54 protein-coding genes and 1 pseudogene are annotated in these 57,671 nt (G+C 46.4%); 25 read left to right on the top strand and 30 right to left on the bottom strand.

Going from position 1 to position 57,671, the window contains the following annotated elements; genetic code table 11:
- Positions 1-266 precede the first annotated feature (266 nt).
- From ACM64D_RS03570 to ACM64D_RS03555, 4 genes are all read left to right on the top strand, one after another.
- Positions 267-1,100 (top strand): flagellin, encoded by an 834-nt coding sequence (locus ACM64D_RS03570; protein ID WP_415061818.1) that lies wholly within the window; start codon positions 267-269, stop codon positions 1,098-1,100.
- A gap of 207 nt (positions 1,101-1,307) precedes the next feature.
- A complete protein-coding gene (locus ACM64D_RS03565) occupies positions 1,308-2,081 on the top strand; it encodes a hypothetical protein (protein ID WP_415061817.1) in 774 nt (257 codons plus the stop codon).
- 105 nt (positions 2,082-2,186) lie between these two features.
- On the top strand, positions 2,187-2,750 hold the full coding sequence (locus ACM64D_RS03560) for a hypothetical protein (RefSeq protein ID WP_415061816.1): 564 nt from the start codon (positions 2,187-2,189) through the stop codon (positions 2,748-2,750).
- Between the two features lie 123 nt (positions 2,751-2,873).
- Entirely contained in the window at positions 2,874-4,037 is a 1,164-nt protein-coding gene (locus ACM64D_RS03555) for an aminotransferase class V-fold PLP-dependent enzyme (protein WP_415061815.1), read from the top strand.
- 20 nt (positions 4,038-4,057) lie between these two features.
- On the opposite strand, the gene ACM64D_RS03550 is transcribed toward ACM64D_RS03555, so the two are convergent.
- The 3 genes from ACM64D_RS03550 to ACM64D_RS03540 are packed head-to-tail and all read right to left on the bottom strand — an operon-like array spanning position 4,058 to position 9,250.
- Positions 4,058-4,573: a MarR family winged helix-turn-helix transcriptional regulator gene (locus tag ACM64D_RS03550; protein ID WP_415061814.1), complete on the bottom strand. Its 516-nt coding sequence runs from the start codon at positions 4,571-4,573 to the stop codon at positions 4,058-4,060.
- Positions 4,574-4,586: 13 nt separating this feature from the next.
- Positions 4,587-7,802, bottom strand: coding sequence for an efflux RND transporter permease subunit (locus tag ACM64D_RS03545; RefSeq protein WP_415061813.1), 3,216 nt, complete (start codon positions 7,800-7,802; stop codon positions 4,587-4,589).
- A 2-nt stretch (positions 7,803-7,804) separates the two neighbouring features.
- Entirely contained in the window at positions 7,805-9,250 is a 1,446-nt protein-coding gene (locus tag ACM64D_RS03540) for a TolC family protein (protein ID WP_415061812.1), read from the bottom strand.
- 155 nt (positions 9,251-9,405) lie between these two features.
- Between ACM64D_RS03540 and ACM64D_RS03535 the strand changes: the two genes are divergently transcribed.
- Complete coding sequence (locus ACM64D_RS03535; protein ID WP_415061811.1) at positions 9,406-10,056, top strand: TetR/AcrR family transcriptional regulator; 651 nt, start codon at positions 9,406-9,408, stop codon at positions 10,054-10,056.
- 15 nt (positions 10,057-10,071) lie between these two features.
- Here ACM64D_RS03535 and ACM64D_RS03530 read toward each other — a convergent pair whose 3' ends face one another.
- The 3 genes from ACM64D_RS03530 to ACM64D_RS03520 form a co-directional block, all read right to left on the bottom strand.
- Entirely contained in the window at positions 10,072-10,944 is an 873-nt protein-coding gene (locus ACM64D_RS03530; RefSeq protein WP_415061810.1) for a hypothetical protein, read from the bottom strand.
- A gap of 192 nt (positions 10,945-11,136) precedes the next feature.
- A complete protein-coding gene (locus tag ACM64D_RS03525) occupies positions 11,137-11,919 on the bottom strand; it encodes a hypothetical protein (RefSeq protein WP_415061809.1) in 783 nt (260 codons plus the stop codon).
- A gap of 67 nt (positions 11,920-11,986) precedes the next feature.
- The gene (locus ACM64D_RS03520; RefSeq protein WP_415061808.1) at positions 11,987-13,045 is read right to left on the bottom strand and encodes a sigma-54 interaction domain-containing protein; all 1,059 of its coding nucleotides are present in this window, start codon (positions 13,043-13,045) and stop codon (positions 11,987-11,989) included.
- A gap of 187 nt (positions 13,046-13,232) precedes the next feature.
- On the opposite strand from ACM64D_RS03520, the gene ACM64D_RS03515 reads away from it, so the two are divergent.
- On the top strand, positions 13,233-14,114 hold the full coding sequence (locus ACM64D_RS03515; protein WP_415061807.1) for a tyrosine-type recombinase/integrase: 882 nt from the start codon (positions 13,233-13,235) through the stop codon (positions 14,112-14,114).
- Positions 14,115-14,120: 6 nt separating this feature from the next.
- Here the strand turns inward: ACM64D_RS03515 and ACM64D_RS03510 are convergent, their stop codons facing one another.
- The 3 genes from ACM64D_RS03510 to ACM64D_RS03500 all read right to left on the bottom strand — a co-directional run bounded on the left by ACM64D_RS03510 (position 14,121) and on the right by ACM64D_RS03500 (position 16,545).
- Complete coding sequence (locus ACM64D_RS03510) at positions 14,121-14,873, bottom strand: cyclic nucleotide-binding domain-containing protein (RefSeq protein ID WP_415061806.1); 753 nt, start codon at positions 14,871-14,873, stop codon at positions 14,121-14,123.
- 92 nt (positions 14,874-14,965) lie between these two features.
- A complete protein-coding gene (gene recO / locus ACM64D_RS03505; RefSeq protein WP_415061889.1) occupies positions 14,966-15,562 on the bottom strand; it encodes a DNA repair protein RecO in 597 nt (198 codons plus the stop codon).
- Entirely contained in the window at positions 15,559-16,545 is a 987-nt protein-coding gene (locus ACM64D_RS03500) for a hypothetical protein (protein WP_415061805.1), read from the bottom strand. Before ACM64D_RS03500 ends, recO begins: the two co-directional genes overlap by 4 nt.
- Before the next feature lie 122 nt (positions 16,546-16,667).
- Here ACM64D_RS03500 and ACM64D_RS03495 point away from each other — a divergent pair, with 122 nt between their 5' ends.
- A complete protein-coding gene (locus ACM64D_RS03495; protein ID WP_415061804.1) occupies positions 16,668-17,285 on the top strand; it encodes a hypothetical protein in 618 nt (205 codons plus the stop codon).
- Positions 17,286-17,333: 48 nt separating this feature from the next.
- On the top strand, positions 17,334-18,440 hold the full coding sequence (locus ACM64D_RS03490) for a fatty acid desaturase (protein WP_415061803.1): 1,107 nt from the start codon (positions 17,334-17,336) through the stop codon (positions 18,438-18,440).
- 52 nt (positions 18,441-18,492) lie between these two features.
- Here the strand turns inward: ACM64D_RS03490 and ACM64D_RS03485 are convergent, their stop codons facing one another.
- On the bottom strand, positions 18,493-20,037 hold the full coding sequence (locus ACM64D_RS03485; RefSeq protein ID WP_415061802.1) for a YiiX/YebB-like N1pC/P60 family cysteine hydrolase: 1,545 nt from the start codon (positions 20,035-20,037) through the stop codon (positions 18,493-18,495).
- Between the two features lie 213 nt (positions 20,038-20,250).
- Here ACM64D_RS03485 and ACM64D_RS03480 point away from each other — a divergent pair, with 213 nt between their 5' ends.
- Positions 20,251-21,597 (top strand): transglycosylase SLT domain-containing protein, encoded by a 1,347-nt coding sequence (locus ACM64D_RS03480; protein ID WP_415061801.1) that lies wholly within the window; start codon positions 20,251-20,253, stop codon positions 21,595-21,597.
- Positions 21,582-21,998: a hypothetical protein gene (locus ACM64D_RS03475; protein ID WP_415061800.1), complete on the top strand. Its 417-nt coding sequence runs from the start codon at positions 21,582-21,584 to the stop codon at positions 21,996-21,998. The genes ACM64D_RS03480 and ACM64D_RS03475 overlap by 16 nt, the downstream gene beginning before the upstream one ends.
- A gap of 18 nt (positions 21,999-22,016) precedes the next feature.
- Here the strand turns inward: ACM64D_RS03475 and ACM64D_RS03470 are convergent, their stop codons facing one another.
- Positions 22,017-22,919, bottom strand: a complete 903-nt coding sequence (locus ACM64D_RS03470; RefSeq protein ID WP_415061799.1) for a LysR family transcriptional regulator — start codon at positions 22,917-22,919, stop codon at positions 22,017-22,019.
- Between the two features lie 134 nt (positions 22,920-23,053).
- Between ACM64D_RS03470 and ACM64D_RS03465 the strand changes: the two genes are divergently transcribed.
- Positions 23,054-24,025: a TerC family protein gene (locus ACM64D_RS03465; protein ID WP_415061798.1), complete on the top strand. Its 972-nt coding sequence runs from the start codon at positions 23,054-23,056 to the stop codon at positions 24,023-24,025.
- Positions 24,026-24,071: 46 nt separating this feature from the next.
- Positions 24,072-24,704 (top strand): RNA 2',3'-cyclic phosphodiesterase, encoded by a 633-nt coding sequence (thpR, locus tag ACM64D_RS03460; protein ID WP_415061797.1) that lies wholly within the window; start codon positions 24,072-24,074, stop codon positions 24,702-24,704.
- 98 nt (positions 24,705-24,802) lie between these two features.
- On the opposite strand, the gene ACM64D_RS03455 is transcribed toward thpR, so the two are convergent.
- The 9 genes from ACM64D_RS03455 to ACM64D_RS03415 all read right to left on the bottom strand — a co-directional run bounded on the left by ACM64D_RS03455 (position 24,803) and on the right by ACM64D_RS03415 (position 35,100).
- Positions 24,803-25,207, bottom strand: coding sequence for a CBS domain-containing protein (locus ACM64D_RS03455; protein ID WP_415061796.1), 405 nt, complete (start codon positions 25,205-25,207; stop codon positions 24,803-24,805).
- Positions 25,208-25,236: 29 nt separating this feature from the next.
- Positions 25,237-26,667 carry a PQQ-binding-like beta-propeller repeat protein gene (locus ACM64D_RS03450; protein WP_415061795.1) on the bottom strand — a complete coding sequence of 477 codons (1,431 nt, stop codon included), beginning with the start codon at positions 26,665-26,667 and terminating at the stop codon, positions 25,237-25,239.
- Positions 26,621-28,957 (bottom strand): PEP/pyruvate-binding domain-containing protein, encoded by a 2,337-nt coding sequence (locus ACM64D_RS03445; protein ID WP_415061794.1) that lies wholly within the window; start codon positions 28,955-28,957, stop codon positions 26,621-26,623. Before ACM64D_RS03445 ends, ACM64D_RS03450 begins: the two co-directional genes overlap by 47 nt.
- A gap of 84 nt (positions 28,958-29,041) precedes the next feature.
- Positions 29,042-29,566: a NuoI/complex I 23 kDa subunit family protein gene (locus ACM64D_RS03440; RefSeq protein WP_415061793.1), complete on the bottom strand. Its 525-nt coding sequence runs from the start codon at positions 29,564-29,566 to the stop codon at positions 29,042-29,044.
- Positions 29,563-31,143, bottom strand: coding sequence for a 2Fe-2S iron-sulfur cluster-binding protein (locus ACM64D_RS03435; protein WP_415061792.1), 1,581 nt, complete (start codon positions 31,141-31,143; stop codon positions 29,563-29,565). The genes ACM64D_RS03440 and ACM64D_RS03435 overlap by 4 nt, the downstream gene beginning before the upstream one ends.
- Entirely contained in the window at positions 31,124-32,416 is a 1,293-nt protein-coding gene (nuoF, locus tag ACM64D_RS03430) for an NADH-quinone oxidoreductase subunit NuoF (RefSeq protein WP_415061791.1), read from the bottom strand. Before nuoF ends, ACM64D_RS03435 begins: the two co-directional genes overlap by 20 nt.
- Complete coding sequence (locus ACM64D_RS03425) at positions 32,416-32,889, bottom strand: complex I 24 kDa subunit family protein (RefSeq protein WP_415061790.1); 474 nt, start codon at positions 32,887-32,889, stop codon at positions 32,416-32,418. The genes nuoF and ACM64D_RS03425 overlap by 1 nt, the downstream gene beginning before the upstream one ends.
- A gap of 47 nt (positions 32,890-32,936) precedes the next feature.
- Positions 32,937-34,619: an NADH dehydrogenase (quinone) subunit D gene (gene nuoD / locus ACM64D_RS03420; protein WP_415061789.1), complete on the bottom strand. Its 1,683-nt coding sequence runs from the start codon at positions 34,617-34,619 to the stop codon at positions 32,937-32,939.
- Positions 34,606-35,100 (bottom strand): NADH-quinone oxidoreductase subunit B, encoded by a 495-nt coding sequence (locus ACM64D_RS03415; protein ID WP_415061888.1) that lies wholly within the window; start codon positions 35,098-35,100, stop codon positions 34,606-34,608. The genes nuoD and ACM64D_RS03415 overlap by 14 nt, the downstream gene beginning before the upstream one ends.
- A 325-nt stretch (positions 35,101-35,425) precedes the next feature.
- Here ACM64D_RS03415 and ACM64D_RS03410 point away from each other — a divergent pair, with 325 nt between their 5' ends.
- From ACM64D_RS03410 to nrdD, 7 genes are all read left to right on the top strand, one after another.
- On the top strand, positions 35,426-36,844 hold the full coding sequence (locus tag ACM64D_RS03410) for a S8 family peptidase (RefSeq protein ID WP_415061788.1): 1,419 nt from the start codon (positions 35,426-35,428) through the stop codon (positions 36,842-36,844).
- 78 nt (positions 36,845-36,922) lie between these two features.
- On the top strand, positions 36,923-37,528 hold the full coding sequence (locus ACM64D_RS03405; protein ID WP_415061787.1) for a YceI family protein: 606 nt from the start codon (positions 36,923-36,925) through the stop codon (positions 37,526-37,528).
- A gap of 35 nt (positions 37,529-37,563) precedes the next feature.
- Positions 37,564-38,418, top strand: coding sequence for a DUF692 domain-containing protein (locus ACM64D_RS03400; RefSeq protein WP_415061786.1), 855 nt, complete (start codon positions 37,564-37,566; stop codon positions 38,416-38,418).
- Positions 38,387-39,160: a putative DNA-binding domain-containing protein gene (locus ACM64D_RS03395; protein WP_415061785.1), complete on the top strand. Its 774-nt coding sequence runs from the start codon at positions 38,387-38,389 to the stop codon at positions 39,158-39,160. The genes ACM64D_RS03400 and ACM64D_RS03395 overlap by 32 nt, the downstream gene beginning before the upstream one ends.
- Before the next feature lie 176 nt (positions 39,161-39,336).
- Positions 39,337-39,990 (top strand): Crp/Fnr family transcriptional regulator, encoded by a 654-nt coding sequence (locus tag ACM64D_RS03390; protein ID WP_415061784.1) that lies wholly within the window; start codon positions 39,337-39,339, stop codon positions 39,988-39,990.
- Positions 39,991-40,066: 76 nt separating this feature from the next.
- Positions 40,067-40,519: an anaerobic ribonucleoside-triphosphate reductase activating protein gene (nrdG, locus tag ACM64D_RS03385; RefSeq protein WP_415061783.1), complete on the top strand. Its 453-nt coding sequence runs from the start codon at positions 40,067-40,069 to the stop codon at positions 40,517-40,519.
- Between the two features lie 25 nt (positions 40,520-40,544).
- Positions 40,545-42,449: an anaerobic ribonucleoside-triphosphate reductase gene (nrdD, locus tag ACM64D_RS03380; RefSeq protein ID WP_415061782.1), complete on the top strand. Its 1,905-nt coding sequence runs from the start codon at positions 40,545-40,547 to the stop codon at positions 42,447-42,449.
- Here the strand turns inward: nrdD and ACM64D_RS03375 are convergent.
- Positions 42,388-43,434: pseudogene (locus ACM64D_RS03375) on the bottom strand (NnrS family protein); the annotation flags it as partial. The gene nrdD and the pseudogene ACM64D_RS03375 overlap by 62 nt on opposite strands.
- A 171-nt stretch (positions 43,435-43,605) precedes the next feature.
- Between ACM64D_RS03375 and ACM64D_RS03370 the strand changes: the two are divergent.
- Both ACM64D_RS03370 and ACM64D_RS03365 read left to right on the top strand, forming a co-directional pair.
- Complete coding sequence (locus tag ACM64D_RS03370; RefSeq protein WP_415061781.1) at positions 43,606-44,343, top strand: Crp/Fnr family transcriptional regulator; 738 nt, start codon at positions 43,606-43,608, stop codon at positions 44,341-44,343.
- Positions 44,282-44,797: a hypothetical protein gene (locus tag ACM64D_RS03365; RefSeq protein ID WP_415061780.1), complete on the top strand. Its 516-nt coding sequence runs from the start codon at positions 44,282-44,284 to the stop codon at positions 44,795-44,797. The genes ACM64D_RS03370 and ACM64D_RS03365 overlap by 62 nt, the downstream gene beginning before the upstream one ends.
- Here the strand turns inward: ACM64D_RS03365 and ACM64D_RS03360 are convergent.
- The 8 genes from ACM64D_RS03360 to ACM64D_RS03325 all read right to left on the bottom strand — a co-directional run bounded on the left by ACM64D_RS03360 (position 44,794) and on the right by ACM64D_RS03325 (position 52,746).
- A complete protein-coding gene (locus ACM64D_RS03360) occupies positions 44,794-45,054 on the bottom strand; it encodes a DUF2249 domain-containing protein (protein WP_415061779.1) in 261 nt (86 codons plus the stop codon). The two genes, ACM64D_RS03365 and ACM64D_RS03360, sit on opposite strands and share 4 nt — an antisense overlap.
- A gap of 61 nt (positions 45,055-45,115) precedes the next feature.
- Positions 45,116-45,730, bottom strand: a complete 615-nt coding sequence (locus tag ACM64D_RS03355; RefSeq protein ID WP_415061778.1) for an SCO family protein — start codon at positions 45,728-45,730, stop codon at positions 45,116-45,118.
- A 2-nt stretch (positions 45,731-45,732) separates the two neighbouring features.
- Positions 45,733-46,497, bottom strand: coding sequence for a formylglycine-generating enzyme family protein (locus tag ACM64D_RS03350; RefSeq protein ID WP_415061777.1), 765 nt, complete (start codon positions 46,495-46,497; stop codon positions 45,733-45,735).
- A gap of 9 nt (positions 46,498-46,506) precedes the next feature.
- The gene (gene nirK / locus ACM64D_RS03345) at positions 46,507-47,931 is read right to left on the bottom strand and encodes a copper-containing nitrite reductase (RefSeq protein WP_415061776.1); all 1,425 of its coding nucleotides are present in this window, start codon (positions 47,929-47,931) and stop codon (positions 46,507-46,509) included.
- A gap of 141 nt (positions 47,932-48,072) precedes the next feature.
- On the bottom strand, positions 48,073-48,828 hold the full coding sequence (locus ACM64D_RS03340; RefSeq protein ID WP_415061775.1) for a murein L,D-transpeptidase catalytic domain family protein: 756 nt from the start codon (positions 48,826-48,828) through the stop codon (positions 48,073-48,075).
- 52 nt (positions 48,829-48,880) lie between these two features.
- Positions 48,881-49,582: a hypothetical protein gene (locus tag ACM64D_RS03335; RefSeq protein ID WP_415061774.1), complete on the bottom strand. Its 702-nt coding sequence runs from the start codon at positions 49,580-49,582 to the stop codon at positions 48,881-48,883.
- Positions 49,583-49,807: 225 nt separating this feature from the next.
- Complete coding sequence (locus tag ACM64D_RS03330) at positions 49,808-52,594, bottom strand: DUF1566 domain-containing protein (RefSeq protein ID WP_415061773.1); 2,787 nt, start codon at positions 52,592-52,594, stop codon at positions 49,808-49,810.
- Positions 52,591-52,746 (bottom strand): hypothetical protein, encoded by a 156-nt coding sequence (locus ACM64D_RS03325; RefSeq protein WP_415061772.1) that lies wholly within the window; start codon positions 52,744-52,746, stop codon positions 52,591-52,593. Before ACM64D_RS03325 ends, ACM64D_RS03330 begins: the two co-directional genes overlap by 4 nt.
- A 682-nt stretch (positions 52,747-53,428) precedes the next feature.
- Between ACM64D_RS03325 and ACM64D_RS03320 the strand changes: the two genes are divergently transcribed.
- On the top strand, positions 53,429-54,439 hold the full coding sequence (locus ACM64D_RS03320; RefSeq protein ID WP_415061771.1) for an HNH endonuclease: 1,011 nt from the start codon (positions 53,429-53,431) through the stop codon (positions 54,437-54,439).
- A gap of 126 nt (positions 54,440-54,565) precedes the next feature.
- Here the strand turns inward: ACM64D_RS03320 and ACM64D_RS03315 are convergent, their stop codons facing one another.
- On the bottom strand, positions 54,566-55,300 hold the full coding sequence (locus ACM64D_RS03315) for a helix-turn-helix domain-containing protein (RefSeq protein WP_415061770.1): 735 nt from the start codon (positions 55,298-55,300) through the stop codon (positions 54,566-54,568).
- A 104-nt stretch (positions 55,301-55,404) separates the two neighbouring features.
- On the opposite strand from ACM64D_RS03315, the gene ACM64D_RS03310 reads away from it, so the two are divergent.
- The 3 genes from ACM64D_RS03310 to ACM64D_RS03300 form a co-directional block, all read left to right on the top strand.
- Positions 55,405-55,545, top strand: a complete 141-nt coding sequence (locus tag ACM64D_RS03310) for a hypothetical protein (protein ID WP_415061769.1) — start codon at positions 55,405-55,407, stop codon at positions 55,543-55,545.
- A 16-nt stretch (positions 55,546-55,561) separates the two neighbouring features.
- Complete coding sequence (locus ACM64D_RS03305; RefSeq protein ID WP_415061768.1) at positions 55,562-57,319, top strand: ABC transporter ATP-binding protein; 1,758 nt, start codon at positions 55,562-55,564, stop codon at positions 57,317-57,319.
- Positions 57,312-57,671 (top strand): ABC transporter transmembrane domain-containing protein (locus ACM64D_RS03300; protein ID WP_415061767.1); only part of this gene is annotated, 360 nt, incomplete at its 3' end. The genes ACM64D_RS03305 and ACM64D_RS03300, both read left to right, overlap by 8 nt.

Raw genomic sequence — 57,671 nt, 5'->3', positions numbered from 1 at the left:
GAGTCAGAGAGAGAAGGTCACTCTCTCTGTATAACCGAAAGGAGGGCCTTCAAGGATGACGTAAAAGAACAATAGATTGTTCGCAGCTGAGCGGAATGCAAATGCCCAGCGAAGGTTCTCAAAGAGCCTTAAAACAAAAAGGCCATTAAAAAAGTGCAGACTCGGATGTCAGCACCGGCAAAGCAGAAGTAGGTTCTGCCGAGCCAAAAAAACAAATCAAGGAGGGTATTGAAAATGAAAAATAAATATTAACGGAGGAATTTAAAATGGGAATGAGAGTATCAACAAACGTAAGCGCGATTAATGCACAAAGAAACCTCGTTGGTTCACAAAGAGCAATCAACGATTCAATGGCGAAACTTGCTTCTGGTAGCCGTATCAATAAAGCGGCTGACGATGCTGCAGGTCTTGCGATTTCAGAAGGCTTGAAAGCTCAGATTCGTTCTGCAGCACAAGCTCAAAGAAATGCGAACGATGGTATCTCTATGGTTCAAACTGCTGAGGGTGGCTTGAACGAAATCGGTAACATCGTGGTTCGTCTTCGTGAGTTGGGAATCCAAGCGGCTTCTGACACTGTAGGTGAGAACGAGCGTGGCATGTTGAATAAAGAGGTTCAGCAATTGAAATCTGAAATTCAACGTATCTCTGCTGTAACAACTTGGGGTACTACTAAGTTGTTGGATGGTTCTTCTCCGAAGTTCGACTTCCAAGTTGGTTTGTTCAATAACTCTGAAGAAGATCGTATCTCCTTCAACGCGAGTGAGAACGTAGCAACTTTGGATGCTCTGGGACTATCTGGTGTAGACTTCTCTACTAAAGAAGGTGCACAAGAAGCTTTGGGTATGTTGGACAACGCTCAGACTTCAATCTCTGGAACACGCGCTAATCTTGGTGCGCTCCAAAACAGATTGACTTCGACTGTTGACAACTTGGGTGTTGCTCAAGAGAACCTCTCTGCAGCTAACAGCCGTATCCGTGACACTGATGTGGCTCAAGCATCTTCAGAGATGACTCGTAACAACATCTTGTTGCAAGCTGGTACTTCAACTTTGGCGCAAGCTAACCAATCTAACCAATTGGCTCTTAAGTTGATCGGTTAATAGCTAGCAAATAGAAACAAACTCAAAAACCCGGTGGGACTCTCACCGGGTTTTTTTATTTTCTGCCCACGCTGTTGACACCCCCCTGACCAAAGATTTTCAATTCGAACAAAGTGTATAACTTTTTTACCAATAATTTCAAATATTTAGCTAAAGTCCAGCCCGCTTCGTGCCGAAAAATATAGCATAAGCGTGGAGGATATTTTTATGAACACTTCAAGATTAGCAGGTCTCCTGGTTGCCCTGATGACAACTTCTCTTCTTGCGGCCTGCAGTAAAGACGGTGGTTTTCAAGCCATCACCCCTACGGCGGGAGATTCCACCCAAGGATCTAATGGAGATAATTCCGGCCAAGGAGGAACGACAACTCCCGCTCCTCAGACTCCCAGTGCTTATGACAAATTAGATATGAATGCCTACGTGGGCAGCGGCAGTTATGAAAACGAACATGTCTTAAGCCTCGATAAGGCCAATAACGCACTCCTGCTTTACCTTCCCCTGCCTCCGGGACCTTTCTCGAGTCTTTATATAGATGTACCCAACGTAAAGGGGGTCAAAATTGCGACCGTTCTGGACTCCCAACAAAAAGCTCGAGTGGCAGTCAGCATCCCCTTGAAGCTGATCGTCAAAGACAAGGTCACTCTGCCTGCCGCAACAACTCTCCCTGGCGGACGCGCTCTTCCTATGATGCCTAGCGGAGAATATCCCTCACTAGCCCTGGGGCTGAACCAGAACTCTGACAACAAGATGTTCCTCTATTTCGGAGTGAATGCGGTCGGTTTGTTCCTGGAAAGCTCCTACTTCCCGGAGTACATAGGCATCACGGCCCCAATTAAAAACAAAGCGGGAACGAGAACACTGGGATACTTCACGATCGTCCCCAAACAGGGGGTCAATAATGGGGGCCTCTTCCTGTCCTTTGTCCTCCCCAACGATCTGGCCAAAATCATTGACGACCACCTCAGCGGGATCATCAACTAAACAAGACCTCTGGAACTGGTTCTATTTTGATTTGCCTGCCCCCTTAAATCTCGCTAGTCTAAGGGGGCAATTTATTTTGAAACAGGACTTTTCAGGGAGCTAATCATGGCAAAGAAAAAAGCAAAACCAGCTAAGAAAGTAGCAAAAAAAGCAGCGAAACCTGCAAAAAAAGCTACTGCAAAAAAGGCAACTAAGAAAACAGCTAAGAAAACAGCTAAGAAGGCAGCAAAACCTGCGAAGAAAGCGGCTCCTAAAAAAGCTGCTAAACCCGCTAAAAAAGTTGCTACTAAAAAAGCCGCAACTAAAAAGGCAGCTCCCAAAAAAGCTGCAAAAAAACCTGCTGCGAAAAAGGCTGCCCCTAAAAAAGCGGCTCCTAAAAAAGCAGCTGCTGTAGGCGCTGGTGCTGAAGTTCTTAAACCTTCAACACCTGTCATCGCTGAAATCTCTTCTGACTTCGACGAAGCAGAAATGGATGAAATGATCGACATCGAAGAAGAAGCCTCTGCTGACGAATGGGACGAAGAAGGTGAAGAGTCTGAAGCTGAAGGATCTTTCGAAGATGTGGAAGATGAAGAAGGCGAAGACGAAATTACAGATAAAAATGATGATGACGAAGACGACGACGATGAAGACGACGAAGACTTCGGTGACGATGAAGGCTACTTCTAGTCTGAACTTCATCTATTGATGAGCTTTCAAAAGGCGCTCCCTCAAAGAGCGCCTTTTTTTATATCCAAACAAGGGCTCTGCTCTTTCATAGTCAAATCAGACTCTTTTCAGTATGATCTTTCTATGTACAAACATCTTTACAGCCGTTTTTTAAAAGCCCACCCTCAAGAACTTCACTTTGCCTGTCATAGTCACCACTACTGGCCGGACGTGACCCGGGAAGCTCATCTCGAGTATTGGGATGACGCCTGCAAATATGTCGACAACAAATGGACCCACATCTTTTCAAAAAAAGTCCCGCAGGCACAAAAGTTGATCGCCGAAGTCCTTCATCTGTCCCACCCTCAACAATTGGTCTTTGCCCCGAATACTCATGAGTTTGTTTTTCGCCTTCTCAGTTCTTTGGACTGGACTCAAAAGGTGCGCATCCTCACCACCGACTCCGAGTTCTACAGCTTCGATCGACAAATCAATCGTTTGTCAGAATTTAAAAACTTTGAAGTCGTCAAAGTCCCGACGCTTCCTATTTCAACCTTCCACGAACGCTTTGAAAAAGAAATGACGTCCCACTCTTGGAATTTGATTTTCCTAAGTCAGGTTTTTTTTAACTCCGGCCTGGCCTGTGATGTGGAACGACTGGCTCAAAACGCCCCCGTCGAATCTTTGTTCGTGATTGATGGCTATCATGCCTTCATGGCGGTACCGACGAATCTGTCGTCATTAGAAGATCGTGTTTTCTATCTGGCAGGCTCCTACAAATATGCACAAGGGGGCGAAGGAGCCTGTTTCCTCTATGTCCCTCCGAAGACCCGACACCGTCCGTTCCATACGGGATGGTTTGCAGAGCTGTCTCATTTGTCTGCGGTGGGATCTGAAGTGGGTTATCCAGTAGATGCTCTTCAATATGCTGGCAGCACCATGGATTTCTCGTCTGTCTATCGTTTGATTGCCGCCTTAGAAAAGTTCAAGACGGAGGGACTTGATATCATTCAAATTCACAATTTTGTGGAGAGGAATCAGACGCTCTTTTTGGAAGAGATTGAAAAGATCAACCATCCCCTACTCAACCAACAAACTCTGATGAGGGGCGAGGGTACAAGGCATGGTCACTTTTTAACTTTTGCACTTCCTTCAGGGGAATCGACTCAGAAAATGGTCGCAGCGTTGGCGCAAAACCACGTCCTCACCGACTCACGAGGGAATCGATTGCGTTTTGGTTTTGGCCTATACCACGATGAAGAAGATATTCGCCGTGTTGTCAGCGTCATCTCCCAGGTTTCGATCTAGCTAGATCGAAACCTTCCCTATCAATTGCGTGTCAGCAAACTTGTACTTCTCAACATCTTTTCCAAAAGCCCCTGCATAAGGGTCCGCTCCTGGTCTGAGAACTGACTCCAAAAGGCCGACAACTTCGGAGACCATACGGGAAAGAGTTCCTTAATTAATCCCTCCCCCTTTTCGGTCAGGCGAATCACAAAAGATCTTGCATCTTTTTGATGAAGTTCTCTTTTCACCAATTCAGCCTTTTCCAAACTATTTAAAAGTCCCGAAATCGTCGCCTGAGTCACGCCCACTCTCTGAGAAAGCTCTGAAGGCATCAAACCTTCCGGAAAATCACTCAAAAGATGCAGCAATGTGAACCGGCCGCTGGACAAATTGTAAGGAGCTAAAACACTGTCCAAATAGTTATCCAGCTCCGAGGCCACCTTCATAAAAAGAAGATTCGCATAAAGAGGACCCGTGTCGACCCCCTCATGAATTCTCGATACGGACGTCTGCAATTCCTCTGGCGTTGGCATTGATTGAATAAATAATTTCGCCATAAAACCTCCATCCTTAACTTTCTGTGACACCGTAGTCGCTGGCCTCGACGGCGGGTGACTCGGATGTCAGTTTCACTTCAACGTGTCTGTCTTTCCTGGTGGACGTTAACTTGCCACCAATGTTATTGGCCCAGATTCTGAAGCGGTCTACGTAAGTAAATACCGCAGGAACCACAATCAGAGTCAAAATAGTTGAAGAAATCATACCCCCGATAATGGCCACACCCATAGCGGTGCGCGATTTCGACGCTTCATTCATTCCGATCGCCACCGGCAAGGTTCCGGCAATCAACGCAAATGAAGTCATCAGGATCGGACGAAGGCGAGTCTTACCCGCTTCCACCAAAGCTTCAGCACGCGATTTACCCTCGGCCATCATCTGATTTGTATAATCGACCAACAAGATACCATTTTTACCGGCCACCCCGATCAACATGAAGAAACCGAAGATGGCAAAGATGGTCATCGTCTCTTTCATCAAGAAAAGTCCCAGGAACGCCCCACACAGGGCCAAAGGCAATGCCACCATGATCGTGATAGGCGTAATAAAGGACTCATACAAACTTGAAAGGATCAGGTAGATGAACAGAATCGCAAAACCCAACGCCAAGACGGTGGAGGTCATCAATTCTTTCATATTTTCCGCATCCCCGCCGAAACCGTAACGGACACTGGATGGGAATGCCGCGTCTCCGGTCGTCATCGCTGTGACGGCATCGTTAACGACATTACTTAAACCTGCCCCTGGGGCAAGGCCCGCAGTGATTTGAATATAACGTCCGCGGTCTTGACGCTCAATCGACGCCGGTCCTGAAGCAATGTCTCCACTTGCCACATCGGAAAGACGTACGAGTTTTCTATTCACGTTAGGCACATAAACTTCGTTGAAACTCTGTTTTAAATCGCGCTGTTCAGGAAGTAAACGAACCCGAACTTCATATTCCCGTCCCTTTTCACGGAATTTGGCTGGCGTAAATCCTTCCACTTGCGCGCGAAGTTCTTGGCCCATGGTTTTCGTGTTGATACCGTATTGTTTCGCAGCTCCCGGCTTTAAACGAACTTGCATCTCAGGTTTCCCGGGACGGAAGTTTGTATCCACGTCTTTAAGGCGAGGATCGGCTTTGAGCTTCTCAAGAATTTTCGTAGCTGAGGCCTCCAGCTCTTTAGGATCCGCTGAAATGATATTCAGAACAAACGGCTGCTGTCCCATGCCCCCGGTCGCATCGTACTTTTTAACAACAGGGTTGGCATTAGTGAAAGAAGCCAACTGTCCACGAATTTTGTCGCGGAACTTTTCAGTCGTTAACTTTCCACGCTCTTTGCCGTCCTTCATGCGCACATAGAAATTGGCCTTGTTCGATTCGCCGTACAAACTACCAATAATCATAGCCGTGTAATTCACCTCGGGATTGGCTCGAATGATCTTATCCACTTCGTTACCAATCTTATTCATACCGTCCAAGCTGGTTCCGGGTGTCATTTCAAGAGTGACTGTAAACTCGCCGCTGTCATCATCTGTGATAAAGGCGCCGGGAACTTTCGTAACGGAGTAAATGCTCAGCACGAACACCAAGAATGTCGCACCAATGGTCAACAACGGATGACGAAGAGTCACGCGCAAGAGTTTTTCATACACTTTTTCAAGCCAGGATTGAAAGCGATCAAAACCCCGAACCAAACGCCCCAAAGTCTTATCATAGAAAGTGAGCTTTCCATGAGGGTTATGGTGTGCCCCATGTTGCCCCTCTCCTCCAAAGTAAGCCGTCAACATTGGAATGATGGTCATCGCCACAAACCAACTGATAGCCATCGAGAACACCACGGTCATACCAAACTGTTTCAAGAACTGACCGATAGTCCCCGACATTGTTCCCACGGGAACGAAGACCGCGATTACAACCAAAGTGATGGCCAAGACCGCCATTTGAATTTCTGTGGTCCCTTTTTCTGCCGCCGTCAAAGACTCTTCACCTAACTCCATACGACGATAGATATTTTCAATAACGACGATCGCATCGTCGATCAAAAGACCCACCGCCAATGTCAAAGCCAACATCGAAACAATGTTAATCGAAAAGCCAGCCAACTTCATGACCAAGAAGGCACCGATCAAGGAAATCGGCAAAGAAATTGCCGTGATTAAAGTCGAACGAGCACTTCCCAAGAAGAAGAAAACTGTAATAACGGTAAGGATGATACCGATAATGATCGTCTCATACACGTCAAACAAGTTGTTTTTGATCTTAATAGAGGCGTTGGAAACAACTTGAGTGCTCGGAGCCCCTTCCAGTTTTTCAAGCTCTGGCTTAATTCTTTCAAGCTGTTTAATAACATCATCAGCCACTTTCACCGTGTTTGAACCGGATTGCCGATAGACTTGTAAGAACAAAGCTTTTTCGCCGTTCAAAAAGGCGCGTGACTTTTCATCTTCCAAAGTATCGACAACCACACCCAAATCTGAAACTCGAGTGGGCACTTCATTCCCGTAAAGATTTACGAGGGTGTCAGAAATTTCAGAAACGGTCTTAAACTCTCCCAGACCACGAAAGACCAGTTCTTTGCCTCCCTGTTCCACCTTACCGCTAGGAATATTTTCTCCCGAAGCCCCCACTTGTCCTGCGACTTGACCGACAGAGACCTCACGCGCACGAAGTTTTTTGCGATCTAAAAGGACATGAATTTCTCTTTCGCGTCCACCAAAGATCTCGATGGCTCCGACGTTATTCACCTGTTCCAAGCGCGGCTTAATATATTGATCGGCAATATCAAAAAGTTGCGCGTCCCCCAGGCCCTTCGCGGTGACGGACAAAGTTAAAATGGGTGTATCTGAGGGGTCGAATTTTCTGATAACAGGGTCATCGACCTCACTGGGAAGTTTCGCTTTGGCGATATTCACTTTATCACGGACTTGTTGTTCCGCGTACTTCACGTCAACACTGCTGTTAAACTCGACGATAACCTGACTGACGCCCTCGAGGCTTTTTGAAGTCAGACGTTTAATTCCAGAGATGGTGCTGACTTCCTCTTCGATGGGACGACTGACCAAGGTTTCAATTTCAGAGGGGCCAGAGCCTTTATAGACAGTTTGTACGGTGACAACCGGGACACTCACATCCGGAAACAAATCCACGCTCATGGACTTAAAGGAAGCCCACCCCACCACGACGATCGCGATGGTCACGCAGGTGATAAAGATCGGTCTGCTAATTGAGATTTTAGGTAAGCTCATGACTATTTCCCTCCTTCAACAGAGGTTTGGTAAAGTTTAATTTGTGCTTGCAATCCAAGAATCTGAGCGGCGGCTTGAACTCGCGCCACCTCAGATTGTGAGAAGTCTTGCTCAAAAAGAAGAACCTGATAAGTCGTGGTTCTTCCCTGGCGAAGACGAATTCTTTCATTTTCAAGTTTGGCTTTTTGCGCATTCACGATATTGGTTGCCAAACGAAGGCTTTCTTTGGCTTCGCCAAGCTGCTGAGTCAGATTGGTCCAATCTTGATCTTGAGTGAAACGTTTTTGTTGATAGGACAAATCTGCGGCTCTTTGAGTTTTCAGTGCGCCAGCCTTCGCGTCAGATAAGGCCCCAAGGTTTAAAGGAATATTCAAACGCACTCCCACAAACGCGGTATCACGTTCCGTTTTTCCCGCTGCCTTCATGGCTTCGTTAAACTCTTCATCTCGTCCATTGAGTGCATAACTCCCGTAAAGGTCCAACTTGGGTTTGTTTCTTTCCGCGACCAACTGGGCGGAGGATTTCGCAAGTAGGGATTGCGCTTCTGCCGCTTTGACGTCATAGCGATCACCGGGTTTTGCCGTTGGGACGAGGACCTTCTGAAGTTCGCCATAGTTGATGTTTTCAAGACCCATGACAGCCTGCTCGGCCTCTTTATTTATATAAGTGTTGAAGGTGCGACGTGCAGTGCGCTCTTGGTTCTGAGCTTGCTGTAATTGAAACATACGGGCCTCAACAAGGGCTTTCGCTTGCAACACATCCGCACTCTCTCCAAGATTCATCTTCGCTTTGCGTGAGACGTAATCGAGGATGCTCTGCGCTTGTTTCAACGCCTGAGCCTGCACTTGTACAACCTCTTGTGCGGAAGCCAATCTCCAATAAGCTGCTTCTGCTTCGACAAGAAATCCACGCGTTTGTGCATCAGCCCCAAAACGTTCTGCAAGATTTTGTTGTCGGGTCAGATCTTCATTGGCGCGAGAGGAACGACCAAAACCATTCGCCCACAAGGGCATACTTAATTCTAAGGTTGGAGTTGCATTCCAAAAGCTGTTAGGAACACCGGCAGGAAGAGTGGCCCCTTCCACCTCCGTTCTATCCATGGCGTAAGAAAGTTTGGTCTGCAGACCAAAGCTAAACTCTTGAGAAAGCCCTAAAGAATAGTTTTGCAATTTGAGGCGATCGTAAGTGATCGTCGATGCAAAAGGCTCTTTCCCATCGTGCCCGATTCGCGCTTCAACAAAAAATCGGGGCGTAAAAAACAGATCCGCCTCCCGAGATTTTAAGCTGGCTGCTTCGGCCTGCTCACTTGTTGATTTGTACCCCAAGCTCTCCTGCTTCACCTGCTCTAAATAGTCATTAAGACTGAGTGCCGAAGCACTTTGTCCCGCAAGAAGAGCCGCTACTATCACGGCAAAACTGCCCACTTTCAGCATATCCATTTTCTTCATAGGATTAACTCCGTTAAGTAATCGCTTACATACTTAATCTATTGCAGGATCCTTAAGTATGCAATCAATTACTTTCTTGATGTCTCACCTGCCTTATGATACATTATGTAAAGATAAGAAGTTTCAAGTACTTATATAATTCTCAGGAGGTTTTCATGACGGAAACATCTCATACAAAAACCCAAAAAGATGATAGCAATGCTCATATTAAGGGTAAAAAGAGAGATCGGTCCGCCTCCGAAGAGCGCCTCATCAATGCGGGCCGCGAGATCTTTTCAAAACATGGTTTTGATGGTGCCACCACACGAATGATTGCCAAAAAGGCCGACGTGAATGAGTCCCTTATCGCCCGCTACTTCGAAGGCAAAGAGGGTTTACTTATTGCCATCATTGAAAAGTTCCTTGAGGAAACCAACCATCTTGAACTCCCCTATCCACCACAAAAAACTTTGGGTGATGAGTTGGAGGCCTACGTCCTTCAGCGCTTGGAGTATGGCTGTGGTCATGAGGACTTTGCCAAGATTATTTTTGTTCAAGCCCTCGTGAATAAACAGTTCAAAAAGCGCGTCCGCGAGACCGTGCCTCTGCAATTAGATGAGCGCCTTGTGAATCGCGTGCAAGCTTTGGCGGATCAGAACAAACTGCAACCCAACGCCAATGTTCTGGAGCTGTGTCAGGACTTGGACATCTATATGGACGGCATCTTCTTCTTTGAGCGCATTCTGCACGAGTCTTCCAACGAAGAACTGATTGCGCAAACCGTACGCTTTGCGCGGAAGTACGCAAAGCTCTATGAAAAAAACTAAGCGAATTTTTAAATCTTAGAAGGTGAATCGTCCGCGAAGATTCCCCGCAAACGTATTGTAGGAGTCAATATTCAGATCGCTTTTGTTCAGCAAAGTAGAATAGGTCAAAACCGGCAACACCTCAAAACCTGGAGCGATCTCAATTCTAAAGGCAGCATCCAAAGAAAGAAGCTTCTGCTCCAAGTAAGTGATCGTGCTGTCACTAAATTTTGCAGTGCTGGAGCTCACGGTCATATAGCTCACCTCAAAGTTTGGATGAAAGGCATTTTGAATCTCCGCAAATAAAGCCAAGGTCAATTCGTTTCCACCTGAAATTGTCCCTTGCTTGGAAAGCCCTGAAGACACTCTCTCCGCATCCCCGTCCTGAGGAAGCTTATACTTCAAACGCGCCCCCACATCCGCCACGGAAGACGGCACAATGATCCCTAAGCCAATAAGAGGTGACACCCTTCCTGAAGACAGATTTTGTTCGTTCTTATCGCTATCGATTTTATATTTCTCAGTTGGAATATGAGCACCGACGTGAGTAAAAAAAGTAAATCCGCTTAAATCGAAGTTCCCCTGGTATGCCAACAACAAGTCGGACAGGCCCTGCTTTTTAAAGGTCACATCAGGGGCCATTATGTAATCGTACTTTGATTCGGCGGAACCATACCCGACGCCTAAACCGAGAGAGTGCTCATTACTTAAACCATACACATAGGAAGTTGCGACCTCATACCCTGAGGTGTTTGCGGTCGCCATCGTCGCCGTTAAAGATGAAGATACATAACCTGTCCCAAACTGAATTTCGCTTTGACCAGCGCTAGGGGCTAAATTCTTTTGAGTCATTGTCAGAGCGAACGAAAACGATGAATAGAAGAAAACGGCGATACAGATGAGCTTCATCAAATTACTCCTTGTTTACGCCATTTTTATTTATAATCTTGAGAATGTTTATTTGATTTTGAAAATCAATCATTTCGTCTAGACACCGGGCCGAACTCTCGATCCGCCAGGTGGAGACGTTGAGAACACCTTGCCCCTCTCAAGAAGACTCTCTCACAGGGGGCAAGGGAATAATATTATGCCTGGATGTGTTTATTCGAAGTTAGGAAGATCGACGATCACGCCACCACCAGCATCAGGTGTACTGACCGGAGCGCTGGGTTGAGTTTGCTGCTGCTGCTGTTGCTGTTGTTCTTGGCGCTTACGCTCTTCTTCTTTTTTACGAGCCTCTTCGTCTTTCTTCTTTTGTTCAGCTTGTTGTTGCTGACGACGTTGCTCTTCTTGGCGACGAAGCTCTTCTTGTCTTTTTGCTTCCGCCGCACGTTTTTCAGCTTCAATGCGTTTTTGTTCTGCTTCTCGACGCGCTTTAACGGCGGGATCGAACTGCTCTAAGCAAATTCTTGCCGCATCAATGCCGGATTTGCCACGAGTTTGATATTGATTGATAACACATGACTTCAGCTGATCTTTTTCGACGTTAGAACAGACACGCACACCATCTGCTGACATTGAATTATTAGAAACATAAAGACCGCCACGGAAATAGAGATCGATGGCGCAATTGGCTTCCGCCGTATTACGAGCGGTCGCGCAGGCTTGGCCCGCCAACTGAACATATTGATGACCTATCTCTTGCGCGATGGAGATAGTACATCTTTGAAACTCGCGATCAGTTCGACCGTAAGAACAGGCCGTATCTGTTGATGAAGAAAAGGTGCTCAGGCTTTGATAGAGAGAATCAGAACAATCCTCCACACTAATACCGCGAGACACGGGCTGACTTGGAGATGGGGTGTTGTTCCCCTTAATAATCCACGCTTGCGAAACGCTGGAAAAAGTCAGAGCCGCTAATGTTAGTGCAAAAACCTTCTTCATAAAAACCTCGGGCTAAAGTAAACCCGGAGTGGGAAGAGAGAGAAAACCACTCCGGGCTGCTAGTAAATTATTTCATCGGTTTCGTGTGAACCGCGAACTTTTCAAACTCACCGTACTCATGGAGTTTGTTATAAAGAGTCTTGATCGTAATACCCAAGTTGTTCGCCGCTTGAGTTTTATTGCCACCGAAATGAGCCAAAGCTTTCAAGATGTAACGCTTTTCAAGCTCGTGCAAAGTCATTTGCGGATCGTAATCAATAATATCTTTTTCCATTTCGCCGTTACGAATGTTCTCAGGAACATCGTTGAGCATGATCATGTGTCCTTCAGACAAAATCTGAAGTCTTTCACACACGTTTTGAAGCTCACGGATATTTCCCGGCCAGTCATAACGAGTCAACGCCTTCATCGCATCTTCACTTACAGAACGACCACGGTTCAAATAAGCATGCTGAGAGTTATTCAAGAAATGGTTGATCAGAACCGGGATGTCCTCTTTACGACGACGAAGAGGAGGCGCACTAACCACGATCGTATTGATACGATAGAAAAGGTCCTCACGGAAATTACCACGAACCACTTCTTGATCCAATTCTCGGTTTGTCGCGCAGATCAAACGGATATCCACTTTAATGGGGTCTTTACCACCAACACGATAAACTTCACCTTCTTGGATGAAGCGAAGAAGTTTGGCTTGAATCGCGGGGTCCAACTCACCGATTTCATCAAGGAACAATGTTCCACCGTTAGCGGCTTCAGCTAAACCGATTTTGCGAGTGTAAGCACCTGTGAAGGAACCTTTCTCATGACCAAAAAGCTCGGACTCAAGAAGCGTCTCACGAAGAGCTCCGCAGTTGATAGCCACAAAAGGCTTGTTCTTACGGCCCGAACGTTCATGGATAGAACGAGCGATCAACTCCTTACCAGTGCCAGACTCACCCAGAACCAAGATGTTCGCGTTTGAGGGAGCTACGCGATCAATCATCTTCATCAAGCTTCCCATCACCTCAGATTGGTAGACGATGGTCTTGTTTTCAACCACTTTGGAAGTTTGATTTGTGTTCCACATAACTTGGTTTGCATTCTGAGAAGAGGGCAAAACAGTCGTTGAGTTGTTTTCGTTCATGGGCTCCACCTTTCGGTAAACGTGCTTTATTAAACTTGGGTGGGCGTCTCAGATTGATTATCTCAACATGATACGCCGCGACAACGCATTGAGTTATAACTTTGGTCGTGTAAGTTTTGCAAGAAAAATTTTGCACGGCGTTAAATTATTTTTAGGGTTCAGGGATGAATCTATAAGGTTTTGGGTTATGAGTCGGCCTTTTAAGCTTACCGAAAATATAGATAAATATTTGAAATACATGACTTTTATTAAGTCGGCCTCACCCTTAACAATCAAACACTACACCCTCGATTTAAAACAGGCCTTTGATTGCGATAAATTCTCACATCCAAAGGTGCTTAGTGAACTCGACCTCTTGGCCACGGCCCGGGCGGCCTTCAATCAATGGGCGCACCTCTCCCTAGCCTCCCGCAACCGCAAGGCCGCCACTTTAAAAAGCTTCTTTTCCTGGGCCTTCGACGAGGGGCTGACTGAAAAAGACCTGTCACTTCAGATCACCTGCCCCAAAGTTCCTAAAAAGCTTCCCCACTTTCTCAGTGTGGATGAGGCGCTGGCCGTCCTTAAAAGTTTCGATTCACATAAAGACCTCTCCTTAAAGGACAAAGTCCTGTTCCTTCTCCTTTATGGCGGAGGCCTTCGTGTGAGCGAGGCGTGCAATCTTAAGTGGAGCGACATTCAAGCGGCTCAAAAAGTTTTGCGCGTGAAAGGAAAGGGCTCGAAAGAACGAGTCGTGGCTCTTCCCACACTGACCCTTGAAGTCTTGCTTCGTTGGAAAAAAGAGAGCTCCTTTAATGAATATGTTTTTGGGGAAAAGGCTCTGAACCCACGCACGGCTTATGAGATGGTTCGACAAAGTGGGCTTCGTGCGGGCCTATTAAAACCTCTTCACCCACACGCCCTCCGCCACAGCTTTGCAACGCACTTACTATCAAGTGGCGCCAACCTAAGAACCCTTCAAGAACTACTGGGACATGAAAGCCTTCAAGCGACGGAAAAGTACACTCATCTGGGTGTTGACCAACTGGCACGCACGATGGAGAAACTTCACCCTTTGGGAAAAGGCAAATAGCGCCCTCTACTTGGCAGCCTTCTCTTCATTTGAATGCTTAAGACGTGTCGACAACGTCTTGACCAACGCTTTGGACCACGCGGGTTTTGAGAACAGGACTTTATCAAGACAATCATTTGGAATCTCGATCAGCTCGCACTCCGTCAAGCTCATGACATTTGCGGAACGAGTTTCGCCATTAATATAGGCCATCTCCCCAACAAACTCGCCTGGCTTAATTTCCCCGAGCAAAACTTCCTTTTCACCTTCTTGTTTGTAGGCCTTCAGAAGACCTCTTTTAACTAGAAAAACAGAGTTGGCTTTTTCACCCGCACGCATCAGCAGTTCATTCGCGGTTAAAAAGAGCAGGCGATCCCCAGAAATATCACCATGAGCAATCCAATTCATCGCTCGGGTCAAATGTTCCAAAAAGGTTTTCTGATCCGTCGGACGAGTTAAAAAATGGACCTGCCCCGTCACCACCTCATCAACAAAGTGTTCCGTATCAGGCAACGGCGAAACAATAATCACGGCAATTTTTTCTTTTTTGCGAATTAACTTTTCCGCGATATCTAAAGCCGCCACTTTTTGAATGTCGGAATCCAAAATGACGACATGAGGAGGCACGTTCTCAGACTTAAAGAGAGTTTCCATCCCATCGCTTGCCGTAAAGATTGTTGCTCCCGGAACATGGTTCTCAACAATCTTCGCCATGGAAGCCGCTTCGTCAGATTTACTTGAAGCAATCAAAAAGACTCGTTTACTTTCCAGCTCCGCCATTGAGTTCAATCCTTTACTTAGACATCCTAAATAATAAAATTTTCCCCGCTATTTGCAATCATGCACTCGTGGACTCGACCAAGAAAGGGCTCTTAAAGCATGGCGTGTTCTATATAATGGCGAACCATGGCCTCAACGTTGCGAAGTTCTTCATCAACGATTTGCCTCTGGGAAAGCAATTGATTGGAATCAGCCAGATTTGCTTTTAAAAAGGGAGCCATCCAGGGCTCAGCCTGAACAACCCCTTGTTGAAGTAGGAACTTCAAATAGAAGTGCATTTTCAAAACCAAAGGATCTTGAGTCGTCTCAATCGCCTTCAGCGTATTCCCAAGAAGATTATAAAGAAACTCTGAATTCTTATCGCCCTCTTGACTCACTTTACTGACGCACTCTAGGACGTGCAGTGCTAACTCTAAACGATCATAGTCCGTGCGAATACCGGGAAAGTCGTTAATGAGAGTGGCCTCTTGTAAAACATTGAGTTGCCCTTGTTCTGACTGTTTAAAGGTAAAACTCACAAAATGCGTGGGTTCAAGAACGCCCCCGCCAAAACGCTTTTTGCTACGCAAAGCTCCTCGGGCAATAAAAGACAGCTTTTCCCCGTGAGGAGACAACGCGTGAAGAATCAAGTCCGCCTCGGAATATTTAATCTTTTTTAAAATGATGAAGCGCTCTTTGCCTTGGGTCACACGGTCCAACTTTGCTGCTCTTTTAGTTCTTCATACGAAGATATCACGAGCTTGGCAAAGTCTTTTGTATTGAGAAGTTCCGGGCCCACGATAAAAAGTCCGCGCAACTGCTCCAGCGTGGGCGTCGGCTCCCACCAATGGCGAAACATCTTCACCACGGACCAATGACACATATTTGTGCTTTCAATCTTTTGCCATCCTTCTTGCGAAGAAAGGCCTAATTTTTTAAAAATCAGATTTGCCAGAGCTTCCGCACTCACATCATCGAAAACGCATACAGCGCGATCATATAGACGACTGGCACCGACTTTAAAATAAGGCTTTGCCACGTGAGCCAGCTCCTGCTCAAGCTTTTCCACTAAAAGGGTGTTGACCTCTCGTCCCTCGCGGGCGGCGGAAAGCTCCCTCAGAAAGCCCTCCGTCTCCCAACTCATATTCTGAGCTAACAGAAAAGGAGACCGGTACCTTTCTCCTAAAATAGCTACGGCCACTTGGGAGGTAAAGGAACAAAGACGGACTGTGTAAGGGCGGATCTCTGTCGTTTCATGGAAGTGTCTGGAATGAGAAACGCGAAAAGAAAAAATCCGTTTTTCATTAAGCAGCTTATCCAGCTCCTCAACAAAGGGATAGAGTTCCCCCGTGACCGGATGATCTTCGCTGAACAAAACAAAATTAGTATCTTTTTTTAAACCCTCAACCCATTCTTTCACATCATCGAGCTGAAGATGGGAAAGAGCGTTCACTTCGTAAGTTTCTTTATAATAATAAGGAAGTAGACTTTCAAAAACGGAGGTCTGCCCCAAAATCACGCCGATTGATTTTTTATGAGACATAAACTGCGCCGTTCCTTGAGACACCTCAAAAACAGCCTGAGCCAACCCATGAAAACTGCGCGCGCGCAGACGAGGTTCTAAACCCAAGGAAGACTTCACTTTATCATTTAATTCTTCCCAGGTTTCCGGGCGCACTACATCGATGAACATACTTTTAAAAATTTATCAGATTCTCTCTGAAAAGAGAGTGAGACCAAGGTCTTATTTTGAGAGTGAATTTGAGTAAGAGTCGCAGGAACATTACAATCAAAGCAAGGTTTTAGGAGTTTTCTATGAAAAAGATGGTGTTATTCGTTTTCTCTCTTCTTGGTGTTTTAGCAAGTTCCCCGGCGCAGGCTCTTTTTGAAGCGCGCGTCTCTTATGGGCTTCTTACTAGTGCGGCCGACCTGGGGCCTCTGTGCCCGACGTGTTCCGCCTCCGCCCCTGCGATTGTTCCTACTTACGGACTTGGTGCTGATGCGATTCTAACTTTGCCCCTACCGTTAATTCCAGGAGTGGGAATTCGTTATGAGAATATGGGGCTCACCGCCAGCAACGGCGCTTTGGATTTTAAGGCCGATTATTCTCGCACAGCTTTGATTATCAATTGGCGCCCACTGAATAATATTATTTATCTCGGACCTATCTTCACATATGGGCTCTCTCACTCGACATCACTGACAGCAAAAGAAAGCGGCGTTACAAAAGCAGATTTTTCAGCGAACTCCGTCACATCATACAGCGCAGGTCTGGAAGCGGGACTCAATCTTCTTGGTTTCACAGCAGGAGCTGAGGTGGGATATATTGACTTCAGATGGAAAGATGCAAAGGACTCCACTGGTAACGCACCTACTCAAGATATTAATATGAGCGGAACTTACGCAAAAATCCTTCTCGGTATTTCTATTTAAGTGTCGAAATAAGAACACCTCTGCTAGACTTAACTCTGAGAGGTGTTCATGACAAACAAACGTATCGAATGGCCAGTGGCACTTTTTCTCATTATCAATCCTCTGGCGACACTCATTCTAGCCCCCATTTATTTTTATTATTACGGATTCCAATGGGATATTCTTCTCTTTGCTCTGATCTTTGCCGCTGCAACGAATCTTAGTATTACGGCCGGATATCACCGTTTATTTTCACATAAAAGCTATGATGCGCATCCTTTGGCCAAGGCATTGTTCTTGTTGGTCAGTGCCTCGGGTTTCCAAGGTTCTGCGCTGAAGTGGTCTTCGGATCATCGCCGTCACCATACTCATATTGATGGCGAAAAAGATCCGTACAATATCAACAAAGGCTTTTGGTACGCCCACATGGGTTGGTTATTCTATAAAGATTCTGTTGATCAAAAAATTCACGCACCAGATCTGGAAAAAGACTGGATGGTTCAGTTTCAACATAAATATTATGTGCCTCTTGCCATCCTCACGGGATTTGCGTTTCCCACTCTTATTGGCTGGATGATGGGTTCTGCTTTGGGAGGACTCGTCATTGGAGGCGGTCTGCGTATTGCTCTCACTCAGCAAAGCACCTTCTTTGTGAACTCGCTCTGTCATACTTTAGGAAAACAAACTTATTCCAAAGAAATCTCTGCTAGAGACTCATGGTTTGTTGCCATCCTCACTCACGGTGAAGGCTACCACAACTTCCATCACAAGTTTCAGATCGACTACCGTAACGGCATTAAGTGGTACCACTGGGATCCAACCAAATGGGTGATTCGCTCACTGAACTTCATGGGCTTGGCGACAAAACTGCGTCAGATCTCTCATGCCGAAATCCTCAAGGCCCGTCTACAAGCTGAAGCCGCAGAACTTAAAAAACATGGTTTTGCCGATGAAAAGCTTTTGGCGATGAAAGAAAAGATCCTTGAGGCACAAAATAAGATGAAGAAACTTCGCGAGGACTACGAGCAATTTAAAGTCGATGCGGCTCGCAAACGCGAAGAACTGAAAGAAGCATATGACCACAAGCTGGCCGAAATTAAGCGCGAGATGGAAATCGCCAAACTGGAGTTCCAACTGGGAATGAAGCAGTGGCAAGTCTGTCTTCGCTCAGTGTAACCAACAGCAAAAGACTCAAACGAAAAAGGGAGCTTCAACAAGCTCCCTTTTTTTATTTGCATGATTTTGCGCTGTTATTAAAAAACCAGTGAAACTTCGAAGGGTCCGTACTGTTACGCTCCCTCTCATCGGTGAACGGAGAATTGCTTTTTTCTCGCCACTCTTTATGAGCTTCACAGTCCTGAGCGCGATACTCTTCATTGATAGCCAGCATATCCTGGAAGGAGGGCAGATATCCCTTCTTTTTATAAAATTCTTCTTCCTTTTGATAGATGTTCTTTTCTAGAACTTTTGCAACAGCCTCAAATTGCACATTCGTCTTAAGACTGTCCATGGGCATATACTTAGGAAGAGTGTCAGCTACTAGACCAAACTGACGAACAAATTTTGCAAAGTAGGCTTTGATGGAATGCCCTGCAGCCCAATGGAAGGTGTAATCCTTTTCAATCATCCACGAGTAAACACTTTGCAAGACAGCATCTTGCATACGCACCTGACGTAAAAGTGGGTAATGTCTGTACTCTGCAACAAAATCAAATCGAGGGTCTACTTCGATATCATAGGGAGCAAACAAGGTCGACTTCGTCACCCCAAGGCTTTTGGGATAGTCCGTGTTTTTGAACTTCGAAACCGAGCTGCGATACTTGGGGATAATGACCTTGCCGTCGGAAGCCATATCGTAGGCATAACGAATGACTTCAGAACAGAACAGTGATGAATAGTCCTCATCGTCCATGGCAAAGTCATAACGGATTCCCTTGTTACTATCCAAGGCTGCTTTTGCTTTGTCATACATCTTTCGCGCCGCCAATTTAGCCAAAGCCTCATCCGGCTGACGATAAAGTGCGACACGCGCATCTTCAGTTTGGCGCCATTTTTCAAGAGGTGTCACAATCGTACCGTACTGAATCAAAGCCTCTACAACATACTTTTTCCCGGCTTTATCTTCACCGACAATCGCCAAATGCGAAAAGTTCCCCTCTTCGTCCCCAATACGAGCGATCATGGCAGAAACGTAGGACTTTCCACGAATCAACATCACGTCACCACTCTTAAGTTCAAAATCCGCAAACTTCGAGTTCGTCCAGGTGTTTGGCTTTGCATTCGACATAATTGGACTTGCTTTGAAGTTGTAAACTTTTTGACTGAAAAGCCATTCCAACAAATATTCCTCGGCAAAACGAGCATATTGAAAACCTTCGCGGATTTTCTGAATACAGTCCTTATTCAACTCGTTGCGGGAATCGAACTCTTTCAGTTTTTCATGAAGAACCACGCGAATTTGGAAGATCGTATCCATCACTTCGGGACCATGAATCTTAAGGGATTCAACTTCCTGTGCGTTTTTAGGAATGAAATGATCTGCTGGCAGGTAGTACATATAGTCCGTCACCTGATTCACAAACTTCGCGCAGCTATTGGGGTTAAAGATCTGAGGATTAGAAAGATCATTCAAAACCTTTTGGCTTCCTGTAATCAACTCTTCCGAGCTCGCGGGGTGGCGGTAAGAAGAAACGTCTGCTGCTTTATGAAATGGGCTCTGACAAGCCACCAAGGTTAATGCAACAGCACCACCTAAGATGTATTTATTCATCATGATATTCTCCCCGGATATTCCTTTTCTTCTCGGCAAATCCGCGCCTTTTCATAACACGACCTTCGTTTAACGATTTGACAGGAGGAGGCCTCTTTTGGCTTGGGCGCGAGAGCCTCTCAAAATGAGACACCACCTTCCCTTTTAAGCTATTGAATTTACTCAATGCGCCTATGGCAAACCTCTTGCTCCTATGAAGTTCGAGGAGGCCTCCGCATGAAAACTGCTGCGCCCTATCTGTATAAATTGTTGCTCCTGAACTTGTGCTTCACTGTTGGGTGGGGCTTGGGCACTCCTGCGATGACCTCATTGGATCTGTCTTCCAAGGAAGAAAGAGGTTTTTCCCTTCCCTTCCGCCTAAGCAACAACAAGAACAAGGATTCCGATAAGAAATCCAAAGATGACGGCTCCTCTTCTAATCAGGAAGAAACGGCTCCCGTCATTGAACATGCCTTAGATCAAATTGACCGCGCCAAACAAGTGCAAAATCTCATTGGCAAGCAGGACATGACCTCCAATAGAAATTGCGAAGACTGTGAAAGAGAACTGCGCAGCATCCGCTATATGCAATGCAATCGTCAAAATGACTATCTTGAAAATGAACTTGAAAAGTTAGGCCAAGGACATACTCTTTTTGCCCAACTTGCGACCGCCAAAATTGAGCGTGAATCTATCATTAAGCCGGCCTGCATGCGCATGAGCATGGAGGCGAAATTTTCGGCTTCCAGCAAGGTCTTCCGACAGTGTTCGCCCGAGGGAACTGGCTCCGCGGCTTTCAGACCCTGTATTTCAGAGAACTACTTTAAGCTGATCAACAACAGCTTCGATCTGGTCAGTTCCTGCATGAAAGATATTATGGCTCCAGAGGCCTCCGATGAAACTCAAAAGCTGGATGTTCGAGCCGTCTACGCTCTGATCAATGTCGAATCCGGTTTTCACGTCAACGCCATGAGTGGAACAGGGGCCGGCGGGATCGGTCAGTTTACCACCCCCGCGATTCAAGACGTGAATCAAAACGAATTGCGCAATATTCGTATTTCTTTAGAAAACAATCCCAACCCCCAGTGTGGTCGCCTCTCAATGGAATTTTTAGACTCCTTAGAGCCGATCCGCCCGCAAAAGGCTCACTCGTGTGACAGGATTTCACTCTCCAATGGAAATCCGATTAAAAATATGATCTACACCTATGCCTATCTGAAAGGCGTTAAGAAAGATCTCAGTACGATGATTTTTGAGAATCGAAACTACAAAAATAAGTTCAAACTTTCTGAATTTGATCTTAACAAAGTGAAACGCGCCTTGATGGTATGGTCTCACAACACGGGACCGGCGGGGACGTGGACGCCCGCAAAAACTTTACTGAATACCTTCTATCGTAATCGCCCGGTGACGGACGCCGATGAGTTTATCAATCAACTGCAGCAGTATATGCAAAAGTTCCCAGCCAGTGCCAATAAGAGTCCGGCGCGTCGTAAAGAGACTTCGCGATACTTCCCGGAAATAACTAGTACCCTAACCAATATCGAAAAGAATGTCGGAGGTGGCTCATGCGTCAATTTCTAATCGCTCTTAGCCTTCTGGTCGCAACAACTTCCGCTTCGGCCTTTCATGATTCCGCAACGATTACCGTTACGGAAAAACTGATTATTCATATTGAAAAAATGGAAGACACGCAGCTCCGTCTTAAGGCTTTGGAGAAATATAAAGATTTCCTTTTTGAACGCCTTAACCAGATCGAACTTCCCGAAAACTTTATGGCTCTTTCAAATGACAATCCCGTTATTGAGGAGTACCGAAGCCTGACTGAATTTGACAACTACATCAATCTGATCCGCATGAAGGAAATTACTCGGAAGGACTGCCAACGCACGAAAATGCGCATTGAGGCATCCACCAGTCGGGAAGGGGGCATGGTCCCTGAAGCCGAGGTGGCTTTGAAGGTTCTTTCTGCTTTGTGTCGATAAGCTTATTTGAAAGGGTTCTCACAAAGAGAGCCCTTTCATCAATTGCGCCGCAATGGGATTACTGATCTTGCGTTCTGCTGCCATCAACCAAATCTCTTCATAGATTCCTTTTAAAGTCCCTAATACAATCAGCTTCTTTTCCTTAATCAAGTCCGCTGCCGCGACTTCCGCAATCGGAATCAATCCCACACCCTCTTGGCCTAAAAGCTTTTGCAAACTGGTGTCTTGAGTTTCCAAGGTTCGATCCACACGAATTCCACTGACTTTAAAAAAATGATCCAAGTCACGGCGAAGTTTGCTGTGTATGGTTGGAAAAATAAAAGGCTGTCCCTCGAGCGACGCAGGAAAACCTTTACGTAGATGTTTGTATTTTGGAGCCCCACACACGACGACATTCAATTTCGCGATCGACTTTGCATAGACTGTTTGAAAATCCACATTCGGAGGATAGTTCGACAACAGAAGGTCAATTTGATGCGCACTGAGTTCGCGCAAAAGATCCCCGCCCGCGCCCTCTAAAACAGAAACACTGCAATTACCATATTTATAGGCCTGCAAAATGACTTCTAAGATAATGTGTTTGGGAACACTATCTAAAGCACCAATTTGCACGTGGATGCGATTGTTTTGCAGACGCTCTTCCAGCGCCTCCACCATTTCCGCCCCCAGGTTAAAAACCTGATCCGCATATTCATAGGCAATCTTTCCTGCCTCGGACAGATAAAGTCTTTGTTTGCGACGTTCAAATAGCTTCTTTCCTAAAGAGTCTTCCAGTTGCTTCAGTTGGGTGCTTAAGGTCGGCTGTCCGATCTTGAGTTTCTCAGCCGCCTTGGCGATGCTCCCCTCTTTGGCAATCGTATAAAAGTAATGAAGATGGTGATAGTTCAGCCATTGAGAGTGACTTTCAGTTTTTACCGGCATTTGGACCTCTTCGTTAAAAACAAATAACTTGTTAAAGATTATCTATTTTTTAAAAATAGTGGAAGAGACTATACTCCTAGTGCGCTGCCAAATACATCGATTCTTGGCACACAACACTGTCCGGAGGAGACCTCGTGACACAAACCCTGCTTTTCCCTTTTTCTGAGTATTGGTGGTTTTACATCGCCTTCAATCTTTTTGTCATAGCGATGTTAGCCCTGGATCTGGGGGTTTTCCACAAACACTCCCATGCCGTGAGTTTTAAAGAGGCTGGAATTTGGTCCGCCGTTTGGGTCAGTCTGGCTTTGCTTTTTAACGTTGGACTGTATTTTTACTCTCTCAATAAATTTCCTGATCCGGCGATCGCCAAAGAAGTCGCGCTGCAATTTCTTACCGGTTTTGTCATTGAAAAATCTCTTTCCATAGACAACATCTTTGTCTTCGTCGTGGTCTTTGGTTTCTTCGGAGTTCCCGCAAAATACCAACATCGCGTTCTGTTCTTCGGTATTATTGGCGCCTTGATCTTCCGCGCGATCTTTATCGCCCTGGGATCCATCTTGATGCAATATCAGGCCGTCGTAGTGATCTTTGGAGCCTTCCTAATCATCACGGGTATTAAAATGATGTTTCAGCCCGACAAAGAAGTGGACCCCTCAAAAAACTGGATGATTCGACTTCTAAAGAAGTACATTCCTGTTCACGACCGTATGCATGAGGATCACTTCTTTGTCGTTGAAAAAGGCATTCGCTATGCCACTCCTCTTTTTGTGGCCTTGGTGTTCCTCGAGTTTACTGACATCATCTTTGCCGTCGACTCCGTGCCTGCGATCTTCGCCATCACCAACGAACCCCTGATTGTCTTCTCTTCGAATATTTTTGCGATCTTGGGTTTGCGCTCTTTGTACTTCCTGCTGGCGGGTGTGGTCGACAAGTTCCACCTACTCAAGTACGGGCTTGCTGCGGTCCTGGTCTTTGTCGGGCTTAAGATGGTCTGGCTTAACAAACTTTTTGATGGGCACTTCCCGATTGGTTTATCCCTCGGAATCATTGCGCTTTTCATCGGTGGATCGATCGTCGCTTCTTTACTAATTCCAAAGAAAGCATGACAAAGACCCCTAAGTTCCTGATAATGGGACTTAGGGGGGCTTTTTTATGACCAGAAGACTCTTCTTTGCTCTTAATGCGACGGATCCTCTTTCCGAAAGCTTTCTGCCCACGTTCAAAAAATTGAAAATCAATGCAGACCGCAGGGAAATCGCCATCAAATGGGTGCCCCTTGATAACTTTCACATCACCGTGAGTTTCTTGGGAGATCGCCTCACCGAAGAACTTCCCGCGATTCAAGACGCTCTGAAAGAGGCTTGCGCACAAGTCGCCCCCTTTGATCTTAAAATTGAAGATATGGGTGCTTTTTCGAATGAACACGACGCCCGGGTCCTGTGGCTGGGAGTTCAAAACAAGAAATGTCTGGGCCAGTTTAAACATCTTCTTGATCAAATTCTGACGGAAAAGAACTTGCTACAAAAGCCCGATGAACGAGTTTTCTCTCCGCACCTGACCTTCGGGCGATTGCGCAATCCCCGCAGCGTGAAAGACATGATTTCCCCGTTCAAACGAAAGAGTTTCGGCAAAATTCATGTCGATGAAATTATTCTGTATGAGTCTAAAATGCAGGGGAATTTTCCGATTTATACGCCGTTAGCAAGAGTCAAACTGACCGGCAAAGAAAAGGACTTGGAAGAAGGCTCGACAGAGGGAAACCACTTCCTGTCCCCACTGCCCTAGGGTTCAGAGAAAGGACTCTCTGAACTACTGTTGGAGTCCTCGCGACACATCGAAGATCGAAGTTGTCTCAAGAGCAGAGGACTCCAATATTTCCCATCTTACTTCAAACGAGTATCCAACAACTGAGTCAAAGCCGTCAAAGCATCCACCCAAGTGAAGATACCGACCAACTTGCCGTTATCGACAACAAGAGCAGACCCGAATTTTTTTGAGGCCATCTCAGCGCAAACTTCGGACAAAGTTGCGTTGGGTGATACAGTGTATGGATCTTCAGAAAACGCTTCAGAGACTTGAACTTTCTCTGGATCAACATCTTTAAAGCTTGCGACCAACTTGATATCACGGTCTGACAAGATACCCACCAAACGTCCACCATCCAAAACTGGCAAGTGACGAATCTTCAAAGCCAACATTGTTTTTTCTGCTTTTGCCAATGTTTGATCCGCACCGATTGTTTCCGGTGAAGTGGTCATGTACTTCTGAATTGTAGGTGTTGCTTTCATCTAGAACCTCCCTTGGTAAAGTGAAACTTTTAGATCTTTATCGGCTTCAAGGCTCTCACTGTGCCCTTGCGATCTGCAAGAATCCAGAGATCTCCTTGAATAATCACATTCGTGAATGCGCCCTTCCAACCCTCTTCGGGTTGCCACTTATAAAGTAACTTTTGTTCATCCCGAGTGTAAACATAAAGCCCCTCAGCCCCAGGCAGAATCACGTGACCGTCAGCGTCCAAGACGACAGACGCATAGTTCATGCCTTTTGTTGGTACTGGAAGCACCCAATCCAAAGTCTTATTCCTGAGATTAAATTGATAAATCTGACCATGAAGATCCGCGATCAAAAGATGATCGCCCCGAATCACCGCCTGACTGATCAACGCCCCGGAGGTGTTGAAGGTGAAATAGTCTTTCCCGGTTTTTTTATCATAACAAGCCAGTTGCCCGTAGTGCGTGTTCTTATAAACATCTCCCACACCAAAACACACGACGTCTTGCCATAAAGAAGGAACTCCCCAAGCCGATGTCGGCAGATTCTTCTGCCAAAGAACTTGGCCTGTTTGAACATCCAACGCATAAGCTTTGGTCGCCTTCTCTTCGTATCCCATATCTAAGCCCGTGCCGATATAGACACGTCCATCCTCAATCAAAGGATAAGAATCCACATGCCCTTCATTAAACTGCCACACCTTTTCCATTGTGCGAGCGTCCACGGCGTAGAGACCGTCTTTTCCCGCAGGAGCTAAGAGCCACGCATGATCTCCCTGTTGCGCCAGCACAGCGGCACGCTCAATATGCCCTTCGGTTTCAAAAGCTTTAAGGAAGACGCCCTCTTTCAAATCAAAAGAATAGAGACGCGCATGGTGGGTCAGGTGCACACCTTCACCCACAAAGATCTTATTATCCCATATCACCGGAGAAGCCATGACAGGTTGACCAATTTCAAACTGACGACGTCGAGCCCCTGTCTCAAGATCCAACTCCACCAAACGCCCGCTATCAGTTCCCATGAAAAGAGAAGTTCCACCGACAATTGGCAAACCAAAGATGGGAGAATTGATCTTTTGTTCCCACACCATTTTCAAAGACGAAACTTTCCCACGAGTTCCAACCTGAGTCGGGACTGAAGACGCATATTCTTGCTGCGATGGCTGACTTCGACTGTTTTGAATCTTCACCCACCACAAAGGATAAGAACCATTGTAAAGATATTCCCCACCCTTGATAGCCCCAAAGACAAGGGCGTTGGAAAGAAGTGCCCAAAACAAAACCTTGGGTTTCATCAACACTTCAAAAAGTTTTTTTGGACCTTCGGCTTTAAGCTCCACACCGAAGAAGGCCGCAATCCAGGTCGCGATACTGGTCAGAATCATTCCCAAAATCGTGAAAGGCAATACGACTGTCGGAATAATTGCCAGCTTAGTTGTTTCGTCTAACTGAGCCGTGATTTCCATCAACCCAAACACGTTCACCCTCCTTAAATATTTGACTGGCACCGCGAATCTCTCCGACCGCAGGCAGTCCCATTTCGCGTGCGACAATAGCACAGTGGGAAAGAACTCCCCCGCGTGCGACAATCACCGCTCGAGCTCTTTGAAATAAAGGCGTCCATCCTGGATCCGTTGCTTCCGTCACTAAAACATAGTTATCCGGCCACGCTTCCAAGTCTTCCTGGTCTGGATCATTCACGATGTGCACAACGCCGCTGGCCACTCCCGGAGACAAAGAAACTCCGGTCAAGACCAACGAGTTGTCCTGAGATTTGGTTTCATCCAGAACGTCACGCAATTCTTGTAAAGAAAACAGCATCGGCAAATCCACGGATTTTAAGTGGTGAGCTGTTTGTTTTCTTTCTCGGGCCAAAGCTTGTAAACTTTCAAGATTCTGAGTGTCCCGCAAAGACAATACTTCATCCAACTTGAACCAGAAGATGTCCGCTCCCAATTTCACCTTTTCAGCAATAGCCAACGCCAACCAGCGAATCTGCGCATAAGGTTTCATCAGTTCCATTTTTATTTCTTCACGAACCTGCATCAACTTCTGCAAGTCCTGCCACTCCTGTTTAAAGACTGGACGACGGATTGTTGAAAGTTGCGGTAAAAGCTCGTCAAAAATTTTAGAACCTTCACTGGAGAGAGCGCGAACTGATTTGGATTTCTTCAAATGTGGTTTTGTCGTTTCAAGCCACCGCGGATGAGACAGTTCCAATTCCCCCACGCCCCGATGCCCATAGCGACTCAAAAAACTCTGCCATTTTTCATCCGAGTCCTCAATCTGCGACAACTCCTGATACATACGGCTGGCTACGGTCTGCAAACCTTCGCCCGTTAGCAGATGCACCGTCTCTGACGCTCGCTCTTTTCCTAAGTCTTTTTCTAGCAACGCGAAAAGTCCCTGTGTGGTTGACTCAATCAGTAAGGTGATCAGAAAGGTGCCCTGCAAATAGTCTTTAGAAAAGGCCTCGCAAAGTTCTTTGAGTTTTTTCTGCTGTTCATTCAAAGAAAGATTCTTATTCTGCTCAAATAAAGCAAATGAATCCATCTTGGAAAACGCCGGAGACTTCACGTAGGACAACGCCTTTTGCGCTAACTCACTTCGACCCGTTTGAATCTTCCACGCCACTTGCAACATCTTCGTCAGACCTAAGGGCGCTCGCAACATCACCGAGGGTGTTAACTTCTTCCAATCAAATTCCAAATGCGGACGAGGGTTGGGAACCAGGCGATAAGGAGATCGTCCAAAATAGACAGGCTCCATGGACTTCAGATTCAGATAAGCACGTCCATAAACGCGATCCAATAAACTGAACTCAGGAACTTGATGCCCCAAACCTTCATAGCCAATGGACTTCAAAGCCAGATCAAACGCTTGTCCCTCTTGGAAAGTTCTTTGCCAGATATCAAAGGTCAACTCTGTCGGAATGCCCGTCCACTCTGCAAAGGTGTGACCATCCCAAATACTTTCCTGAGGATAACTGGAGCGAACCCGTTGCCACTCTTGATCCAAGACTTTACGACGAGAGGAGGGCGCGGCATGAGCTGTGATCGGACGAGATTGCAAAATCCAGAAGCGACCTTCTTGATCAATGGCCCACTCCATATCCACTTTATAACCGAAGGTCTTTTCAACTTCCTGACCCCAGTGAACAACTTGCTCAAGGTATTCTTTTTTCCAACGAGCGGGGGCTGCAGAATCTTTTCCCGCACTAAAACGAAACGGAGTCACTTGGCCTGAAACCAACTGCTCCCCTTGCCCCTCAACAACCTCCACCAGCCACGAAGAGTTCTCAGCACGAGGATCCATCGAAAAAAATACGCCTGAAAATTGAGAGTTGATCATTCTTTGAATCAACACGTGCATGGGGATTTCAGCTCGCTCAAAGTGAGAAGCATAAGCTTGGCTGGCGGTGCGGTGAACCGCTTGAAAACAGGTTTTAATCGCCGCACAGAGATCTTTTTTAGTCGCAATATGCAGAAGAGTTACAAACTGACCCGCGTAACTGAAATCCGGGCTGTCCTCACCCGAGGCAGAACTGCGAACGGCAACAGGAAAGGCCCCCTGATTTTCCCACCAGGTGGTGATAGCGTCGTAGGTTTGAGTCTCTAACGGTTCGTGAAAAAGAACGGCTCCTTCAGGAACCGGAAAACCTTTTTGCAGAAGGATGGCCAGCGAGGAGGCTTTTCCTCCCATAAGCTGTAATTCGGATTTATCTGCGTGGACTAGGTCCCGAAACACGGGGGTGGCTTTTGTATCCATAGACCCTCTCGTTATAGAGGGTCACTGTTAACACTCTTTGCCGTTGCGAGCAATTTGGAACTCGCAGCCCCCCGGTGGTGGAGATTAAATGCCCGCCTTGTGGCGCTCTTCGTCGTCAACGTGAGTTTGGATGCCGCCCTTCAAGTTTGGACGGTAAGCCAAGTGGTTGATGTCGTAAATGAAATTAGCTCCATTCACCCCTGGAGTTTGCCACTCAGGACCCAAACGAATGGCATCCACAGGGCAAGCCTCCTCACAAAAACCACAGAACACACAACGAAGAATGTCGATCTCGTAGCTGATTGGATATTTTTCAACGGAAGGGTCATTGTGCTCTGCCGCTGTAATTTTAATACACTCCGCAGGACAGTTCGTCGCGCACAACATACAAGCCGTGCAACGAAGAGCTCCGTCTTTTTTCACCGTCAAAACGTGATTCCCTTTGAAGCGAGGAGAGTATTCATACTTCTCCTCTGGATAATTCAAGGTCATCATTTTCTTGCGGTTAAAGAGGTTCGTCAGCAAGTGCTTCATCGTGACTTTCAAGCCACCCAAAACACCCGGCAAATACCACTTTGCCTTCTCAGAGTTGTTTTGCATTACGCTCATAGGCTACCTCTTCTAAATACAAACTCGTTCTTCTTGCGAGCTTCCAATGCCACCTGGTCCTCACGCTGATTGTTCGGCATGAAAGGCTGGGTTGTCGTTGGAATATTCAAGTTCTTACCCGCCAACAACAAAGCCGCTTCGGTCAAAGTCAGCGCTTCAGAAACAACAGTCGTCACCTTTTTGAACTTCTGTTCAAGACCCGCTTGATTCACGAAAGTTCCATCTTTTTCGACAAAAGTTTTTGTCGGGATCAACCAAACATTTCCGGTCAAAGCCATCAACGCGTCGTTTTTACCCGCTTGCAACCAAATTAGGTTTTGCGCTTTGGAAAGCTCTTTCACGCGCTCTGCAAAGTCTGGGAATACCACTTGGTTTTCTGGGCCTGCGACAACAACAGTTTTAATCGCTCCACTAGCAAGTCCTTGAGACAACTCGGTCCAAGTCGCAGTGATTCCGTGTTTTTCCAAAACTTTCAACAAGCCTTTGGTATTCGGATTTTTATCTCCGCGCAGAAGAAGTCCGTCGAAGCTGTCAAAAGTCTCTTTGTTGTTGATCCAGAAATATACTTTCTTGGTTTTGAATTCGTTCACGAAAGTCGACACGATCGCTTCGAACTCTTCCACTGTGTATTGCGCTGTCAGCACCAACGCCAAGGAATCGCCAGAAGCATTTTTCAATACTTCATGAGCATTCTTCGCCGCCGCACCCGCCGGCATTTCGGTCCAACCTGAAGCCGTGCGTACTTGCGCTTTCATCAAGCGGTGTTCTTTATTGACGAACTTATAGATGTCACGACCTTCATCGCACATCCAGTGACCGTTCACATTTTCGTTGTAAACCGGTTTTACGCGGAAGAAACCTTCCTTATTGTAGTAAACCTTCACGTTACAACCAGTTGAACAGCCATTACAGACGGTTTCAGCATCCTTGAGATACCACACGCGCTGACGGAAACGGAAATCTTTAGAAGTCAAAGCTCCCACTGGACAGATATCAACCGTATTCAAAGAGTACTTATTGTTCAACTGAACGCCTTCATGGCAACCGATCTCAGAACGATCACCACGGTTGAAGATTCCCAACTCATTGGTCTTAGAAACTTCTTCGGTGAAACGCACGCAGCGAGAACACAAGATACATCTTTCAGAGTCCAAAACCACTGTCGGACCCAAGTCGACAACTTTGTGCTTTTTCACTTTGGCTTCCGCCATCTCAGGATCGTACTTTCCGTACTCCATGTACTGATCTTGAAGTCCACACTCACCGGCTTGGTCACAAATAGGACAATCCAAAGGATGGTTGATCAAATGGAAATCAAGGCCCCACTTCACAGCGTCTTTCACTTTGTCAGACGTGTTGTTGATCTTCATTCCCTCGGTAACCATTGTATTACAAGCGATCTGAACACGGGGATTTCCTTCGATCTCCACCATGCACACGCGACAAACGCCGGCGACGCTCAATCCGGGATGCCAACAATAGTGGGCAATACGATCGCCCGACTGTTGCATCGCTTCGATGATGGATGTGCCGTCTTTTACTTCGACTTCTTTGCCATTAATGGTGCATTTCGGCATATGTCGTTCCTTTTACTTTCGAACGTCCTTCACGAACGTAGAATTCAAACTCATCTCTAAATTTTGTTACAAAACTAAGAACCGGCAAAGCTGCGGCATCGGAAAGGGCACAGATTGTTTTCCCTTTCATATTGTCTGCGACTTTGATCAAAAGATCGATGTCCTGCAAACGGCCACGACCTTCCAGGATCGAGTGAAGAATCTTATTCAACCAGCCTGTTCCTTCACGGCAGGGCGTGCACTGACCGCAAGATTCGTGGGCATAGAAGTGCGACAAAACACCCAACATATCGACCATACATTGAGAGTCATCAATCACGATCACCGCACCAGAACCCAACATCGTGCCTAAGCCGGCCAAAGATTCATAATCCAAGTTGGCCTTGGCCACCTCTTCGGCTGTCAAAACCGGAGCGGAAGATCCACCAGGAATAACGGCCTTCAACTTGCGGCCCGGCTTCATTCCACCGCCCTCTTTCATGATGAGATCCATCAAAGGATATCCCAATGGAACTTCGTAGTTCCCCGGCTTCATCACATTTCCAGAAAGAGAGAACAACTTTGTTCCCGCAGATTTTTCAGTTCCATGCTTACGGTACGTTGTTGCGCCATCACGAATGATGTAAGTCACCGCCGCCAATGTTTCCACATTGTTCACGATGGTTGGCTTGCGCAAATAACCTTGAACCGCAGGGAATGGAGGTTTCAACTTGGGCTGTCCTTTCAGACCTTCCAAAGAAGAAATCATGCCCGTTTCTTCACCGCAGATATAAGCGCCCGCACCACGATACACATCCAAATCAAAGTCAAAACCTGAACCCAGGATGTTTTTACCCAAGAAACCGGCATCGTAAGCTTCTTTGATCGCTTTTCTTAAACATTCGATGGGATAAACATACTCACCACGAACGTAGATATACCCTTTTTTAGAGCCAATCGCGAAAGCAGAGATAATCATCCCTTCGATCAACTGGTGAGGAGCCCGCTCCATCATCATACGATCTTTGAATGTTCCAGGCTCACCTTCATCGGCGTTGCAAAGAAGGTAACGAGGTTCACCATTTTTCGGCAAGAAGCCCCATTTCATACCTGTCGGGAAACCCGCTCCACCACGGCCGCGAAGACCGGAAGCTTTCACTTCGTCGATGATCGCCTGAGGTTGCATTTTCAAAGCTTTAGGTAAAGTTTCATATCCACCTTTGGCTTTGTAACCCGCGAGAGTTTGAAACTCTGGCAGATGATAAAATTCTGTGAGTAATTTTACTTCAGACATTATTTCATACCTCTTAGAAGATTCATCGCCGTTTCCGGAGTGAGTTTTTCATGGTAAGTGTCGTTCACTTGCATCATCGGAGCCGTTCCACAAGATCCAAGGCATTCGACCTTGCTCACTGTGAAACGTCCATCCGATGTCACTTCGTCGTACTTCACGCCCAATTCATGACAAATATGATGGGCCATTTCACGACCGCCTTCCAAAGCGCAGGAAATATTCGTGCAAACCTGCACGTGATATTTGCCAACCGGCTTTTGGTTGAACATCGTATAAAACTTAAATACTTCGTTGATACGGGCTTCAGGGATATCCATTACTTTGGACAAGTAAGAGATCATCTCTGGCGTGATAAAGCCCTTATTTTCTTTTTGAGCAATATAAAGACTTGGAATAATCGCAGACTCTTTCGCTTCATAGCGAGCGAGCTCTTTTTTTACTTCAACCAAGCCTTGATCAGAAAGTGTAAACATTGTGTTTCCCTTTTTACTACTTCAGTTCCGCGGCCTGAACTCGCCTTTTAGCGGTCCAGTTCCCCTGCAATCAAATTCATCGAAGCCACTGTCGCAATAGCGTCAGCCAGCTGAGCCCCCTTCACCACAGTCGGATAAGACTGATAAATGGCGAAACAAGGAGGACGAACTTTCAAACGATAAGGATTCGCAGAGCCATCACTGACAAGATAGAAGCCCAACTCTCCGTTCGCAGCTTCTGTCGCATCATAAACTTCACCCACAGGAGGACGAAGCCCCTTGATGATCAACATAAAGTGATTCATCAAACCTTCGATATTTCCATAAACATCTTTCTTCTCAGGAAGAACGATGCCTTTGTCGCGAATCGTGTAATCCCCGCCAGGCACGTTTTTGCAGACCTGTTCGATGATACGAACTGATTGGCGCATTTCTTCAAAGCGAACCAAATAGCGATCATAGATATCACCAGAGGTTCCTACGGGAACATCAAAGTCCAAAGCGTCGTAACCATAATAAGGTTGAGCTTTACGCAAATCCAAATTCACACCCGAAGCACGAAGAAGAGGACCTGTGTAACCCCACTGAATCGCATCTTGCGCCGAAACCGGACAGATGCCACGAGTACGTTGGATGAAGATCTTATTATCCACAACCATGCTGGCCATTTCGTCTGTCCCCTTGCGAATTTCTTTACAAAGAGCCAGAACCTCGTCAAACCAACCTTCAGGAGCATCTTGTGCCATACCACCCACGCGGGTCATCGACACCGTCAAACGGGCTCCACAAAGTTTTTCAAAAAGACCGTAAACTTGCTCACGCAAACCGAACATATAGAAGAAGCTTGTTAAAGCTCCCAAGTCCATCGCGCCCGTTCCGATTGCAATCGTGTGGTCGATGATACGAGAAAGCTCTGCCAAGATCACACGCATCGCTTGTGCTTTGGGAGGAATTTCAACACCCAAAAGTCTTTCCACTGTTTTACAGTACCCGATGTTGTTCATAGGGGCTGAACAGTAGTTCAAACGATCCGTGTAAGGAATCACCTGATTGTAGGGATGAGTTTCTGCCATTTTCTCGAAACAACGGTGCAGGTAACCAATTTCGTTGTTACAACGAACGATCGTCTCGCCGTCCATTTCCGCCATCACACGCAGAGTTCCGTGCATCGCTGTATGCGCAGGACCAATATTCAAAGGAACGTATTTATCGTTCAACACGTCGCCAGGAGATCCCGGTTCGTTGTTGAAGTGGATCGGCAAAGAAACCGTGCAGGCTTGCTGCAAGTTCGCATCGTAGTCTTTACGCAGCGGATGACCCACAAACTGATGGTGAGTCAAAATCTTGCGCAAATTCGGATGTCCTTCAAACTTGATACCGAACATGTCATAAGCTTCACGCTCAAACCAGTCCGCACCACGATAGGCAGGAATCACGGTCCCGATAGATTCGCCTTCTCCCACTTGAGCTTTCACGCGCAAACGAGAAGCGTCTTTCGATGAGAACAAATGGTAAAGCACATCAAAACGTTTTTCGCGACCCGGATAATCCGCACCGCAAACGTCCATCAGGAAATCAAACTGGCCACTGTCATGGAAAAACTGCAACAGCGCAGGCACGTCTTCTTTGGGAACCTCAAGAACGTCATCACCCACGGCATGAATGAATTTATAGTTCTCGATTTTAAATTTACCACTGAGGGATTGTTTTAGTTTCTCAAGCTTGTTCATAAGGGCTCTTCCAGTTGTCTTTCCAAGGGCGAGGTTGATGAGTTGCAATCATACGTTGCAAAGCCATGATACCATCCATCACCGCTTCAGGTGTCGGAGGGCATCCTGGAATGTAAACATCGACAGGGATCACTTTATCAACCCCTTGAAGCACGTGATAGGCACGATAGAAGCCGCCGGAGCTGGCGCAAGCACCCATCGCAATCACGTATTTTGGCTCCAGCATTTGCTGATAAATACGGGTAATAACCGGAGCCATTTTTTCAGTGATCGTTCCTGCCACAACAAGCAAGTCTGCCTGACGTGGAGAGAAACGCGCCACTTCCGCTCCGAAACGAGCCAAGTCATACTTGGGCCCCATCACTGACATGAATTCGATACCACAACAAGCGGTCCCATAAGGCATTGGCCACAATGAATTTTTTCGTCCCCACGCCACCAAAGCATCGAGCTTCGACGTGAACGCAACTTCTCGTGACATATCATCTATGGCTTGAGTTCCGCTGGCTCCTCCATGGGACACAGAACCCTGCACTTGATCTTTGTGCATAAATACACCTCTGCAATTTCATTTAGCTATCATTAAGTAGTTACTGAAATTCCGTAATCCTGACAACTAGATAAGTATTATAGAGGCCCCGTCCGATTTCTTCAACGCGCCCTTCCAAAAAAGGGCAATTGAAATTGATTCTCCTGTCGACTCACTTCTAAACTTAAATGTCTACTTAACATCAGTCGAGGAAGGTCACTGTCGTGTCGCGAGACACAAAAACAGGGCCAGAGGGACCTCGAGAAGGGGAAAACAAATGAGAAAAATGGCTTTGTACGTAAGTTCCGCCATTCTTGCGATCAGCTTAGGGGCGCAAGCAAATACCAAAAAGCAAGATTTGCTTATTAAATTAGCACCTGGCTTTATCGAATTCCAAATCCAAGGAGCAAAAGTAGAAAAACTCACCGACTCTTGGGTTCGAGTTCAAGCTCCCCGCCACCTGAGTCTGCAAAGTTTAGAGAAAAATCCAGCAGTTGAATATGTTCAACCCAACTACAAGATCTCCTTGATGGAGGACTACACAATTCAAGATCCTCTTCGCAAGGCTGCTCTTGCAAAAATGCTTGCAAGAAATCCTCAGCTTCGCGAATTGGCGAAAGCAGACAACCCCGCCATCCCTGACGCTCCGCAATCATCGACAGGCGCAGACCCCCTTTTCAATAAGCAGTGGGGCATGATCGACATTGGTGTCACTGACGCATGGAAGATCACCAAAGGAAATCCCGACATGGTCGTGGCCGTCATCGACACCGGTGTGGACTACACTCATGAAGATCTTCTGCCTAACCTATGGAGAAACTCTAAAGAGATTCCCAACAACGGGATCGACGATGACAACAATGGTTATGTCGATGACATGATTGGTTGGGACTTTGTTTCTAACGACAACAAACCGTTCGACCTTTCCGTGGACCCTATGGAGATTCTTTTTAAAGGCGGAAACCCTGGCCACGGAACTCACTGCGCAGGAAACGTCGCAGCCCGCGGCGACAACAACAAAGGGATCGCCGGTGTGGCTCCTAATGTAAAGATCATGTCTTTGCGTTTTATCTCTGAAAAAGGCCAAGGCACCACGGCCGATGCCATTAAGGCGATCAAATACGCCGTAGACAATGGAGCTAAAGTCATGAGCAACTCTTGGGGCTCTGAAGGCGAAGAAGCGGGCTCACCTGAAAACCAAGCTCTTCGCGACGCCGTTCAGTACGCACAAGATAAAGGTGTTCTCTTTATCGCGGCGGCGGGGAATGGACATAAAGGCGTTGGTTATGACAACGACACAGATAAAGCACCGGCATACCCGGCTTCCTATGACCACGACATTATTGTTTCTGTCGCGGCGTTGGATGTGAACAACAACTTGGGTTCTTTCTCGAACTGGGGCGCTAGAACCGTGGATATTGGAGCCCCTGGCGTGAAGGTTTTCTCAACGGTCGTAGAGCAAGGTTACACAGACACTGTGATCGATAAGTTTGGCTTCAAAGCCACTTGGGATGGAACGTCTATGGCCACCCCTCACGTTGCTGGAGCCGCCGCTTTGTACTGGTCTGCTCATCCTGAAAAAACTTGGCAAGATGTGAAAGCGGCCATTCTGGGTTCGGCTAAAAAGATCAACTCTTTGGCGAACAAATCTGTGTCAGGCGGCAAGCTGGACGTTAAAGCTCTTATGACCTACTAAACTTTCACTAACTTAATTTGTAAAAGTTAAGTTCTTCAAAAAAAGTAGAACGTGCAAACCTACCGAAAGGATTTAAGTATGCGCGCTCTACTTTTTGCTTTTTTAGCCACTTCCTTTTTCACGCCCCCTCTTCTGGCCGCGAAATTCGAACTTGATAAAGCCCATACAAATGTAAGCTTCGTCGCCCCCCATCTGATGGTCTCCAAAGTTAAAGGTCGTTTCGACAAATTTGCCGGCACTTTCGATTTTGATGAAAAAGACCTGAAGCTTGAAAATGTCATGGTCACGATCCAGACTGACTCCTTAAATACCAATGAAAAAGATCGCGACAAACACCTGCGCAGTCCTGACTTCTTTGACGTCGTCAAGTTCCCCGAAATGAAATTCAAAAGCACCAAAGTCGAATATGACAATGGAAAGCCCGATAAGGTTCATGGAGAACTCACCATCCGTGGCATCACCAAGCCTGTTATTCTGAATGTCGGCTACAACGGCGCCATCACCGATGCGATGGGGAATCGAGTGGTGGCCTTCGAAGCAGAGACCAAGGTCAATCGCAAGGATTTTGGCCTGAACTGGAATAAGGCTTTGGATAAAGGAGGCTTCGTGGTGGGGGATGACATCAAAATTCAAATCGAGGGCGAAGCGAAAATGCCCACTCCCGCAACCCCAAAAAAGAATTAAGTCTTGCGCCCCCTTTGCAACATCGAGGATTAAAAATGCGTGCATCATCTTTAAGTCACAAAGTCGGGGTGGGACTTCGCCCTCCCCACTATCCTTATCTGGAACAACGACCTTCCACGGAGGTGGCTTGGTTTGAAGCCCTCACTGAAAACTATCTGAACTCTCAAGGGCGCCCCCTCGAGATGCTGCAGTTCATTCGCCAAGACTATCCCGTGGCCTTGCATGGGGTCTCTATGAACATCGGGTCCCCGGAGGGGCTTCGTTTGGACTATATGCAAAAGCTTCGCGATCTCATTGATCGCGTCGAACCCTTTATTGTTTCCGATCATCTTTGCTGGACAGGAACTGCCGAGTTCAATCTGCATGACCTTTTACCATTGCCCTTTACCGAGGACAGCATTGAGACCCTGGTTCACAATATCGACTTCGCTCAAAATTTTTTACGACGCCCGTTGGTGCTGGAAAATATTTCGACCTATCTCAGCTATCGAAGCAATGAAATGAACGAGTGGGACTTTATCAGTGAGGTTAGTCGACGCACAGGTTGTCATATCCTTCTGGATCTTAACAATGTCTACGTGAATTCTTCAAACCACGGTTTTGATCCTCACTATTTCCTCAATCACATTCCCATGGAGCGGGTCGCGCAAGTTCACATGGCAGGACCGACAGATTATGGTGACTTCCTCTTTGACACTCATTCTGCAGAGGTGCCCGAACCTGTCTGGCAGCTATTTAAGCTGATCGCCCCTAAAGTCCGCCATCTTCCAATCTTAATTGAAAGAGATGTCGAAATCCCCGAGTTCCACGAGTTGGAAGCGGAAGTCATGAAGGCTGTGTCTATCTTGGAGAGTTCTTATGAAGCTGAACGAAGCGCAGAGTCTGTTTAAAAAAAATCTTTTGTCGGCGCAAGCCGACCCCAAAGCCGTCGAATCCTTGAAACCCATTGGCAAACTGTCTTTAGAGCAGGCGTTTGAGGTGTACCACCGAGGCTATTTCGCTCGACTGACCGAGGCCCTCAGCAAAACCTTCCGTGCCGTCCGCTGGGTCTTGGGGGAAGAACTTTTTCGCCATGTCGCCCGCAGATATATCGAAGCCCAGCCATCGATATCCTATGATCTTTCAGACTACGGGGAGACCTTCCCCGAATTTCTAAAAAGTTCCCAATCCACCCGAGGCATTGTTTTTCTTTACGATTTAGCTCGCTTTGAGTGGACGTTTAAGAATATGTACCATGCGGCCTCCTCCGAACCCCTGCCGGTAGAGCGTATTCGCGAACTTTTACACTCTGAAGATTTCAAAATCCAGTTCATCGAGGCCTTTGAGATCTTTGAAAGTCCTTATGCGATTTTCGATCTCTGGAGCCATCGCAAAGAGCCGCCCTATCAATTTGAAGACATCAACTGGAATCATCCGGAGTGCCTTATGATCTATAAGAAACAAAAAAAGGTCTACGTTCAGCGCCTTGATGCCATCGAAGCGCAAATCCTCACTGAACTCAAAGAGGGCAGTGCCGTGGCCTCTGCGCTGGCTGATTTTTCAAGTTTGCTCACCCCCGACAAAATTGCTCAGCTTTTTCAAATGATGATGAGAGCAGGAATCATCGAGGATATCCTTGTTCTTGAAAATTAAACGAGGGAGCTTCAAACTCCCTCCAGGGCCTAAGGCCTAGCCCAGACGATTTTCACCTCAATGCCTCTATCTGAGGCATTTTATTTGGTTTTCACTAACCTAGCTAATACCAAAAAACTTGCCCTCCCGATAAAAACAGAGCAAAAGAGTGTTACAATGTTCGCATGGGAGTTCATATGAAACAGCGTCCTACGGATAACTGCCCCATCTGCTCGACTCAGGAAGAGAAAATCACTGAGAAAATCATTCCTCTTATTCAAAGGAAGAGGTATCCCAAGAACACATTGATCTTTGAGCAAGAAGACAGCTCTCAGGGATTCTATTTAATTCACAAAGGAACCGTGCGAATCTCCAAGATCTCTCCGGCAGGGAAAGAGATGCTTATTGAAATTCTCGGCCCCGGAAAAACCTTTGGGGAAGCGGGCCTTTTAGGACAAGAAAAAAACGCTGACTCGGCAGCGACTTCCGAAGAGTCCGAGATCTATTATATTCCCAAACAAGACTTCCAACAGATTCTGGCGCAAAACCCAGAGCTGTATCAATCCGTCGTCCAATCACTGATTCGCTGGATGGATAAACTGCACTTGGTCATCGAGAACATCAGTCTGTCCTCAGCTAAAGATCGCGTGTGGTCTTATCTGTGTCGCCTGCAGCAAGAGCAAAACAGACCCTTGATCCACCTTAACGGCAAAAAGCACGAGGTGGCGATGATGCTGGGCCTTCGTCCAGAGACCTTTTCCAGAACGCTTTCTGATTTAGAAGCGGAGGGTCTTATTAAAATGAACCACAAACAAATACAGATCGTGAATCGGGACCAAAACACAATATAGAGTGATCCAGATCAGTTTTTCCCACAATATCTAGTGATCACCCCTGAAATGCCGCTATCGTTAATGTCATCGGGTGATGACAATGAATATTTACAACTACGATATCGTCTTCCAAGAAGTCCCCAACCACATAGCTCTGGCATTCTATGTCTGTGGCTGCCCGTTGAAATGCCCGGGCTGTCACTCCACAGAGTTATGGACAGAAAAGTCAGGGTCTCCCCTGACCCACGACCTCTTCCAGTATCTTTTGACACGATACAAAAATAAAGTGGACTGCGTCCTCTTCCTGGGAGGCGAGTGGCACCAAGAGGAGCTTCTTGCGTTTCTCAACGAAGCCCGTCGTCAGGAGTTCAAAACCGCTCTTTACACCGGGCGCGAGGATGTTTGTGCAGAACTGAAATCCTCTCTCGATTTTTTAAAGACCGGCCCCTGGAGAGTCGAACTGGGAGGACTGTCCTCGCCCACGACCAATCAAATCTTTCGGGATCTCACGAACAACACAATTTTAAATCATCTTTTTCAACCATGAGCGAAACACAACAAAAGGAGCAGCTATGATTCGTTTGAGTCCGGATCAGATTAAAAACAAAATTGATTTCATCAATAATTACCTCAAGGCGCAAAATGCGGCAGAAGGCTCTCGTCTGGATGCCAATGCCAACGTCACACATAAAAACATTGCGACCCTGGAAGCGGAAATCAATAAAGACATTAATATTCAAATCAATCGGACTCTCGTGTCGAATAAGATTGAATCCCTTTTTGGCGCAGACCTGGCCAAAGAATACATCCGTCAAATCGAATCTCATGAAATCTATGTTCATGATGAAACCTCTTTAAAGCCGTATTGCGCTTCGATTTCCATGTATCCACTTTTATTGGAAGGTCTTAAAGGACTTGGTGGCGAATCCCGCCCGCCCCAACACCTTGAAAGCTTCTGTGGTTGTTTCGTCAATCTGGTTTTCGCCATTTCAGCTCAGTTCGCCGGAGCTGTCGCGACAGTGGAATGGCTGATGTACTTCGATCACTTCGCAAGAAAAGATTATGGTATCGACTACCTTAAAACCCATCCTGAAGTCGTCAACAACCACCTTCAGCATGTGGTCTATGCCCTGAATCAGCCCGCCGCCGCTCGTGGCTATCAATCTGTGTTCTGGAACATTTCTGCCTACGACGAATATTACTTTAAATCTCTTTTCGGTGATTTCGTCTTCCCCACCGGCGAACGCCCCGTTTGGGAAAGTGTAAAGGCTTTGCAAGATCACTTCATGACTTGGTTCAATGACGAAAGAAAAAAGGCCATCCTGACCTTCCCGGTTGTGACCGCCGCCATGTTAGTGGAAAACAACGAACCTAAAGATAAGAATTTTGCGATGATGTGCGCGAAAGAACTAAGTGAAGGCAATAGCTTTTTCATGTACATGAGTGAGTCCGCCGACAGCCTGGCAAGCTGCTGTCGCCTGCGCAATGAGATCTCTGACAACACCTTCAGCTACTCTTTGGGTGCGGGAGGTGTCGCCACAGGTTCGATCAATGTCATCACCATCAATATGAATCGTTTGGTGCAAAAAGGCCTTGATCTTAAAGAGACCGTCAACAAAGTGCAGAAGTATCAAGTCGCTTATCGCACATTGATGGAAGAGTACTTTAAGGCGGGCATGCTGAGCGCTTATTCTTCCGGGTTTATCTCACTTAACAAACAATTCCTCACTATCGGAATAAACGGCATGACGGAAGCTGCGGAATCTCAAGGCATTCGCGTTCAAAACGACGCCAATTACAAAGAGTTCGTTCGCGAAAAACTGAAGGTGATCTTTGATGAAAACCGCAAAGCTCGTGAACTTTATGGTTATATGTTTAACACGGAATTTGTTCCGGCGGAAAACCTCGGTGTGAAAAACGCGCTTTGGGACCGCAAAGACGGACTCAAGGTTCCTCGCGATTGTTACAATTCCTACTTCTATATCGTGGAAGATGATTCCGTGAATGCTCTGGATAAAATGGATCTTCACGGTAAAGAGATGATGCAATATCTGGATGGAGGATCGGCATTGCACCTGAACCTGGAAGAGCGCCTTAGCGCCGAGGGTTTCTACAAACTTATCAAGGCGGCGGCCCGTTCAGGATGCAATTACTGGTGTGTGAATGTAAAAATCACGATCTGCAACGAGTGTGATCACATCGACAAAAGAACGCTTTATCAATGCGCCAAATGCGCCAGCGAAAATGTCGACCACGCCACGCGCGTGATTGGATACCTAAAAAGAGTTTCCGCCTTCAGCGCGGCTCGCCAGAAGGAAGCCGCCGAACGGTTCTATCACTCTACTCAGGCTTCACACGCACAATCTTCGGAAGGAAGAAGTAACCCCAAACCAACAAGCCCAGTATCCACGTATAGGCTGCATACAGCAGATGAGACTGGTAAATATGAGGAGCAAACCCCGCCGACAAACGTGTGAATCCGGCTAAAGACATCAGAAGAGCTCCAAGGAAAAGCCCCTTGGAGTTCTTCTCCCACTCCATATTGTGACGACCGTGAGAAAGACTGACTCGAGTCGCAATCATAAAGGTCAGCAGTCCCAAACCTGATACCAAAATCACGTGCAAAAGATGAACGCGATAATCAGGAAGAAAAACCGTTCCGATTTGCCCCAGCACTAAGCTCCATGCCGCCCCCCACAGCCACCAACTTTGAAAAGCCCGACGTTGTGGCAACTTATGAATCTTCCAGAAATACACAACGATAAAAATCTCTAACAACGCCCGCAAAGCCTGGGAGATCGTAAAGAAATGCAACACTTCCAAAATGAAGCTGACCACAAAAAGCACCCCCAGCGTTGCAAAAAGAGGCACACGAGATTTTATCTTCTTTCCATCTGTCGGCATTGGCGTCCACCCCAACAGCGCAGGCACCAGGCGACTTCCCACCCCTAAAACCAAACAAAGAACGTAGGTTTGTAAAAAGAAAATGCGACCTAAATTATAAAGCTCCAAGGGCAGTTTAAACACTTCCGAAAAGGTCAGAATCAAACTGCCAATAAGTCCCGTCGCCATACCAAAACCCACCAGTAGAAAGGCATCGGGTGGATTGCTTTTCCTGTTCACAAAACGGCGGAACAAATAGGTTGTCAGAAAAATGAAAATCGCCGTCACCACGAGAAAGAAATAGATCTTCTTTTGCGGAAGCAAACTCAAGAAAAGCGCCCCAATGAGGGCAAAAGAAAGAGCTTGATCTGTCTTCGTCGGCCCGAAACTACTGGTAAACTTTGGAGCCGCCGTCATCAAGAAGCCACAGACAAAACAAAGAAAGAAGCCCCCCGTCATAATTTCGGGATGATGTAAGCCCGGATAAGAGACTAAATTCCAAGGAAAAAGAATCCACAAAAGAACTCCCCAAACCCCCAAAGCCCATCCTGCTGGGAAAAAATATCTGTAGCCATCCATCTGCGTTGTGCTCATATCAACCTCATCTCGCGTCCAACTCCCCCGCCGAGCCTCAAACTAAAACATTCTCACCAGCGTCGTCGTTGATCAGAGTCAAGAAAATGAAAGAAAAACTTGATCTAGATCATAGAATATCCCCCTCCGGTTTGCGATTCTAAATGTGAGGTTCCTATGCTATCTGATGTGACACGTAAGTTGAAAAGTCTTGATGTATTTAACGCCCTTTCAGACCGAGATCTGAAAGAGATTTCGCCTCATTTCGAAATTATTCACCTCAGACACCGGGAAGTTCTTTTTGTCGAAGACGCCCCTATTCAGGACCTCTATTTGGTCCTCTATGGTTCGTTTAAAATTCAAAAAAAGGTCAGTAACTCCACCCCCGTGATCTTCAACTTTTTAGGACGGGGCGAGTTCTTAGGCATTGCCATGGCGGACATCGCTCAACCACGATACCCCGCCACGGCCATCGCCAATGAAGATAGCGCCATTCTGCGCTTTTCGCGGGACTTCTTTTTGAGTATCCTGGTTCAAGTTCACGGCGTTCGCGAGGTGGTCAAAAGACAGGTCAGCGAACGCTTCTTAGAGCTGCAAAATGATCGCTGCATGGAAAAGGGCCGCATGCCCCAAAGAATTGCAGACCTTTTATTGCGACTCTGGGAACGACAAGGAGAAAGTAGCGGCTCGCAAATCGTCATCCCCATCACCCGCAAAGACATTGCCCAACGGCTTGGCACTCACACCGAAACTGTGATTCGAGTTCTCAGCGCCTGGGGCAAAAAGGGATGGATTCAAACGACGGACCGACGCATCGATCTTCTTGATATTCAAAAACTACAGGAGATTCGCCATGAAAGAAGTTCTGAACAATCTCAGAGAGCAGCACCAGAAGATTCTGATGATGTTGGATAGACCTGAACAGGTCGAAGAACTGATTCACTTTGTTGAAGAAGTCCATCATCCCTTAGAGGAAATAGAACTTTTCCCATTTATGAAAGACAAACCCTGTCTTTCACAAGGGGGCCCTCGCTGTTCTTTGTATATGGGAATGCGTCTAGGGCTTGATCCTCTGCAAAGAGTGAGAGGGCATCTGGAAGACTTCTATCGTAAAACGTCTTTCCGCCCGCCCCACTATCCACTCCCAGAATGGCTGACGGCGCAAAATCCTTTGAGCATTCCTTATGAGGAACATGTCATCGGCGCCGAGCTTGCGAAAAGCCTTTTGTTCCTGTCTAAACCAGAGAACTCAAGCCTTCGCGCTGAATTTTTTGAAAAATTCTATGATGACTACTGCCGTTTGCTCAGAATGCATATCGATAAAGAGGACAACTGCCTCTTTATCATATGCGAACGGGCCTTGGCTTAATCTGCACAGAAGCCGCAGCAACCTTCTTTTTTCTTTTTGGTGATTTTCAATCTCCAGGTCTGCGGTCCTTGCTCAAGATACTCGTGAACAAACTGCCCGGCTTTTCTATCGTCAAACTGTCTTAAAAGAGGAATTGGATCGTGAGTGTTGACGATGATCAGACTTTCTCCGCCTTCTAAATTATCAAAGCTTTGAAAAATAAATGCATGCCTTTCAGGGGCAGGAATCTGTTGGGCCTCAATGACAAAATCAGCCATAGCGAATCTCCTTTTCTGTCCTTAGACTAGGAGATCCACCGCCAGCTGACATTGATCGAGGTCAATTATTAATTAATTTCGCCAGATCTTTAGGATTTTTATCTGCTCCGATTTGTTGCCCGACAATAACGCCTTCAGAGTCTAAAACAGTGATGATAAAGGAGTGATCGTAATCACCACCTTCGATCTTTTTATATTTAACTCCTAAAAGATTGGCGATTTCCCGAGGGGCCTTGTCTGAAGAGGACGTAAACAAAGTCCATTTTGAACTCAGTTTTCTTTTTTCTGCATATTTCTTCAAAACGCTGGGCGTATCCACGGTGGGATCAAAACTGACTAAGACAAATCGAACATTCTTTTTCTTCTGCAACTCCAGCTCTTTTTCAAGTTGCTGCATTTGCGCGATGATCAACGGACAGGCATAGGCGCAACTCGTATAGGCCATGGAGATAACGACCGGCTGTCCTCGCAAGGAATCAAAGGACACCTTCTTGCCATCCACGTCCAACAAATCTGTTTTTAGATTGTAAAGTGACTCGTCCCCGGTCGGCGTTGCGGCCGGAGCCTCTTTGTGATCTTTATGATCTTTACCATGATGTTCATGGTCTGCCGCCGACGCGGTCATCACCAAGAACGGCACACACAACATCAGTAGCGAGCTTTTTTTAAGCCCCATATTTACTCCTTATTTTTCACACAGCGAAATCCTAGATTTCGAACTGTGTACTTCGCCTGCAAACTGCTGCGAAAAGCGTAACGCATAAAAGCGGCATAATCGGCGGGATCTGCGGCACTCGCGGCCCCCCCGCCACAAAACAAATTCCGATCCAAAGCCACATCAGATCGAGACTCTCCGGTCACCATGGATGAGTTGAAGTCTTCAACCCACTCCCAAATCAGGCCGTGCATATCATAAACATCGAGAATATTCGGAGTTCTTTTCATCACCGCTGGCAAGGGCCATTCAGCACCTTGACCATACCACTCAAGTATAAGGGACTTCAATTCGCGCTTATCTTTGAACGCCATTTGCCCGGCGTACTCCCACTCATCGATCGTCGCCAAACGTTTGCCCAAGCTATCGCAATAGGCGCGGGCGGCATACCAACTCACTCGCACCACGGGCGAGGAGGCCATTTCAGGACCGCCAAAATCCAAGTCGCCTTTCCAATATTCAAGATAGTTTCCATCCACGAATATTTTTTTGGCCTTAGACTTTCGCCATTCAGGGTGAGCCGTCACGAATTTAAGATACTGAGTGTTTGTAACTGGATGTTTATCAATGAAGAATTCAGAAACCTTTCGTGGAGTTTTGTCCAGAAAGGCTGGCATTTGAAAAGAGCCGGCCGGAACCAAAACCATATCCTGGGCCCGGCAAGGCACTACATGAAACACCCCAAAAAGCACTATGCCAAAAATCACGATGCCTTTGAGGTGCTTCATAAAAATATCCTATTTCACTTTTCCTGAAGCGCGAACCGCTTTCACTTCCTCAGGAGTTACGATTTTCTTAGAGTTGCCCCATGCACTATACACGTATGTAAGAACATTGGCAGCTTCTTCGTCTGACAAGACCTGAGCTGGCATGATGGAGTCATAGTCCTTGCCATTCACTTTGATCTTACCTTCCAAACCGTGAATCACGGCAGAAATCGCTTTATTTTTATTGTTGTTCAAATAGTCTGATTTAGCCAACGGAGGGAATGCACCGTTCAAGCCTTGACCATTTGTCTGGTGGCACGCAAAGCATGAAGTCTCGTAGATTCTTTGACCGCGAGCGATCTTCTCTTCCGTAGTTTTTGCTGGAGCGATAGTTGGAGCCTTCTCGCCCATTTCCTGAATCACACCCCCCTCAGGCTGGTAGATACCGTCATGAGTTTTTCCAGAGTAAACTTCTTTATTGGCCTCACCCTCAACTTTGATCATACCCAACGCCCCTTTATTGAAGGCGCGGAAGATAGAGTGATCCACCATGATAAAGGTTCCTGTTGTCTGCAATTTGAAGTCAACAATCGCTGAACCACCGGCAGGAACAAGAGTCGTCTGCACGTGTTCATTCACCAGTTTACCGCCTTCGACATAAACTTTATCGAAGATCTCACCGATCACGTGGAAAGAAGACACGAGGTTCGGTCCACCGTTACCAACGTAAAGACGAACTGTTTCACCGACTTTAGCTTTAACAGCTTTGTCTCCGACCAAAGCACCAACACTGCCGTTGAACACGACATAGTCAGGATTTTCTTCAACAGCTTTTGTCATGCTGAAAGGTTGCAAACCGGGAGCACCATATTTTCCTTTTGTATAGAACTCACTTTGCATCACGTAGTATTCACGGTCGACTTTGGGCAAACCATCTTTAGGCTCCACCAAGATCAAACCATACATACCATTGGCAATGTGCATCCCTACAGGCGCTGTTGCACAGTGATAGACGTAAAGACCTGGATTCAAAGCTTTGAAATTGAATGTTGAGCTGTGACCAGGCGCAGTGAACGATCCCTCAGCACCACCACCTTGTCCAGTGACGGCATGCAAGTCGATGTTGTGAGGCAACTTGCTTGAAGGATGGTTATGAAGATGGAACTCAACATGGTCTCCTTCGCGAATACGGATGAATTTACCAGGAACTTTTCCACCAAATGTCCAGAACGTGTAGTCTACGCCATCAGCAAGGCGGAGTTTTACCTCTTTAGTCTCGAGGTTCACGATAACCTTGGTTGGATATTTACGCGTGATGGGTGGTGGAACTTCAGGGGCGTCAGTTAAAACCGCCACCTCTTCGCCTTTGATCTTCTCTTCGGCGTGGGCTCCCGCCGCAAAAGTTAAGCAGGCTGCTAATAGTGCAAATGACCTAAGGACCGTTAAATGTCTCATCTTTTAGTCTCCTTGATGACATACTCTAGATGTTTTATAGTTCATAAGGCTCCCATCGAACATGACGTGGATCAACTTTTTTGTGGTCCCATACAAATCATCCCCCTAGGTAGTACATACCTAGGTCTGGGAGCTCCGACTTTAGTCTATACCGCCGCCTTCACCGGGTGTTCTTCCGGTATTTACTCCCGGCGGCAAAATCTCATTACCAATCAGGGATTGTTCCAAAGGGTAACGCCGCGAGTAGCCGATCAGATCTTTATGATACGAAAAGAGAATGCTGCCATTCTGAAGAAGACTGACAAGATAGTTCAGATGCTCCAACCCCACGGCAAAACACCCCTCACTCCATCCCAGTCGCCCGTTCTTTGCGATGAATTCATCGCTCACATACTTCGCTCCATGCATCACGATATTGCGATAGCGAGAATTGCTGTTAGAACGATCGATCCCATCAAGATAAAGTGACAATCCATTCTTCTCACTCACATAGGTGCCTTTGGCATAATAAAAACCCAAAGAACTTTTCCAGGAATCGGGAATGTTGGAAAAACTGCGCGTCTCCAGAACTCCAGAGCGAATTCCATGGGCGACATAAAACCTTTGCACGACTCCGGTGCGCAAGTTGAGAAGATAAAGTCGCTTTTCTTTGGAGGGCCGAGAGTAATCCACTAAGACCGCGTAGTCTGTATTGGGAATCCTCCCCTCATTGTAATCAAACATGCGAAAAATCAGATCCAAAGGTTCACGGGCAACGCCTTGTTCTAGCAGCACATCAAAAAGGTAACGGCCGCTACTGATCCTGCGATTGAACATCGAATCCGCAAACGCCGGGGAGTCGACGAAGAAAAGTATCAAAAATAAAAATGTCGTTGAAAGCCGCAAAAGAAAAATCATGTTCTCACTGTCTTAGCAAGAACAGTCATCAGCAAATTAAGTTTAAGAAAGGTCAGGGCCAGGGAATATGTGGAACGTCCTGACAGACAATCGGCAAAGCTTCCGCTTGAAGAGGAGCGGCGTAGAAATCTATTTGAGCAGACTCATCCAACAACAAGATGTGGGATCTCAAAACCATTCTCGACAAAGACAACGGAGAAAATTTGTTTTTTTGTTGCGCCATTTGCTCATACCTCGGAGCCAAAGCTGCAATTCGGCGAATCGATTCCAGAATGTGTTTGACCATGCAATTGTATCTGGGGTTTTTATCCAGCTCACGAATTTGCGCGTCTGCATAGAGGGCGAGATCCCCATGCGCTTTGGCTTTATAGAGATTCAGCAAATCTCTTTTCAGCTTCACAACATCCGGAGCGTGAAAATTATCAAGAGACTCTGCGCCTTCTGTATTGAAAGCCTTAAAAGCCGGAACCTCTGACATATCGACAAAGTCTGCACACAAAATCGGTATGCCGGCGCGATGGTAGGGCGCCGCCCACAGGTCCGCCAAAGGAGCGACGAGGGAAAGCTTCTGCTCCATCCAGATCAACTTCTTTGAAACAATCCGACTTTGCCCTTGAGATAAACTTTCGTAAACGGGGGCCCGTTTTTTATTCAGCTCCATCGCTTCGTAAATATGCTGAGCCAAACAGCCCGCTTGGGATTTGACCGCCACAACCGAAATAAAAATAGAAAGGGCCCATCTCAGAAAAGACATAACCCGTTATATCATGCCCTCGGGACCTTTGGCCGTTACAGAGGGGGCTTAGAAAAAAAGAGAGGGGTGTTTAAAGATTTGACGGAGGGAGCCGGCGGGTGAGGAATGAACTTATCATCGCGGGAAAAAATCTTTTACCGCTGCTACTGACATCTTTAGCTGGTACTGTAAACTCTTTTCCTCTTAAAAAGAGTCAAAGGGTCCTTTCGATGCCACATTGTAACATCAAAATCTCCGCACACACCGAACCAAGTAATTGTTGCCCTTGCCGTCGACACTCTGGTTGCCGTCAGAAAACCGCTGCACCCACGAATAAATGCTGTCAGCCTCCGTGGACGACCAGTACCAAACACCAACATCCAAACCTGGGATTGATCCCTTATTCGTGTACATTAAATTCAGCTCATAACGATTCGGTAAATGCCAATCACTGTAACCACCATAGACTAACCTATCACAGTATCTCGCGGCCGCGTGGTAACCACCTTGCCCGGACGATGTGATCGCCACTATATTTGTGGTATTAGTAGCTCCATAGTTTTGATCCGTGTTCGAAGCTCCATAGCCAGTTCCCATTGTCGATGTCCAATTTGGTAGCGACGGGATATCGTAAAAGTTACCCGTTCCATCGTTCCAATATTTGCCCAAGCCATCCGCACCAGAACAAGTCGGAGTAAAGTCAGAGTTAGGCCAAGCAGTCGATCCCGAACCGCCACCAATCTGTCCCGCCGGGATCTCGCCACATCCTCCTGGAGTTGTCATATATTTATCCGTACCGCTTCCACTTGTTGCCCCGGGACTTAAACTTCCCAGGAAGATTGCCCCTCCGGTACAAACTGTCCCTGGGGTCGGCGATCCCAAACATGGATCATTGATACTTGTCCAATTCACCGCTGTCGTTGATGTGCCTAAGTTCCCTAAGGCATCCACCGCCCTGACTAAAACACTATATTGAGTATTGGTCGCAAGAGTCAGTGAGCCCACATCACTGCCACTGGTGTGATTCGTCCAAGCTCTTATCACACTGCTATCTGAGGTTTTGATGATCTGCACCTGATGATTCGCGACCGTACTTCCGCCGATATCACTGGCGGCTGTGTAAGTAATGGTAGGCGAATTTGTTAAGTTGTTCGGGACCGATCCCAGAGTCACGCCTGTGGGCGCGGTCGGGCCGGTATTATCCACATTATAACTTGTTGATGGCCCTACTGCGGGAGCATCTTCACCCGTTGTTGATTTGGCGGTGTTTGCCGCCACAGAGATATTCACTGTGCCCGTACCAGTACAACCATTGACCGTTACGGTTCGAGTCCCACCAGTGCCAGCGATTGAAGTAACAGAGCATCCGACCGTTGCGGTGCCACCTAATGTGATATTACCACTTGCAAGGCTGATCGTGCTGACATCTGTACCTCCATATATAACATCGAAAGCCACAGGACCTGATTTGACCAATGAACTACTCGGCGCGCCGATGGAAAGGTTGGCAAGAACCCCCGTTGAAATATTCGTCCAACTTGTGCCGTTGCAATACTCCATTTTTTTACTTGTCGAATTATATTTTAAGGACCCTTCGGTGGTGCCATTGCAAGTGGCACTTGAGTTGGCAACTTTAATGCGATCAAAACTTCCTTCACCTGACGACGAAAGACTCGCTGATGAAATCGTCCCCGATACCGTGAGACTTCCTTGCAGAATCACATTATCAATAAAGGTTTTTACGCCTTTAAAGCTTTGTGCAATGATATTCACAATTCCAACAGTCGTCTCACTCGCCACAGGCAAGGCACCGCTCCCAACAGTTCCTGTGATTTTACTGCCCGACACGGTATCTATCTTTGCATCTGTGACCGCAGCGTTAGCAATTTTAGATGTCGTCACCGAGCTATCAATGGGCATTCTCGCGTCCACAAGTCTTGAGTCATCACCTTTGACCACTTGAGTAGTTCCCGCATCTCCTGTAACTGGCACATCGTAAAGCGCAGCACTTTTTGCGTTACCAATATCACTCACTTGAAGTTGTCTGAATAAGGGAGTCCCATCTGTGGCATTAGGTGCCGCGAACACTTGTTTTTGGGTTTGAGACTTAAAACTGGAGCTTATGGACCCATCCGCCGTTAAAGGACTTCCTGTGACTTGAAATACATCTGAAGGCAGACTTAGACCCACACTTGCTAAACCTCCACCGCCTGAGCCTCCACCTGCAGTCTCCCAACTTACATTGCTTCCATCCGTTTTTAGGTACTTTCCACTTTGGCCTATTTGCGATGGAAGTAACGTATTGATACCTCCAGTAATATTGGCAGCCGTCGTAGCTGTTGCCGCGTTCCCCGTGACATTCACGGATAAACTGTCTCCGCCCGTATTCGTTCGTGTTAATAACCCATCCAATTTTGTACTATTCAATATCGAATCTAACTTCGTGAATCTTTCAAAGATGCTTTCAACATTGTCTTTAGTGACGCCTTTGGCGTTATTGATGTTCACAAAATCTGATTCCGTTTTACTATTCAGCATCTCGGAATTCACAGCAAACGCCACCGCCCGCATATTAAAGTCGCTCACGACTTCATCACCTTGAATATTTAAACGAACCCGCAAAACACGGCGATCCAAATTTGACGGGATGTACGTCTGATTGCTGGCGATGATATTATTGTTGATATCAACACATTTTAACCCGGTTCTTTGCTTACTATTATCCATCACCTCAGTGATAGATAGAACTGGAGAAGGATTTTTCCCCGTCGGAGTCGTAGAACTTAAATCACCGATAACCAAATTCAAATATCCGTTGGAAACATTTTTACCGGAGTGTTCTTCTTCTCTTAAAATACAGTTCGTCACGGGGTCTAAAATCTGAAGAGTGACCGTCAACCCACTCGCACTCGGATAAGTACCATCCGGTTTTTTGATCACCGCCTGAAAGTTGATGCCTTTATGTTGCGCCACCGCAAAACCCGGCAATGAAAACATGAGTGGCGCAAGTATATATGCGAATAGCCTACTCATAAAAGATCCTTCAAACTGGCATTGATTGCCATTGAGTAGAAAACATCATAAAAAATCGAGCTGCCAAAGCCCTGGGTTGCAAGAAGCCCCATCAACTCATTCATTGGAATATCGTTAGATGTTGTGATGTCTTGATTTTCGATATTACCCAATCTCTAATCCCCATATCGGCTAGAAAAACCCCAAAGAGTCCCCTGGGTCTTCTCGACACTTCTCTGTAGTGTTTAAATAGATTGCCTACAATATCTCTCACAGAAAGCTCGTAGCCGCACAATGGCGACTCTCGACAATAGTCCTAGATACATTTCTGTTCTATAACTTCATAAAAACAATCGACGACGATGATGAAATTAGAGCTGCCGAAATTTAAGAGCTCAGCTTTCCCAGCATATATCCCTTCCATGATAAGACAGTACTACGCTCGATTAACATGAGGGGAAGGTCCGCATGTGTCTACGTAGCGAGGGCGCCTTGCGTTGTTGGTGAGGTGGTGCAAGGAGCTGGGGGAGCTTCCCCGCGCACATATAACATGAAGTGGGAGATTTGCTAAAATGTTTGCAGCCATGAATGATAGGTCTGTGTCGCATAAATATAATTGTAATGAAGATTTTTCTTGCGGGTACTTTTTGGGATTCAAATTTTGCCGAGGTTGAAAGATTCTTTCGCAGACGCGTGGGGCCTCTTTGTGTAAATTCAAATCGCCTCATGGCTCGATAAGGTGCCTTTAAAGACAAATCTCACTCCTATCTTTCAATACCCGACCTATTGAAAAAGCCTCGAAAATCAAACCCAAAATGTCGTGATATATCTTGCTTTCAAGCAAAGGAGAGCACGATGAATTTCACGCAAATTTCTAATAATGAATTGATCTTCAGAATGGAAAAACTGGTGCGCTCTGAACGAAAGATCACGCACCTAGTTTTACTTCATATCGCAGAAATAGAAGAACGAAAGCTTTTTGTGGAAATGGGGTATGATGGCATGTATGCCTATTTGACTCGGGGGCTGGGGTATTCTGAAGGCAGTGCTTATCGTCGTTTGCAGTCGGCGCGATTATTAAAACAAATTCCCTCAGTGGCCCAAAAGATTGAAGAGGGGCATTTAAATCTTACGCAACTAACTCAAGTCCAAAAGTGCCTTAAGGAAAGTGCGAAGGCTGGCGAAAACATTTCTACCGAAAGAACTTTGGACGTTTTAAACAAGTTAGAAAATAAAAACTCCTGGGAGACGCAAAAGACCTTGGCTCTTGAAATGGATTTGCCTGTTGTGGTTCATGAAAAGATCCAGCCTCAAAAGGAGGGCTCTGTTCGCTTGGAGGTTACGCTCACGCAGGAACAATTTTCGGAACTAGAAACAGCGAAAAATCTTTTATCGCATATTTGCCCAGATGGAAGTTGGTCCGAGGTGATTACTGCTTTGGCTAAAAAGTTTAATTACAAAAAACTCCAGAACTCGACTCACTCCGCCACCGCTACGAAGCCAAAAGACATTAACTCAAGTTTAGATTCAAATTCAGGATTACTAACGTCTTTATCCACATCAGTTCCAAAGGGAAGTGTTACTTCTCTGCTGCTGGTATCTCCACAGAAAACGCCTCGCAAGTATATTCCCATTCACTACAAGCGCTTTTTATTGAAGAAAGCCGATCATCATTGCGAATACAAAAATCCCAAAACAGGGCAGCGATGCACATCTCAATATCAACTCGAAATCGACCACCGCCATCCCTTGGGTCTTGGCGGAAGTAATGATCTCTCCAATCTCCGAATATTATGTCGAGCCCACAATGTCCTCGTCGCGAAACACGCGGGGCTCAAACAAAAAAAATGCCACGATGACTTCTGAAAAATTTAAATTAAGAAATCCAACTAATATTAAAAAATAAAAGAAGACAACAAATGCAATTTTAAAAAATAGTCAAAAGTAATAGTCGCGACGCCTAGCTTCCCCTGAGGCCCGCGCTTCCCCCCCCTACTCTTTCTTTTTAATCGCTCCCATATAGGAATACTGCCAAGGACGGAACGCCAACAAAAGCCCCGTATCCACAACCGAAACATTGTGTTCGGACTCAAAACGCGCTTCTTCTTGCATCTCGATTAAGATGCGCTCGAGCTTCGTTTTGTATTTTGCCAAAGACGGAGGGCTTATTTTCAATAACGAAAAACGAATGTAGTCTTCGGTGCGAAAATCGTAATTCAAATAGCTGGATTTGGTCTGCTCAAACAAGGCTTTTCCCACCGGGCCATCACGATGAAAACGCAAAAAGCCCTGACGTTTGAATTTCACTTTGTCTCGGGGATGCAACTCAATGAGGTTCAGGCGATCCAACTGGAAAAGATATTTTTTCGATTCAGAACTGGTGATCTGATATTCCCGTTCAATTTTTTGCGGGGTCTTCCCTTCCTGCAACATCATGTAGTAATGCAACAAGCGGGCATTTTCGGCCAACGCCTTTTCCTGCTCATCAGTCAAAGTCACAACCTGACTTGCTTCTTCTAAATTCGCGGACTTCACCACCTCTGAAAAACTGAGGTCGGCCACGCGACAAATTTCTTCCAAGCGCTCCAGACTGAGGCTTTTATTGGAAAGGATTCTTTTTACGCTGGATTCACTCAAACCCAAAGCCTTGGCGAGATCCCGATATAGAATATTCTTCGCTTTTAAAGATCTTTTCAAAGAATTCAAGAACTGGTCAATTTGTGACATCTCAGCCTCCAAAACCAGAGTATTACAAGATGATACTCTTTGCAAGGGTATTGAATTATAGCACTGATCGGCCGATTCTAAATTTGACGAACGAAGGAGGACCTATGAGAATTTTGAAGTTCATCTTAAACCGTTTTCTACAAAGAAGACCCTTCTTTTATGGCTGGGAACAAAAGGCCTTTGAACGACGCCTGGAGCAAAACTATCGCCGAGTCCAAAACACTTGCCGACTCGGGAAGGATTAACTAGAGTCTTCCCAGAATGCAAAGTCCCTCAGACAACTCACTTCTATTAAAACGTCCGCTTTGGTACTACATTAAAAATAATCCCCGAGCCTTCAGCTTGGGGATGCTTTTTTTAGTGGTGACCAATGCTCTTGATGGCATCTATCCGCTGATTATGAAAACAGCGATTGATCAAATTGAAAAGCAGTCTCCCCTCGATGAGATTGGCAAAACATGCTTGCTCTTTTTAGCCATCATGTCGGGCCTCGCCATCACTCGCTATGGGTGGCGCACTCATTTTGGAAGATTCCACACCTTTGCCGCCGAACACATTCGTCAGAAGTTGTTTCACAAAATCACTTCTTTGGGACCCAATTTTTTTCATAAAAATCAGGTCGGCGAGCTGATGAGCCTTCTCACCAACGACGTGCAATCCTTTCGACAAGCTATCGGCCCGGGGCTTTTGATTCTGGCCGATGGGGTTATCATTATTGCCGTAGTCCTTCCCATCATGATTACGATGAACTGGGAATGGACTTGGAAAACTTTGATCTTCCTTCCTCTGGTTCCTTTTCTGATCTGGAGGGTGATGCGCCTGATTCATGCCAACTACAAAGCCCAACAAGATCGCTTCTCAGAGTTGACGGGAGTCGCTCAGGAAACAGTGGGCGGCATTCGTGTTATTAAAAGTTTCGCCCAAGAAGACAACCGCACTCGCCTTTTTAATGGCGTCAGTTCGGCTTTTGAAAACGCGTGCAATAAGGTCGCCCGCATTGATGCCCTTTTTATGCCCGTGATGGAGTTTGGCGTGACCTCAGGAAGCGTGATACTCCTCTTTATTGCCAAAGACGACGTCTATTCAGGCGCCGTCACCATCGGCACCTTTGTGGCCTTCCATCGCTACATTCAGAAGATGGTTTGGCCGATGACCGCACTGGGTATGGGGTTTTCTTACTTCCAAAAAGGTTATGCTTCTTTTGATCGCATCAAAGAAGTTCTCAACACCGAAACCGACATCCCGGATAACGGCACCTATGTGATTGAGAAATTTGAAAGTCTTGAATTTAAGAATGTGTCTTACAAACACAAGGGCAGTTCTGTCTATGTACTCAAGGATATCTCCTTTTCCCTGAAAGCCGGCGAGAGTTTAGGAATCATGGGACCTGTGGGTGCCGGCAAAACGACTTTGCTGCATCTCCTTTCTCGAATGTACCCTCTCGAAGAAGGGCAAATCCTGATCAATGGGATTCCTCTTGAAGACATCCAACAAGAGTCTCTTCGCAAAACGTTCCTTTTGGTTCCCCAAGAGGCCTTTTTGTTCAGCGAAAGCATCTCTGATAATGTCAGTTTTGGTCTGCGCGAAAAAGCTTCGGAAGAAGAAATTCTGCGTATGACGGAGATCGTGGATCTCAGCAAAGAAATCGACTCTTTACCCCATAAATACGATTCTCAATTAGGAGAAAGAGGCGTCAATCTTTCCGGTGGGCAAAAGCAGCGCCTGACAATTGCGCGCGGCCTGATCATGAAAACTCCGGTCCTTGTCTTGGATGACTCCCTCAGCGCCGTGGATACGAAAACAGAAAAAGCCATTGAAGAAGAATTGGCGAAAAGCCATTCGACCATGAGTCGCATTATTGTCGCCCACCGTCTTTCATCCCTGAAGGGCGTCGACAAACTCTTAATTCTTAAAGAGGGTCACGTCGAAGCCTGGGGGCCCTACGCGGAGGTCTTGAAGGTCAGCCCGACGTTCCAAAAAATCGTGCAAATCCAAGGTCAGGGGGATCACCGTGAGTGAAAACTTCATGCATGAAGATTTGGTGAAGACCAAAATCACCTATCCGATTTTATTCAAAAGACTTTGGCCCTATGCTCGCAAAGAAAAGGTCCTTTTATTTTCGGCCATCTTTGCTGTCGCTGGCGGTGCAATTGCCGCGCGTCTGATTCCCGCTTTGATCGGTTATGCCATTGATCACGGCGTGAAAGAAAAAGACTATTCCATCTTCACGCAAGTGGCCTACGTCTATCTTGTTCTAGAGATCTTTAGATCCTGTTTTTCATTCGCCAATGTATATCTTTTCCAGATTTTCGGAAATAGAATGCTTTTTCATTTGCGCGAAGACCTGATGTCCCATGTGCAAAGACTGCCT

This window comes from Bdellovibrio sp. (genome assembly GCF_047637665.1).
GTDB lineage: Bacteria > Bdellovibrionota > Bdellovibrionia > Bdellovibrionales > Bdellovibrionaceae > Bdellovibrio.
This window is presented reverse-complemented; position numbering and strand designations above follow the sequence as displayed.

Coding starts and splice junctions, on each gene's coding strand:
- ACM64D_RS03320 (WP_415061771.1), top strand. CDS start 53,429: ATGAATTTCACGCAAATTTCTAATAATGAATTGATCTTCAGAATGGAA.
- nrdG (WP_415061783.1), top strand. CDS start 40,067: ATGACAATGAATATTTACAACTACGATATCGTCTTCCAAGAAGTCCCC.
- ACM64D_RS03480 (WP_415061801.1), top strand. CDS start 20,251: ATGAAAACTGCTGCGCCCTATCTGTATAAATTGTTGCTCCTGAACTTG.
- thpR (WP_415061797.1), top strand. CDS start 24,072: ATGACCAGAAGACTCTTCTTTGCTCTTAATGCGACGGATCCTCTTTCC.
- ACM64D_RS03445 (WP_415061794.1), bottom strand. CDS start 28,957: ATGGATACAAAAGCCACCCCCGTGTTTCGGGACCTAGTCCACGCAGAT.
- ACM64D_RS03520 (WP_415061808.1), bottom strand. CDS start 13,045: ATGAACGAAAACAACTCAACGACTGTTTTGCCCTCTTCTCAGAATGCA.
- ACM64D_RS03570 (WP_415061818.1), top strand. CDS start 267: ATGGGAATGAGAGTATCAACAAACGTAAGCGCGATTAATGCACAAAGA.
- ACM64D_RS03440 (WP_415061793.1), bottom strand. CDS start 29,566: ATGAGCGTAATGCAAAACAACTCTGAGAAGGCAAAGTGGTATTTGCCG.
- ACM64D_RS03395 (WP_415061785.1), top strand. CDS start 38,387: ATGAAGCTGAACGAAGCGCAGAGTCTGTTTAAAAAAAATCTTTTGTCG.
- ACM64D_RS03335 (WP_415061774.1), bottom strand. CDS start 49,582: ATGTCTTTTCTGAGATGGGCCCTTTCTATTTTTATTTCGGTTGTGGCG.
- ACM64D_RS03400 (WP_415061786.1), top strand. CDS start 37,564: ATGCGTGCATCATCTTTAAGTCACAAAGTCGGGGTGGGACTTCGCCCT.
- ACM64D_RS03565 (WP_415061817.1), top strand. CDS start 1,308: ATGAACACTTCAAGATTAGCAGGTCTCCTGGTTGCCCTGATGACAACT.
- ACM64D_RS03415 (WP_415061888.1), bottom strand. CDS start 35,100: ATGTCACGAGAAGTTGCGTTCACGTCGAAGCTCGATGCTTTGGTGGCG.
- ACM64D_RS03545 (WP_415061813.1), bottom strand. CDS start 7,802: ATGAGCTTACCTAAAATCTCAATTAGCAGACCGATCTTTATCACCTGC.
- ACM64D_RS03510 (WP_415061806.1), bottom strand. CDS start 14,873: ATGGCGGAGCTGGAAAGTAAACGAGTCTTTTTGATTGCTTCAAGTAAA.
- nuoD (WP_415061789.1), bottom strand. CDS start 34,619: ATGAACAAGCTTGAGAAACTAAAACAATCCCTCAGTGGTAAATTTAAA.
- ACM64D_RS03495 (WP_415061804.1), top strand. CDS start 16,668: ATGAAAAAGATGGTGTTATTCGTTTTCTCTCTTCTTGGTGTTTTAGCA.
- ACM64D_RS03340 (WP_415061775.1), bottom strand. CDS start 48,828: ATGATTTTTCTTTTGCGGCTTTCAACGACATTTTTATTTTTGATACTT.
- ACM64D_RS03435 (WP_415061792.1), bottom strand. CDS start 31,143: ATGCCGAAATGCACCATTAATGGCAAAGAAGTCGAAGTAAAAGACGGC.
- ACM64D_RS03425 (WP_415061790.1), bottom strand. CDS start 32,889: ATGTTTACACTTTCTGATCAAGGCTTGGTTGAAGTAAAAAAAGAGCTC.
- ACM64D_RS03530 (WP_415061810.1), bottom strand. CDS start 10,944: ATGAAGCTCATCTGTATCGCCGTTTTCTTCTATTCATCGTTTTCGTTC.
- ACM64D_RS03315 (WP_415061770.1), bottom strand. CDS start 55,300: ATGTCACAAATTGACCAGTTCTTGAATTCTTTGAAAAGATCTTTAAAA.
- nirK (WP_415061776.1), bottom strand. CDS start 47,931: ATGAGACATTTAACGGTCCTTAGGTCATTTGCACTATTAGCAGCCTGC.
- ACM64D_RS03490 (WP_415061803.1), top strand. CDS start 17,334: ATGACAAACAAACGTATCGAATGGCCAGTGGCACTTTTTCTCATTATC.
- ACM64D_RS03410 (WP_415061788.1), top strand. CDS start 35,426: ATGAGAAAAATGGCTTTGTACGTAAGTTCCGCCATTCTTGCGATCAGC.
- ACM64D_RS03405 (WP_415061787.1), top strand. CDS start 36,923: ATGCGCGCTCTACTTTTTGCTTTTTTAGCCACTTCCTTTTTCACGCCC.
- ACM64D_RS03365 (WP_415061780.1), top strand. CDS start 44,282: ATGAAAGAAGTTCTGAACAATCTCAGAGAGCAGCACCAGAAGATTCTG.
- ACM64D_RS03330 (WP_415061773.1), bottom strand. CDS start 52,594: ATGAGTAGGCTATTCGCATATATACTTGCGCCACTCATGTTTTCATTG.
- ACM64D_RS03305 (WP_415061768.1), top strand. CDS start 55,562: ATGCAAAGTCCCTCAGACAACTCACTTCTATTAAAACGTCCGCTTTGG.
- ACM64D_RS03455 (WP_415061796.1), bottom strand. CDS start 25,207: ATGAAAGCAACACCTACAATTCAGAAGTACATGACCACTTCACCGGAA.
- ACM64D_RS03525 (WP_415061809.1), bottom strand. CDS start 11,919: ATGAAGAAGGTTTTTGCACTAACATTAGCGGCTCTGACTTTTTCCAGC.
- ACM64D_RS03360 (WP_415061779.1), bottom strand. CDS start 45,054: ATGGCTGATTTTGTCATTGAGGCCCAACAGATTCCTGCCCCTGAAAGG.
- ACM64D_RS03475 (WP_415061800.1), top strand. CDS start 21,582: ATGCGTCAATTTCTAATCGCTCTTAGCCTTCTGGTCGCAACAACTTCC.
- ACM64D_RS03485 (WP_415061802.1), bottom strand. CDS start 20,037: ATGATGAATAAATACATCTTAGGTGGTGCTGTTGCATTAACCTTGGTG.
- ACM64D_RS03560 (WP_415061816.1), top strand. CDS start 2,187: ATGGCAAAGAAAAAAGCAAAACCAGCTAAGAAAGTAGCAAAAAAAGCA.
- ACM64D_RS03540 (WP_415061812.1), bottom strand. CDS start 9,250: ATGAAGAAAATGGATATGCTGAAAGTGGGCAGTTTTGCCGTGATAGTA.
- ACM64D_RS03470 (WP_415061799.1), bottom strand. CDS start 22,919: ATGCCGGTAAAAACTGAAAGTCACTCTCAATGGCTGAACTATCACCAT.
- ACM64D_RS03535 (WP_415061811.1), top strand. CDS start 9,406: ATGACGGAAACATCTCATACAAAAACCCAAAAAGATGATAGCAATGCT.
- ACM64D_RS03555 (WP_415061815.1), top strand. CDS start 2,874: ATGTACAAACATCTTTACAGCCGTTTTTTAAAAGCCCACCCTCAAGAA.
- ACM64D_RS03550 (WP_415061814.1), bottom strand. CDS start 4,573: ATGGCGAAATTATTTATTCAATCAATGCCAACGCCAGAGGAATTGCAG.
- ACM64D_RS03350 (WP_415061777.1), bottom strand. CDS start 46,497: ATGAAGCACCTCAAAGGCATCGTGATTTTTGGCATAGTGCTTTTTGGG.
- ACM64D_RS03515 (WP_415061807.1), top strand. CDS start 13,233: ATGAGTCGGCCTTTTAAGCTTACCGAAAATATAGATAAATATTTGAAA.
- ACM64D_RS03355 (WP_415061778.1), bottom strand. CDS start 45,730: ATGGGGCTTAAAAAAAGCTCGCTACTGATGTTGTGTGTGCCGTTCTTG.
- nuoF (WP_415061791.1), bottom strand. CDS start 32,416: ATGTCTGAAGTAAAATTACTCACAGAATTTTATCATCTGCCAGAGTTT.
- ACM64D_RS03370 (WP_415061781.1), top strand. CDS start 43,606: ATGCTATCTGATGTGACACGTAAGTTGAAAAGTCTTGATGTATTTAAC.
- nrdD (WP_415061782.1), top strand. CDS start 40,545: ATGATTCGTTTGAGTCCGGATCAGATTAAAAACAAAATTGATTTCATC.
- ACM64D_RS03390 (WP_415061784.1), top strand. CDS start 39,337: ATGAAACAGCGTCCTACGGATAACTGCCCCATCTGCTCGACTCAGGAA.
- ACM64D_RS03500 (WP_415061805.1), bottom strand. CDS start 16,545: ATGTTCATCGATGTAGTGCGCCCGGAAACCTGGGAAGAATTAAATGAT.
- ACM64D_RS03310 (WP_415061769.1), top strand. CDS start 55,405: ATGAGAATTTTGAAGTTCATCTTAAACCGTTTTCTACAAAGAAGACCC.